Source organism: Vibrio sp. V33_P6A3T137, assembly GCF_009904835.1.
Classification (GTDB): domain Bacteria; phylum Pseudomonadota; class Gammaproteobacteria; order Enterobacterales; family Vibrionaceae; genus Vibrio; species Vibrio metschnikovii.
In genome coordinates this window covers 1-48468 of the sequence record NZ_WXWK01000124.1, presented here as the reverse complement: position 1 = coordinate 48468, position 48468 = coordinate 1, and the positions used below count along the sequence as shown (strand labels likewise).

Here is a 48468-nt window from a genome sequence, read left to right as displayed (position 1 = left end):
GCTCAATATAATGTCTAGTGAAAACATCAAGCAACAGCGTCATCAACAACGCCAACAAAAAGTAAAAGAACAGGTTGATGCACGGATTGCCAATGCTCAGCAAGAAAAAGGCTTATTGCTGGTGATCACTGGCAATGGTAAAGGCAAAAGTACATCAGGCTTTGGCACCATTGCACGCGCCGTCGGCCACGGTAAAAAGTGTGCTGTTGCACAATTTATCAAAGGCACGTGGGAAAACGGGGAACGTAATTTACTTGAAAAACTCGGTGTCGAGTTCCAAGTCATGGCGACAGGCTTTACATGGGATACGCAAAATAAACAAATCGATACCGAAGCCGCTCAACAAGTATGGCAAGAGTGTCGACGCATGCTCAACGATGACTCCTTAGATGTCTTACTGTTTGACGAGCTGACTTATATGGTGAGCTATGGCTATCTTGATCTTGATGAAGTGGTTGAAGCGTTACAACAACGTCCCCCGATGCAATCCGTGATCATCACGGGACGTGGCGCTCATCGAACACTTATCGAACTCGCAGATACCGTCTCTGAAGTCAAAAACATCAAACATGCTTTTGATTCCGGCGTCAAAGCCCTAAAAGGCGTCGATTGGTAGTCGTGGATCGCCCAATAAAAAAAGCTGGAGTTATCCAGCTTTTTTAGAGGTCAATGAGCCTTTAACTCAAGGTTAGCACGCTTAGCGTCGCAATAACCCTCTCAAGGCATCCACCGCTTGTTTCGCTTCTTCACCTTTCACTTTATCACCGAGCTTCTCAATACCGCGGTCAATCTCCTTTTGCGCTCTTTGCTTCAGCAGATCATCAAACACCAATCGGTATCTTGGTTCAGTCCATTGGCCAGAAATATGAATCGGGATAGTGACGTCTCGCAACTCGTCGATATCTTTACCGCCTTGCCCTTTCAGCGTTCCAACAATCGATGTGCGAACCACAAAATCAACCGTTTCGTTTAAGTAATTGGCTTTACCTTCACCGCGAATTCGTAATAACGGCGATTGCATCGCTAAATTATTGGTCGACACTTCACCCTTATTCAGTTGCAGCGTCGCCGTCAGCGCACTAAAGTCAGTTTGCTTCACTGCCTCAGATTCGTCTAACGTTTGCCCTCTCAAGCGAGCATGATTGGTGCGAATTAATTGAGCAACGTTAATGCCATTGACAGCACCATCAGCGAAGTTAATCGTGACCGTTCCCAGCAAGTTTTTTTGAATACCGCTTGGGGTTAAGCTACGACCTTGCACATCTACTGTAATGTTACCCGTTCCCTGTAGTAAGTCATTGTCCGCCACATCAATCAATAATGGCTGAACTTGAACACCAGTGATGGTTTTTTTAACCTGATAGGTTGCGGGTGTTTTTCGTGTATCAACCTTGGCGCTGGCTTGGATCTTACCCTGATAAAGCTCAGCCGTTAGCGTATTAAGATCGATCACACCTCGGTTAACAGCAAAACGAGTATGTACACGCTCAAGCTTGGCATTGCCCGCTTTAAACCGATCAATGGCTATCTCTCCGGCCACATCTAAGTTTTGTAAAGCTGATAAATCTGGTTCAACCTCTACTGGTGGCGAAGTGGGTGCATTCACCGCAGGCTGGGCAGCAGAGTCTGGCGTCGCTTGATCGAGCCCGAAAAATTCATCGAGATCAATCGCAGGGCTATGCAATTGAAAACGGATTTTAGGTATATCCGCCAAATGAATGTTCGCTTTTCCAGATAACGCTATTGCGTTGGCCATTAACCTATCTAACACTACATCCAGCGTACTGTTGGTCACATCAAACACGATGCGAGACGCCATTTCTACCTGCATCGGTGATTGTGGTAAAGCGGCACCTTGTAATGTCGAATTCAGAAGTAACTTATCCAACGAAACAGTACTGATCGCCGCATCAACCTGCAACTGTGCTTGGCCGCTAACGTCAAATGCCATGTCGGCTGCGTTACCTTTCACAGCAAAAGTCAGCGCATTGTCTTGATCAAATTCAAAGGTCGCGAGCTTAAGTTGTAAAGCGTCTATCTGTACCGATGGATCTTCAAGCGTACTATTAAGCGTAATATTGCGTAGAGCATACTGTTTAAAGTCTGCAGACAGTTTTATCTCCGCCTTCCCGTCTACACTAAACTCTTGTTGGTTCGCACTTCCTTTGGCCGAAAAATCCACGCTGGTCCAACGATCGGCAGCAAATTCTGACACCGTAAGATCAACGTCATATAAGGTACTGTGTGTGCCCGTTTGCTGATCAAGTATCTCTAATCGTGCCTGACTAACAGTCACGCCAGCGAGGCTCAGAGTCCAAGGTTGATCGGCGGTTGTTTCTGGCTGGCTAGATGGAGACTCAGTCAACGCCTCCTCCACCTGTGCGGATGATTTTTGGTTTTGTGCTTGAGTCAAGCTCTCTAAGTTAGAACGGCCATCCAACAACGTTTCTAGATAAAATTCGGCTCCTTCAAGGCGAACATTACCAATATGCAGTTGATGACGAAAAAGTGGCATGACCGCGATATCAATCCCAACACGATCGACTTTAAATAAGTTATTTTGAGTAAATCCGTCAGGATTTCTTAACTCGGTTTTACCAAGTTCGAAACCAATCGCCGGAAAGAACTGCCAACTGATATCGCCTTCAATGACTAGCTCAAGGCCCGTTTGTTGTTTGGTTTGCTCAATGATCAGAGGTTTAAATTGATTCGGATTGACGAAAACCACTAACGCGACCACTGCCGCGATAACCATCACCAGCAACGCCGCAATGAATAGGGACAGTTTTTTCATCTGCTTTTTCCTTGCTTGACGAAAATAAAAAAGTGGCCTCTAAGGTGCCACTTTAATCGGAAAAGATAAAGTCAACGATCGGTAAATTTTATGATTTAAGTAATTTTGCGATATGGGCTTTCAAGACATCAATCGCAATGCGGTTTTTACCACCACGTGGAACAATAATATCGGCGTACTGTTTAGAGGGTTCGATAAACTGCATAAACATCGGGCGAACGGTTTTTTGGTACTGTTTTAATACCGATTCCATAGTACGTCCACGCTCTTCGACATCACGCTTGACTCGACGTAACAAACAGATATCGAGCGGTGTGTCCATAAAAATGGTCGCATGCATTAAATCACGCAGACGAGGATCGGTCAGAAGTAAAATCCCCTCCAAAATGATCACTTTTTTCGGTGTCATGGTACTGGTATTGGCGGTGCGCGTATGCTCACTGTAACTGTATTCAGGAACTTCAACCGCTTCGCCGCGAACTAAAGCTTGCAGATGATCGCAGAGTAGATCGTGATCTAGGGCATTAGGATGGTCATAATTGGTTTTGACACGTTCGTCCATACTCAGATGGCTTTGGTCTTTGTAATAGCAATCTTCCGTGATCACACCGATTTGATGGTCGCCTACTTTCGCGCGCAGTTCATTATAAATGGTACTGGCAATAAGGCTTTTCCCAGAAGCAGAAGCGCCAGCAATACCGACGATGACGCATTGATTATTATCAGACATGGTTCAGTGTACCCGATACGTGTATGTGAGGAGATAAGATAAACCGCCTGATTATAGGGAGTTCGTCGGTTAGATACCAGTTCACTCAACGGTAAATATCCGTATTTTCTAACAGTGAATAAAATTAACTCAAAGCAAACGATTACCTCTCTGAGCAAAAATAAAGGCAGTGACATTGGTTGCTTAACGTGTTGGCCGAACTGGCGACTGAACGCCGAATAAACTCAACGCGGTCAGTCGCTAAACTCCATTTTGCTATTCACTCACGAACGTCAGATCGATGGTCTGCGGCTTCGCTTTGCCTTGCCAATACAAGCTGGCACAAATCCGCTCGGCGAGTGCATAATATTGTTGACTATGTTCACTATCAGGACGAGCAATCACTGTCGGTTTGCCAGCGTCAATATCTTCCCTGAGTGTGACATGCAACGGAATTTGCGCTAGCAATGATAAACCATATTCAGTGGCTAACGTTTGCGCACCACCAACACCAAAAATCGCTTCTTTTTCACCACAATGACGGCAAATGTGATAACTCATATTCTCAATTAATCCCACCACTGGCACGTCAACTTTAGCAAACATTGCCGCCCCTTTTCGTGCATCAGCCAAGGCGAGATCTTGTGGTGTGGTGACAATGACTGCGCCTGTCACTGGAATTTGCTGAGATAACGTTAATTGAATATCGCCGGTACCCGGAGGCATATCCACCACTAAATAGTCTAACTCAGGCCATTCAGTTTCATTAACAAGTTGGGCTAATGCTTTTGATGCCATCGGACCACGCCAAATCGCTGCATCCGCTTTATCGACTAAATAACCTATCGAATGGGTATAGATACCGTGCGCTTTCACTGGCTGCATCCATTTATTATCACGCACACTTGGCTTGGCATCTTGAGTGCCAAACATCATCGGCACCGAAGGACCATAAATGTCCGCATCCAATAAACCAACTTTGGCACCACTGCCCGCTATCGCGAGCGCCAAGTTAGCGGCTGTGGTTGATTTACCCACCCCGCCTTTCGCCGACGTGACGGCAATAATATTTTTCACGCCTTTAACACCATGCGGAACTTTGGTGATCAAGGCCTTAGGTGTAACACTGACTGAATAATCAAAAGCGGCAACGGCTTTCGTTTGCTGCTGATTAGTTATCCAAGTTTGCAACTCTTGGCGCAGAGCGTGAGCAGCAAATGGGATATGAATTGCAAATTGCCCAGATGCCGTTACTTGAACCATACCCGGAGAATGCGCCCAATCACTAATTAAATTGGGGTGAGAAAACTGATTAAGCCAAGAACAAAAATCGTGTTTGGACGTAAATGTGAGCATAAGCCCTCCTTTTTTGTTCATGCTACCACTCAATCTGCCCGCACTGAACCCCAAAAAAGTTAAGGCCTTATCACGACTGACGCCTTGGCGTGAGTAGCTTCATCAGGTAGTATTGAAGGCTATTTTCAATACCTATCAAACATAGCGAATAATTAAGTATGGCAACTGAACCAAGAAACGTTTCTCCAAGGAAACTGCTGGTAACTTGTGCCCTTCCGTACGCTAACGGTTCCATCCACTTAGGTCATATGCTTGAGCATATCCAAGCGGATATTTGGGTGCGCTACCAACGCCTACGCGGCAATATTGTAAACTTCATCTGTGCTGACGACGCTCATGGCACACCTATCATGCTTAAAGCGCAGCAGATGGGTATTACGCCTGAAGAAATGATTGCCGCGGTTAGTGAAGAGCATCAGCAAGATTTCGCTGGGTTTGATATTAGTTTTGATAACTATCACAGCACCCACAGCGAAGAAAACCGCGAGTTAGCTTCACATATTTATCTTGAGCTGAAAAAAAATGGCTTTATTTCTAGCCGCACCATTTCTCAGTTATTCGATCCTGAAAAACAGATGTTCTTACCGGATCGCTTCGTCAAAGGCACCTGCCCAAAATGTAAGTCAGAAGATCAATACGGCGACAACTGCGATGCTTGCGGCGAAACTTACAGCCCGACGGAACTGATCAATCCTAAATCGGCGGTCTCAGGTGCAACCCCTGTGATGAAAGATTCTGAGCACTTCTTTTTTGACTTGCCACAGTTTGAAAGCATGCTTAAAGAATGGACTCGTTCTGGCTCGCTGCAAACCGAAACCGCCAATAAAATGCAAGAGTGGTTTGAAGGTGGCTTGCAGCAATGGGATATTTCCCGTGATGCCCCTTATTTTGGTTTTGAAATCCCCGGTGAAACCAACAAATTCTTTTATGTGTGGCTCGATGCACCCATTGGTTACATGGGGTCATTCAAAAATCTTTGCAGCAAGCGCAATGATTTAAACTTTGACGAATACTGGCGCAAAAACAGTCAAACCGAGCTGTACCACTTTATTGGTAAAGACATTGTCTACTTCCACAGCCTATTTTGGCCAGCGATGCTTGAAGGCAGTGGGTTCCGTAAACCAACTAATGTTTTTGTGCATGGTTATGTTACGGTTAATGGCGCGAAAATGTCGAAATCAAAAGGGACGTTTGTCAAAGCGAGTACTTACTTAAAACATTTAGACCCTGAGTGCTTACGTTACTACTACGCGGCAAAACTGAACAACCGTATTGATGATCTCGATCTAAACCTTGAAGACTTCACCCAGCGCGTTAATGCTGATGTGGTTAATAAGATTGTTAACTTAGCTTCACGCAATGCTGGCTTTATCAGTAAACGGTTTGATAATCAGTTATCGGCCACTTTTGCCGAGCCTGAACTGTACGCTGAGTTTGCCGCGGCGGCCGATCGCATCGCTGAACTTTATGAAACTCGTGAATTTGGTCGTGCGATTCGTGAGATCACCGCACTAGCAGATAAAGCCAACCAATATGTGGATGAAAAAGCGCCTTGGGTTGTCGCCAAACAAGAAGGCCAAGAGCAAGCGCTGCAAGATATTTGTACCGTGGGCATTAACCTATTCCGCGTATTGATGACTTACCTCAAGCCTGTAATGCCAGCGTTAGCTAAGCGGACGGAAGCTTTCCTTAATCAAGAACTGACTTGGGATGGTATTCAAACACCACTGACTCGTCATGAGTTGACCCCATTTAAAGCGCTGTTTAATCGTATTGACCCTCAGCATGTTGAAGCGATGATTGAAACCTCCAAACAAGAAGCAGCACTGGAAAAAGCCGCGATAGAAAATGCTCAGCCTATTCGTCAAGAAACTGAGTTAAGCAAAGATCCCATCGCCGCAGAAATCGAATTTGACGATTTTGCTAAAGTTGATTTACGGATTGCCAAAATCCTCTCTTGTGAAGCGGTACCAAAGGCCGATAAGTTACTAAAATTCCAGTTGGATATTGGTGGAGAGACACGCCAAGTCTTCTCTGGAATAAAAGCCGCTTACTCGCCTGAAGAGCTGGTCGGTAAATACACCGTGATGGTAGCTAACCTTAAACCACGCAAGATGAAATTTGGTATGTCAGAAGGCATGATCCTCGCTGCAGGCCCTGGCGGTGACCAGTTGTGGATTCTTGAGCCTCATGAAGGTGCACAAGCTGGCATGCGCGTCATGTAACCTATCAGCTTGAATCAAGTCACCGATGATTAGCCCTCTCCGATGAGAGGGCTTTTTTTTTGCTTTCGTTCACACTTTTAGCGCAAACTGCACCTTTTTAGTGCACAAACCACACCAGAAAAAATTAACTCATTGATTTATAAAGAATAAAAACCTGGCATTAAGCATGCAATATCCAACTTAGGGGAATACTCAACCTAGGTGACGTCGTGATATCTGCTCATCAATAGTGATGGCCATTCGGTTAACACGTACAGCAACCTACATTGAGAAAGGAATCTCTGTTCTGAGCAAACCACATACACAAGGAGTGGATTATGTTTGTCTTTATTTCCATGCTTATCTCTATCACGATTCTTGGCGGATTATTTTTCTTTGCTAAACAGAAAGAATCCAGCCTACAACGTAAATATCAACTCTTAGTGGATTTACGCGAGTTACTTTATCTTTGTCGTCAACATCGTCAAGCAACCCACCACAAGTTGATGTTTGGCCAGGATCGTCAGCAAGAAATTAATCATCTTCAATCGACTATCGATCAGACTTTATCTCATTTGATTGCCCATGCTCACTTTGATAACAAACCGCTGTATCGTATTTTCCAAGCTAAGTTAACCGCTATTCGCCATGAATGGCCGGATTATAGCGTAGCAAGGAACCAAGTCGCTCACGGTAAAGTGATTCGTCATTGTCTATTTTTAATTGACGAAATTGTTCTCGCTTGGTTAGCTGAATCACATCGAGACGACCTGAGTGATGAATATCATATGAATTGGCAACAAGTCATCGATAGTATGGATTCACTGACCCAGTTACGTTTATGTATTGAAGAGATGGGTAGTCAAGAGGGGCGGCTTCGTCTCAGTCATTACAGTGAGCTCATGCGACGAAAACTGAGTCAGCTGGCACTAATAAGCCCTTTATCAATTGCCTCACCGACTTGCTCCGCAGCCATGCACCAACTCAGTGAGCTCCATGACAATCCGCATTTAGAGCTCGATGCGAAGCAGTTTTATCAACTGACTTCTGAATTATCGCTAACGATCGCTCAAGTGTATGACCAAATGCTCTCAGAAGTGACTGAAAGCCTATACTTACCGTTACCTCAACTCGCACTGGCTTAACTAACCTCACTAGGCGTTAAGATTCAAATAGCAAAAGCGCCACGATTATGGCGCTTTTTAATGCTAACTCAATCAATGATAACGATTATTTAAGCATCTTACGCGCTGCTTCAACCACCACTTTAATTGAACGAGCTTCGGTCTCTTTTAAGGTGGCGTGATCTGGGATCTCTTTTTGAGTACGGTTAATAATCACACCCGCTACACAGCCTGCTTTTAAACCAGAGCTAGCACACATGGTTAATAGCGTCGCAGATTCCATCTCAAAGTTCAGCACGCCCATCTCTTGCCACTCTTTCATTGAACCTTGGAAACGGCTAACAACACGACCTGTGAATGTGTCATAACGCTCTTGGCCTGGGTAGAACGTGTCACTTGATGCCGTTACACCCATGTGAACGGTAGCACCGCTCTCTTCTGCGGCTGCTTTCATCGCGGTTGCTACTGAAAAGTCTGGTACCGCTGGGAATTCCATCGGTGCAAAGTGTAAGCTAGCGCCATCAAGACGTACTGAGCCAGTGGTAACAATCATATCGCCGACGTTGACGTGGGGCTGGATCGCACCAGTGGTACCCACACGTAAGAAGGAGCGCACACCTAATTGAGCTAACTCTTCTACCGCAATCGACGTTGATGGACCACCAATACCCGTTGAACAAACCACAACAGATTGACCATCTAACTCAGCGCGATAAAGCGTGTACTCACGGTGACTAGCTAGAAAAACCGGGTTTTCCATTAATTCAGCGATTTTTTGCACACGGGCAGGATCACCTGGGATAATCGCCAAGGTGGCACCATTTAAATCGGCTTGGGTCACTCCTAGGTGAAAGACAGCTTGAGACATAAGTTACTCCTTGATTGCGGCTTGTTCAGCTCATCATTAATTTCGGGTACCTAGTGACTCTATCCCAGTCCCCAACAACATTTAGTGACAAGCATCACAACTACGTCAGCAATAAAATAGAGCATTTCAAAGAAAAACGGTTTGCATCACAAAAACGAGCAATCCAAATGCAACTCAACACTATTCGCTCGTGATTCAACTCAAATGACTTCCATTGCTACTAACAACGTGAATCCGCGGCTGATGGCTTAAAACGCAGTAAGCGCAAAGCATTTAGAGTGACCAACGCCGTCGCACCACTATCAGCTAATACTGCCATCCATAAGCCTGTGATACCGAGTAAACTGGTCACCAACAAAATGGCCTTTAAGCCCAAAGCTAATGTCACATTTTGTCGAATATTATTCAGCGTAGCGCGAGATAATTCGATCATTCCTGCCAATTCAATGAGTCGATTATGGGTTAATGCTGCGTCCGCCGTCTCTAACGCGACATCGGTACCGCTGCCCATCGCAATACCGATACTGGCCTGCTTCATCGCAGGGGCATCATTAATGCCATCACCTACCATTGCAACCGGTTGAATTTGCGATAATTGTTCGACTGCTTGCACTTTATCCTCAGGCAATAAACTGGCTTGAAAATCCATACCGAGCTTATCGGCGATGGCTGCAGCACTGCGTGGGTTATCCCCGGTCAACATGATGCTGTTAATGCCGATTTTTTTCAGTTGTGCAATCGCGGCTTGCGCTTCATCACGTAATGTATCTTGCCAAGCGATAATGCCTATCGGTTGCTTATTTTGCAAAGCAACGGCGACCGTTTTCCCTTGAGCTTCGAGTTGCTCAATGGACTCAGTAATGGAGGCATTAACCCTGACATCGAGCTGAGTTGGCGATAACAGTGAATAGCGTTGACCAGCAACTAAACCTGTAATACCGCGGCCCGGTAACGCTTGTTGCTCAGAGGCTTGGGGAATAGCATAACCTTGAGCTTGCACGTTATCCACTAACGAAGTGGCTAAAGGATGACTAGACCCTTGCTCAATAGCAGCCACTGCAGCTAACCATTGAGATGACGGCAGATCCGTTAAGCTTATCATGTCCGTGACCTGTGGCTTTCCTTGCGTTAGCGTTCCGGTTTTATCAAACGCCATCATAGTCACTCGGCCAAGCTGCTCAAGTGCCGCTCCCCCTTTGATTAAAGCACCGCGTCTTGCTGCCGCGGCTAAACCAGAGGTAATCGCCGCTGGGGTTGAAATCACTAACGCGCAAGGACAAGCAATTAATAATAACGCCAGTCCACGATAGGTCCACGTTTCCCATGGCTGAGCAAACACCAATGGCGGGATGATCACAACCAATAAAGCAATCAGCATCATCAGCGGGGTATACCAACGGCTAAATCGGTCCAAGAACCGCTCCAAAGGCGCTTTACGAGATTCAGCTTGCTCAATCAGATGTAAAATACGGTCAATGGCATTTTGTCCCGGTAATGAAGTGATCTGCACTTGGATCAAACGGTCAACCACTACAGAGCCCGCAGCGAGCGTATCTCCGATTTGCTTTTCAACCGGAATCGGTTCTCCGGTTAATGCACTTTCATCAATACTTGCCACAGGGTCTAACAGCTGTCCATCAGCAGGTAAACGCCCGCCAGGAGCAACCTCAACGTGATCACCGGGTTGCAGATCTTGCACATCAACTAACACTCGCTGGCCGTGCTCTATTTTCGTCGCTTGATCGGGCAGCAGCGCCATCAGCGCTTGAACGCCAGAACGTGCCCGTGCAGCAGCAATGCCTTCTAAACGCTCGCCAACTAAAAACAGCAATAACACCATCGCTGCTTCAGCCGTTTCACCAAGATATAAAGCGCCTAACGCCGCAACAGTCATTAAGGTTTCAATCGCAAACGGCGTACCTGACTTTGCCAATTGCCAAGCTTTACGCGCAATCGGAACCAAGCCTAACAAACAGGTTAGTGTAAACATCCACTGCGCTAACTCGCTCGACCATTGAGTCATCAGGGCTGCCACTAGCATCGCTGAACTGATCAAAACCAGGCGTCGATTGTCCGCTTGTGTTAACCATGTTCGGGGGGATGAGTGAGAAGATGCAACTTTAGAGGTCGAGTGCTGAATCTGAAAACCAGCACGACTGACGGCTTGTTCAACCGCCGCAACCGTTGCTGGCTGATTAAACTGTACCACCAATTTTTCTGTCGCAAACAGCACCTTGGCGGTGACAATATCTGGAATTTTCTGTAACGCCGTTTCTATTTTCCGCGCGCACGATGGGCAATCCATCCCCACGACTTGCCAACTACGTTGGTACTGAGCGAGCGAGTCACAAACACTGTCAGCTAAAGTACCCATGTCTTTAGCCGGTTGAGAACAGCAAGCCACCTCGGGTTGCACTTGATGGGGTGTTGACGCCGCTGAACAACAAGACGCCTGATTATGAGTAGCGTGAGAACCGTGAGTGACATCGCACCCTGAATGCTTAACAGACATCAATCCATCTCCTAATTTGATGATGTGTTAAGCTTACACCTTGGAGCTAACTCCAAGGTCAAGCGGTTTGTTACTCATTCATAAACATACATTGCACGACGAAGTGCCTGAATGTTTATCCTATACCGAAACGACTTGGAGTTGCCGGTAGGCGGCAAGTGAGTAGATCTCCGTGAGCATAGACAAACGGTGTGATTGGGGTGAACGAACACCGCCAACACCACTGCTAGCTTCAAGTAGAATGGGGATATATCCATATCCGCACTAGCATTCTATCGTGAGACTGAAAAGTATCACTCACGCTGATCAAACCGGATGTTTAAAACTATTCGCTAGGTTTTTACCAATCGCTAACAGCACATTGCGGCGGGTAATGATGCCCACTAACTTTCCTTGCTCTATCACCGGATAGACTTTCGGCTTACCAACTTTCATCATATCAGCCAGTTCAATGATTGACGTCTCAGGCGAAACTGACAGCACTTCTTGATGCATGCAGTCACTGACGGTATGAGAGTCATGACAGAAATAACTGGCTTTGACTAATTTATCGAGCAAATCTTGTTCAGAAAGAAAACCAATCACTCTCTTTTGATCATCAATCACTGGTCCACCAAGATGTTCAGAACCACTTACGCGTTCTAAAGCTGCACTGAGTGACATTTCAGGGCTAAAGGTCACCGCTTTGACGGTCATGTAATCTCTTACTTTCAGTGAATCCATTGCTATCTCCTTGGCATCATTGACCATACCATGTCATCAATACTTCTCTGCGCTTAGTAATGGTCATCCCACAATCATTGAATGTACAAGTGCCTAATGACAATCCGAGTCAATTAGGGTGTCTAAGGTAAGTGTTGACTAATTTCTTGATTTTACTAGATAGGAAAGCGATTTTTTTGTAACAAAGTGGATTATGCCGCTAAAATTCTAAGCCACAAATCGTCAATCGGGATAGGATGCCCCCAAGTCAGCTAAGCACGGCTAACTTGAGGTTCTTACTTTACCAACGTTTAGCCGCCTGGTGATCGGATTCGCGTGATTCTATCCAACGTTCAGCGCCTGTGGTACGTTCTTTTTTCCAAAACGGGGCTTGAGTTTTTAAGCTATCCATAATGAATTCACAAGCAGCAAAACTCGCGCCTCGGTGAGCACTCGCGACGCCGACAAACACAATTTGCGCACCAACATCCAAATCACCAACACGATGAATGATACGAACGTGTTGTAAGGGCCAGCGTTGTTGGGCTTGATCACACAGATGGCTGAGCGCTTTTTCAGTCATTCCTGGGTAATGTTCAAGATGTAAACCGATCACATCATCACCAAGGTTGAGATCACGAACTTTACCGACAAATGTGACAACCGCTCCTGCACTACGGTCTTGCGCTAACGCCGCATACTCATCGGCCAATGAAAAATCAGCCGTTTGTACAGAGACTCTGCTATCCATCGGCTCACCCGCCAGTGACTGGTGGAAAAAAGGCCACTTCATCGCCCGACTGCAAAGGATGAGTCATTGCCACAATGGTGTGATTAACAGCAACCAGTAACTTATCCGCATCTAACGCTAGTGACCACTTATCGCCTTGCAGCACAAGATGCTGTCTAAGAGCTTCAACGGTTGCAAAATTGGCTGGCATCTCAATCCGATCACAGCCCACCAACTCACGAGTCTGTGCAAAAAAAACAACGTTAATCATCGCGTAGCCTTAAAATGACCGGACTTACCTCCGGTTTTTTCTAATAAACGAACCTGTTCAATGACCATGTCTTTTTGTACCGCTTTACACATATCATAAATAGTCAAAGCGGCGACAGAGGCTGCGGTTAACGCTTCCATCTCAACACCGGTTTTCCCTGCTAGCTTACACACAGATTCAATCCGTACACAGCTTTCTGCTTCGATAGCTTGTAAATGAACTTCAACTTTAGAAAGCAGCAAAGGGTGGCAAAGAGGAATTAAATCCCACGTTTTTTTAGCGGCTTGAATTCCAGCAATCCGTGCTGTAGCAAACACATCACCTTTGTGGTGCTGCCCAGAAATAATTAGCTGAAGAGTTTCTGGTGCCATACGAATATAAGCTTCTGCACGCGCTTCACGCACGCTATCGAGTTTGGCCGATACATCGACCATATTCGCTTCACCGTTGGCATTAATATGGCTAAATTCAGTCATGTTTTTCTGTTACCCAGCGAGATGAGGCATAAAGTTACATGGACGATGACTCGCATCTAATTGCTGCTGGATGATTTTCGTCCATCCAGTACGGCAAGCCCCCGTCGAGCCCGGCATAGCAAATATCACCGTGTGATTGGCAAATCCCGCTAAGGCGCGTGACTGAATCGTTGAAGTACCAATCTCTTCATACGACACCATTCTAAACAGCTCACCAAAGCCCTCGACCTCTTTATCAAAAAGCGGCTTCAGCGCTTCAGGAGTACTATCACGAGCGGTAAAGCCAGTACCACCAGTAATCAAGATGGCTTGAATCGCCTCGTCAGCAATCCACTGTGACACGATGGCGCGAATTTTATATTTATCATCGATCACAATTTGCTTATCCGCCAATAGATGCCCCGCGGCTTGCAATTGCTCAGCTAAATAACCACCAGAGGTATCGTTCTCTTGCGTGCGCGTATCAGATACGGTTAATACCGCGATTGTAGCGGGTTGAAATTTACTTTCTGCATGGCCCATGTCATCACCTTATCTTTTTCATTATCTGTCCCCAAAAGTCTAACCACCAATGGATGCCAAATGGGGAGTTATACCTGTATTACCATCATGTAAAAAATGACTAACAGACTTATGTTGTAACTGGGTTTGAATACGTTCAATTAACGCTGATTGCTGGCTATCTTCTTGTAATAGATCACGCAATGAAAGACCTTGCTCACCAAACAGACAAAGATGTAGCTTACCTAACGCAGAGATGCGTAGTCGATTACAACTCTGACAAAAGTCTTTCTCGTAAGGCATGATCAAGCCTACTTCACCTTGATAATCAGGATGCCAATAAACCTGAGCAGGTCCATCATGATGCGCTCGCGCTTTCAGTAACCAACCATCGGCAATCAGTTGATTACGCAGGGTGACGCCGGAAAGATGATGACGAGCAAATAAATCATCCATCTCCCCTGTCTGCATCAGTTCAATAAAACGCAGTTGGATCGGCCGATGCTGAATCCACGCCAGAAATTGAGGCATGGTGTGCGCATTAAGATCTTTCATCAGCACCACATTGACTTTGACTTGCGTAAAGCCAACCTCAAAAGCCCGTTCGATTCCCTGCATAACTTGATAAAAACGGTTTTCCCCGGTGATCTGCTGAAACATTCTCGGGTCTAAACTATCGACACTCACATTGATATCGGTCAGTCCTGCCTGCTTCCAAGCCATGACTTGATTAGCCATCCGGTAACCATTGGTGGTGGTGGCAACTTTCTCTACCCCATGCTGACTAGCGACCGTCTGAATAATCTCGGTGAAATCTTTACGTAAACTCGGCTCGCCTCCGGTAATCCTCACTTTAGAGGTACCACAATAAGCAAACGCCTTCACTACGCGCTGAATCTCCGGCAAAGTTAAAAAGGCGGAGTTTTTGGTTCCCGAGGGTCGATAACCATCGGGTAAGCAGTAGGTACACTTAAAATTGCAGACATCAGTTACAGACAGACGTAAATAGTAAAATTTACGCTGGAATTTATCTTCGAATGGTTGCGCCACGGAACACCTTTCCAAATACGGGAGGCAAAAAGGTTTCCCACTTTGCCCTTGTGGCTCAATGCCACTGGCTTAAATGACTTATCTTCAAAGATGTCGAACGAAAAAGACTTAGTACACGTAAGCTCGGAGTTATGGCAACGATAAACGACACTCTCGACGCTTATCGGTTGCAGCGAACGGATAAAATACTTAAATATTGTGTGTGTTTCCAGCTTCTACTGAAAAAAAACGGTTTTGATGCATAAATTGCCGCAAAATGAGTACCATCCGCTTGAGCATTGCTCTAAATTGTAGGCCATCAAAGAACAACTCGAATGATAACATGTCCCTCTATGATGATAAAAAAGTGGTTGCGATTGGCGGCGGCCACGGATTAGGCAGAATACTGGCTGCATTAAAAGTCTTTGGTTCCAATGCAACAGGTATTGTCACCACTACAGATAACGGCGGATCGACCGGGCGTATTCGTCACTGCCAAGGAGGTATCGCTTGGGGAGATACTCGCAACTGCATTAATCAATTAATCACAGAACCTTCGATAAGCTCGATGATGTTTGAGTACCGTTTCAAAGGCGCTGGTGAACTGAACGGACATAATCTTGGCAATTTAATGTTAACCGCGTTAGACCATCTATCGGTACGCCCGCTAGAAGCGATTAACTTGATCCGCAACATGCTCAAAGTCGAAGTCAATATTGTGCCGATGTCAGAGCATCCCGCTGACTTAACCGCCCTATCGGTAGAGGGAAAATGGGTCACAGGGGAAACCAGTGTTGATGAAATGGCCCAAGATCTACTGAGGCTGGATCTTGATCCAGAAGTCCCCGCCACTAAGGAAGGCGTCCAGGCTATCTCTCAAGCGGATGCGATCATTCTCGGTCCGGGCAGTTTTCTCACCAGTATTATGCCACCGCTATTATTACCTGAAATCGGCCAAGCGATCGCAGAGAATACCCGCGCCAAATTGATTTTTGTTGAGAACCTTTCTCCAGAATATGGCCCAGCGGGGCGCATGAGTTTGCAGCAGAAATTAGAATGGTGTGAGCGCGCCTGTGCCGCTCGCCATATTGATGTAGTGATTGGCGCCATTGAGCATCCAGAGCTCAATCATCAATGGAATTGTGTCACACGCGATCTCGCTTCTCCCAATCGTGATTGGCGGCATGATCGCGTCAAGTTACGCAACGCAATTGAAGAACAATTGATCGGCTAAAAGCGACAATCCACTTTTTATCAATTTCATCAATCACCAAGGTACGAGAATAAAAAAGGGCTGTCACAAAACAGCCCTTACCGAGGAGACTAACCACTTTGGTCACTCATGGTTAAAATTTGATCCTATCGGCTAAATGGCTGACCGCAACCGCAAAGTAGTGCGAGCGGTTCCATTTCATCAGCACATTATAATTGTTATAAACCAAGTAAATCCGCCCACTTTCATCATCTGGCATAATAAGCCAAGCTTTGATGTCTTCTTTCAACTGTGGCAATGGTTGACCATCATAACGAGTGATACCAAGCTCACTCCACTCGCGCAGTAACTTGCCTTTTTCAGCCTGACGGCCTTCCAAAGCTTTATCAAAATTAGCCGGAATTTTTACCTGACGCCCCCAAGTATAACGATCATCCCAACCGGATTTACTTAGATAATTAGCCGTTGACGCGAAAACATCCGCCTTGGTGCCCCAAATATCTTTTTTACCGTCACCATCACCGTCTGCGGCAAACGCTAAAAAGGAGCTCGGCATAAACTGACATTGTCCCATAGCCCCAGCCCATGAGCCTTTCATTTCATCAACCGTAATATGCCCCTGTTGCAAAATTTGTAAGGCAGCCATGGTTTCCTTACGGAAAAACTCTTCGCGTCGACCATCATAAGCCATCGTTGATAAAGCATCGATAACTGGGAAATTGCCAGTAAAGCTACCGAAGTTACTTTCGACACCCCAAAGCGCAACGATAAAACGCGGCTGAACACCATACTGCTTACCAATACGCTGTAACTCATCATAGTGTTTTTCATACAATGCTTGAGCTTGTTTGACTTTCCAGTCCGGTACCGCACGAGGGATGTATTCATCTAAAGTTAAGCGTCTTTCCGGTTGATTACGATCTGCGGTGACCGCTCGAGGACGATACTCCACATTAGCAAACGCTTCTGCCAATATTTGCTCAGAAATGCCTTCTTGACGCGCCTGTTGCTTTAACCCTTCAAGATATTGCTCAAAACTCACCGTATTGGCCAGCAAAGGAGCCGATAGCGTTAACCCTAAAATAACTGACAGTAATTTTCTCAAGATGCCCTCCTCAAGCGATCCTAATCAGCAGTGGCTTGTCTACTTTGTGCTTTCTGCTGTTTATGTATATCCAATAAATTTTCTGTTGGCGGGGGAAGCTGTAAAAAGAATCCCGTTACTTGCAACGCTGTTTTTACCTTATCCACATCCACGCGAGCTAGTTGACGATTGGTCAAGTTGACTAATATGACAAAGATAGGTTTACCAAAGGTCTCGAGCAAAGTGTCAGGAACTTGTGAAAAGTCATCTCTTTTCGGAAGATACAGATAAGTTCCTTCTTTTTTCGAACTTTTATAAATAGAACAAAGCATGCCAACCCTTTTGTATTGTGTTATCTGCGTTATGTGCAGCCAGAGAGAGTATACACCCAAATGACTTGGATATATTTTGAATAACCACAGTGAAAATTGCGAGTAAATCACGCATTTGACCGCAAGATAACTTGCTGTCACTGAGCGCTGAATATAACATGACAGCCATCGTCTTCGACAACGCTAATTATTCTATACCCAAGTAACCTCAAAATAAGTATGCTGCTCTTTTTCGAGTGTTGTGAGCTGATTTGGGTATATAACCAGCGTTACCAACGTTTATTGAGGTCAACGTTATCATGTCCCATACACCTGACCTAAAAGGCAGCAGCTTCACTTTGTCTGTATTGCACCTTGCAGATCATCATGTTGCCAATGCGATCGATTTTCTCAAACAAAAAGCCGATCAAGCCCCCGCTTTTTTTGCTAATGCACCAATTGTACTTAATATTAATAAAGTCGGCGGTGAACTGGATTTTCATGCTCTGAAACAGGGCATTCGTGAAGCGGGTTTTGTCCCGGTTGGCATTACTGGCTGTAAAGATAAACGTTGTCAACGTCAAGCATTCGAAGCTGGCTTTGCCGTCATGACAGCCAGCAATACGCCGGCGAACGCTCCGGCAGCGATGGCCCCGACAAAAGTGATTCATACGCCAGTCCGCTCTGGCCAGCAAGTTTATGCCAAAGATGGCGACTTAGTGATTCTTAGTCATGTAAGCCCAGGCGCAGAAGTCATCGCCGATGGTTCAATCCATATTCATGGTACATTACGTGGTCGAGCCATTGCTGGGGCCAGTGGCCAAAGAGAAGCAAAAATAATTTGTAATGATTTACAAGCTGAGCTGGTGTCGATTGCAGGAAATTACTGGCTAAGCGATCAAATTGACAGTCAGTTTTGGCAAAATAAAGTGATGCTAAGCTTAAACGATGAATCACTGCATTTTGAAAAATTGACAATTTAGATTCGAAAGGAAATTAATTAAATGGCACGCATTATTGTTGTAACGTCAGGAAAAGGCGGAGTGGGTAAAACCACCTCCAGCGCAGCCATTGCCTCAGGGCTGGCGTTGAAAGGTAAAAAAACCGCGGTGATTGATTTTGACATCGGGTTACGTAATCTCGACTTAATTATGGGTTGTGAACGACGGGTAGTGTATGACTTTGTCAACGTCCTCAATGGGGAAGCGACACTGAATCAAGCGCTAATCAAAGATAAACGTAATGAAAACTTATTTATTTTACCGGCTTCACAAACGCGAGATAAAGATGCCCTGACCAAAGAAGGGGTACAGCGTATTCTCAATGAACTGAATGAGATGGAGTTTGAATTTATTATTTGTGACTCTCCAGCAGGCATTGAGCAAGGGGCGCTAATGGCGCTCTATTATGCGGATGAAGCGATTGTCACCACCAACCCTGAAGTCTCTTCTGTGCGTGACTCAGACCGTATCCTCGGTATTTTAGATTCAAAATCACTGCGCGCCGAACAAGGCCTTCCGCCAGTTAAACAGCATTTACTGTTAACTCGTTATAATCCAACACGGGTTAACCAAGGCGAGATGCTCAGTGTTGAAGACGTTGAAGAAATTTTGCATATTCCACTGCTGGGGGTTATCCCTGAGAGCCAAGCCGTATTGAACGCCTCAAATAAAGGCGTACCAGTGATTTTTGATGAACAATCAGATGCCGGCCAAGCCTACGATGATACCGTTGAAAGACTGCTTGGCCAGCAAGTAGAGTTTCGTTTTCTTACTGAGCCGAAAAAAGGCATCTTTAAACGACTTTTTGGAGGCTAAATTAGTATGTCTTTACTTGAGTTTTTCCGCCCACAGAAAAAAAACTCGGCCAGTTTGGCTAAAGAGCGCTTACAAATTATTGTTGCCGAGCGCCGTAGCCAAAGCGATCCTGCGCCAACCTATTTACCACAATTGAAAGAAGACATTCTGAAAGTGATTGCTAAATACGTTGCGATTGATCCATCGATGGTTGAGCTTTCTTTTGAACATAAAGATGACGACATTTCTGTCTTGGAGTTAAACGTAAAACTCCCTGATGAAGAGAAGTAAGCCAGCGCATCAATACTGACACCGCTTTATAGATAGGCCATCCCAACAGAGCAAAGGTTGGGATGACTACTGTCGACTGCCACTTAGTGGCTGATAAACGTTATCGGATCAACTTATTGAGTCGCTCACCGAGTAAAGGTAAACGCCAATTTTGCATTAAGTCTGGCAGATGATCCGGTTCACGCTGCTGGTTCCAAACCCAGCTCACTAACTGATTTAACTGCTTTTTTGATGCCAAAAACTCACTGGCTAAACCCGAAGTTTGCGATACCACTTTGACTTCATCTTTGAGTTTTTTGAATAGCTGCTTATAGCCAGGGTAATCCATTAACGGCACGATCGCCGCAGGGTAATTCTCTACAGGCGTCTGTTTCGCTTGTTTAACGATCGTTGCTATCGCATCACTGTGACGACGAATCACATGTGGATCGATCCCCTCTTCTTCCATTCGCTTTGGCGAACTCAGCGCTAAACGGGCAATAGTCAGTAAATCATGTTCACGGATCACAAAGTTCAAAGCTAAATCACGTTTAACCGCCTGTTGATAACGCCAAGTGGCAAGCGGTTTTAAAATGGCCAACTCTTTAGGCTTTAATTGCCAAGCACCTTTGACCTCCAGGTAAGCGAATTGTGCATCAAACACTCGAGTCCGCTTTTCAACTTGCAGTTGTGACTCTTGTAAAACGGCATCCCACCAGCCAGCTTGCGTGACTTTATCGAGTAGCTGTTCATACATCGGCAGTAAATAAAAAACATCCGCGGCGGCATACTCTAGTTGTTTCTCAGACAAAGGCCGCGCAAGCCAATCGGTACGAGACTCGCTTTTATCTAGCTCAACATTGAGTAAATCATTCGCCAAAGCAGCAAAGCCGGTTGATAAGCCATAACCAATAAAGGCCGCCATCAATTGAGTATCCACCATCGGAAATGGTACACAACCCAAGCTGTTGTGGAACACTTCCAGATCTTCTCCGCAAGCATGCAACACTTTTAAAACGGAAACATCTTGCAGCAGCTCAATAAATGGCGTCATATCCTCCATTGCCAACGGGTCGATCAGCGACAGCGTCTCCCCATCAAATAATTGGATCAAGCCTAATTGCGGAAAGAAAGTCCGAGTACGAACGAATTCAGTGTCGAGCATGACAACGTCTGCTTGACGGGCAAGTGCGCACACTCGCTGTAATTCATGCTGTTGATTAATGATTGTATAATTCACAAATGGCTCACTCTGCCTGTGTTGATTTGAGGGCGCTAAGATAAAAAAATGCCGACGAGAATGGTCGGCATTGTAACATTAAAACGCTATTGCGCACTTAAGCACATTTCGACTTTTCTACCAATTGCGCATCGTTTTCTTCGCGTAGTACGCGACGTAAAATCTTACCGACGTTAGTCTTAGGCAGCTCTTCTCTGAACTCAATCAGTTTAGGAATTTTATAACCCGTCAAGTGCTTACGACAGTGAGTAATAATTTCTTCTTTCGTTAAACTTGGGTCGCGTTTAACCACATAAATTTTAACGACTTCACCAGAGACTTCATGGGCTTGACCAATCGCCGCCACTTCTAGCACTTTACCATGCAGTGCAACAACATCTTCTATTTCATTTGGATAGACGTTAAATCCAGACACAAGAATCATGTCTTTTTTACGGTCAACGATGTAGATCATACCCTCTTCATCAAAGCGCACAATATCCCCCGTCGACAACCAGCCATCTTCATTAATCACTTCTTTGGTGGCTTCAGGTCGCTGCCAATAGCCTTGCATCACCTGTGGGCCACGCACTTGAAGTTCGCCGGTTTGATCATTGGCAACAACGTTCCCTTCATCATCAACCATACGAACTTCAGTCGAAGGCACGGGTAAACCAATCGCGCCAGAGTAATCGGACAAGTCATAAGGGTTACCAGTGACCAAAGGTGAACATTCCGTTAAACCATAACCTTCGAGTAAATGGATACCGGTGATCTTTTTCCATTTCTCAGCCACTGCGCGTTGTACGGCCATACCACCGCCAACCGACAATTGGAGATGACTAAAATCCAGTTCATGAAAATCTTCATTATTGACCAACGCATTAAACAGCGTGTTCACACCAGTGATCGCCGTGAATGGGTATTTTTGTAGCTCTTTGATAAAGCCGGGGATATCACGTGGGTTGGTGATCAGTAGATTACGCCCTCCCATTTCGATAAACAGTAGACAGTTTACCGTGAGTGCAAACACGTGATAAAGCGGCAATGCCGTTACCACTAACTCACGTCCTTCACGTAAAACCGGACCATATGCGCCCTTGGCTTGCAATACGTTAGCGACCATGTTGCGATGAGTCAAAATCGCGCCTTTCGCTACCCCCGTTGTCCCACCGGTATACTGTAGAAACGCAATGTCTTCACCGGACATAAAAGGCTTAACGTATTGTAAACGACGGCCCTTATGCAATGCTTTACGCATTGATATGGCTCCCGGTAAATCATATTTAGGAACCATACCTTTGACATACTTGACCACAAAATCAACCAAGGTCCCTTTGGCGCGAGGTAACATTTGCCCAAGACTGGTCAAGATGACATGCTTAACTTGAGTGTTCGCGACTATTTGCTCTAGCGTATTCGCAAAATTGGAGACAATAACGATCGCACGAGCATCGGCATCATTTAATTGATGCTCTAATTCACGCGGGGTATATAACGGGTTGACATTAACCGCGATCATCCCCGCTCGTAATACCCCAAATAAAGCCACGGGATATTGCAATAGATTTGGCATCATCAGCGCTACTCTATCGCCCTTTTTCAGCTTTAGCTCATTTTGTAAATAAGCGGCAAATGCTCGACTGCGCTCTTCCAACTTACGAAAAGTCATTACCGACCCCATATTCATGAATGCGGGTTGGTCAGCGTATTTATGGACAGATTGTTCGAACATTTCGACCAATGATAAATATTGATCGGGATTAATCGTTTCTGGTACGTCAGTGGGATAACGTGAGAGCCAAGGTTTATCCACAGTAATACTCCTCGTAATTGGCTGGCATAATCAAGATTATCTTTGTTATAAAAATGATCACTATTACAGCACAGCCGGAGCGCTTGAGCACGAAAGACCCAAACACTTGTTTAAATTTTGTTAACTAAGCCAAGAATTAGTTCCGCGACCAATAAAGGTTGTTGAAGATGGCAATGATGCCCACCGGCGACGATCGATGATTGACTAGGCTGTCCTATATAATCAGTCAGATCCGTTTGCAATGAAGCAAACCCTTGATCTCCTAAAATAACATGATGTGGACAGACAATATTGTTCATCACCGCTCGAGCGTGTTGCGGAGTTTGCCGATACAATGAATCGCACAATAACTTATTATCATGACGCCACTGCCACTGAGTGCCCACGTGATGAAGACCTCGTCTCACCACCGGTTCAATCAATTCAGCAGGCAGTTGATTCACCCGAGCACGATGCTCAATCGCTTCCTCGACGCTATAGTAATAGCGGGTGGGCTTGCGCCTCACTCGTTGCCGACTCAACACCCCTTGACGTAATCGTTGGACACTATCCACCGGATCTTCCGCTAAGGGTAAAAAACCTTCAATTTGCACTAATCCTGCGACTTGTTCAGGAAAGGCGGCACTATAACAACTTGCGATTAAAGCACCAAGCGAATGCCCTACTAGCACCAGTCTGTTTGGCGAAAGATTGTGCAACACTTGATAAACATCATCGATATAATCATGAAAGGAGTAATAATTCGCCGCAGGTTTATGGCTTGATAAACCATGCCCAGGCAAATCAATGGCACAAAAATGCCCTTCAGGAGCAAGCTGCTGGAGAAATGAAATAACACGAATAAAGCTGGCGGCATTGTCTAACCAGCCATGTAAAAAAAGGACACTGTAGTCAGATTGCCGTACGTCACCTACCGTTAACCCAGCAATTTCACCATGAGCAATAGTAAAAGTTTCGCTGCGGAGCATCACTTCACTTCTTGGATCACTCGGCCACTACGTGGAAAGTCCTCAACGTGACGGCAATAGAAACTCCGACATGGGAAGACATAAGGCGTAATGTCATCAATAACGACGCGCTCTTCCACTCGCCATAAATGAGAGCCTCGTACCTTCATCACTGGAAACGTATACTCAAACTCACCTACGGTGCCCGTTTCTGGTTGAGCTGTGGTGCCAATAAAAGTCACTAGTCGACCTTGACCATAAGCAATCGGGTCGACAAAACCATCAATATAGCCAATAAAACGACCTTGAGGCTCATCCGTTAATAGCGGCTTACCAGCCTTATCTATCGGTAAATTGACCACTTCAATACGAGTTCTATCGACCAAATTTGTTACCTGAGCGATAACACCGCCTAAACGTACCTCATTAACGGTATCGCTGGGTTGAGCCAGCCACTGATGATAATCGGTGATCAGCGCATCGTTATCAGTCGCTAGCGTAGGGGGGAGTGACGAACACGCCGTCAATAAGCTAAGTAAAGTACAAGCAGGTAAGAATAACCAACGGTTGGATAACATAGAAAGCCCCTTAATTAGATATATAGATCGACACCGAGCATTTGTGTAAGTTCCTCTTTCTTAGCATGATTCATAATATCTAAATATTCTTCCATTGCCTTACGCGCTCGTCCTTCGGGTAAATCATAGTGCAGTTGCGCGCGGTGAATATCTGCCGAATCCATTTGGCGAATTGAATGAGCAACCGCCTCGGCGACTTTGCTGGTTGAAGCCGCCGAAGATGAAGACTGAGAGACTTGATTTTTCTTCGCTTTTGACGCCCGTTGAGTATTGGTAATGCGTCCTGGCGGCAAACCATTGAGTGAACCATTAATTGCGACCATAATGCTCCTTATCTACCTTCACGGGCAGGAGAAGCAACGCGTCTTCTCCTTGAGTCATCGAATTGACGTTATTCTAATAAAGAATAGTGATTATTCTCTTCCTGGTAGCTTTTTCCATGCCACCGTATCCCTTAAATAACACGGTGTGGCTTGCTCTACAGGCACATGCTGACCTTTTTTCCATGCCTGCTGTGCCAACACCACCATATCTTGCGCTTGAGGATACAACACCGCACTTTGTTCCGTACGCAGCGGCAAAGCAGTGAGTGTCTCTGTATAGGCTTGCCAACCGGTTCCCGTCATCGTCCAACAATCCTTATCCTCTGCTTGAGCCGCAAGATGATCAAGTAGCCGAGAGGGAGCAATCACACACTCAGCGTCAAGCTCAGACCAACTGCCGTCAGATTGGCGGACAAAACGCCCCCAATAGACTTCACTCATTCGCGCATCAATCGCACAAGCAACGTGAGTGGCTCCCTGCTCTCGATACGCAGCCTGAGCCATCGCAGCTAAGGTCGAAATACCAATCATCGGCAAATCAGCACCAAAAGCTAAGCCTTGTGCAATTCCGATGCCAATCCGCACTCCGGTGAAACTCCCTGGGCCACGACCAAACGCCAGTGCATCTAACTCGTGCAATGTGATGCCCGCTTCTTTAAGTACTTCATCGACCATCGGCAGAATTTTTTTGGTGTGATCTCGAGGTGCCACTTCACTGCGTGAGTAAAGTTTATCTCCGACCATCAAAGCAACCGAGCACGCCTCGGTTGCGGTATCTAAAGCAAGAATGGTTGCACTCATGAATGTCTCTAATTAGTGTCTGTTACAGAAAGAGATAGCAGAAAGTCTTTTACCACCGCCAAATCACGTGTTCGTGGTATCGGAGGCAAACTGGCTAAAAATACGCCGCCATAATCACGGGTAACTAAACGATTATCACAGATAATCAATACGCCTTTGTCTTTCTGATCTCGAATGAGTCGTCCTACTCCTTGTTTAAGAGTAATGACAGCGTCAGGTAATTGGACCTGAGCAAAAGGATCGCCACCGCGTAAACGACAATCCTCGATACGCGCTTTTAACAGCGGGTCATCCGGGGAAGTAAACGGTAGTTTATCAATAATAACACAGCTTAGGGTATCGCCTCTAACATCAATCCCCTCCCAAAAAGCTCCGGTGGCAACTAAAAGCGCATTACCAAGCTCCATAAATTGTGCGAGGGTTTTCTGTTTACTGGTTTCCCCTTGTAACAGTACCGGAAGGCTCAAATGCTCACGAAATCGCTCACCCAACTCGCGCATCATAGTATGGGAGGTACACAAAAAAAAGCAGCGTCCTTGGTTTTGTTCAATCACCGGGGCAAGCATTTCAACCAACTTATCCGCTAACCCTGCGCTATTGGGTTCTGGCAAGTAACGGGGGACACACAGTTTCGCTTGCTGCTGATAATCAAAAGGACTGGGTAAAGAAAATTGCTCACTGGATTTTAGCCCTAAACGATGGGTGAAGTGTGCAAAATCTTCATTTACGGCTAACGTTGCCGAAGTAAAAATCCACGCACCGGATTTAAGATTAATTTGCTCTTGAAACTTATCAGCGATCGATAATGGCGTAATGTGTAAACTAAAATGCCGCGGCGTGGTATCAAACCAATAGGAGTATCCAGTAATAGAAACATCACAGACCCGAACAATACGTGCTTTTAAGGTATTCGCGCGCTCAAAAGCGGTATCAAGCAACTGACTTCGACCGAGGGCAAGCTTTAACACGTCGATAGCAAAAGTTAAACTCTCTTGCAATCGCTCCACTTGCTGAGCAATGCTAGCCACCGACAGCGCCTCTCGCCAGTTGCCGCGAAAACCAGAGTCCCCTAATAATACGCGCAAATCCATCGCCGTTTGCTGGAGTTTATCGCCAACTTTTTGCAATTGGCGCATATCCTTCGCTTCGGTGCGATAACCAATTTCAATATCTTTGGCTAAATCTTGAATCTGTCGGCTTGAAACCGATTGACCAAAATATTGGCTTGCAATATCAGGTAACTGGTGCGCCTCGTCAAAAATAAACACCTCGGCGTCAGGGATAAGCTCACCAAATCCGGTCTCTTTGATGGCAAGATCCGCTAGGAAAAGATGATGGTTAACGACCACGATATCCGCTTCCATTGCTTTACGCCGCGCTTTTGAGACAAAGCAATCTTGATAACTTAAACACTCTTTGCCTAAGCAGTTATCATTGGTTGAGGTGATGGTTGGAATAATCAGACTGTCTTCGGCTAACTCATCACATTCACCGAGATCGCCGCTTTTGGTCGATGATGACCAACTGCGTACTTTAACTAATTGGGTTAATAACGTTGGATCGCTTTGCGCGTGATGGCTTTCAACCATTTGTCGGCTCAACCTATCCAAGCAAAGGTAGTTAGCGCGCCCTTTCAGAAGCGCCACTTGGCCATAAAAGCCCAAAGCCTCGACCATTAAAGGTAAATCTCGATGAAATAGTTGCTCTTGTAAGTTTTTCGAGCCCGTACTGATGATGACCTTTTTGCCACTCAATAACGCAGGAACTAAATACGCAAAGGTTTTACCGGTTCCCGTGCCCGCTTCAACCACTAATTGTGATTGATTCTCGATCGCTTTAGCAACAGCTAACGCCATATCAACTTGAGCTTGACGCCCTTGAAAACCAGGAATGGCTTTGCCCAAAGCCCCATGTTGAGAAAAGGTTTTAGCGATCATGACAGCAATAATGACGATGAGGAATGCAGCGATTATGGCAGGTTTGTTGCGACAGCGCGAATCGAAATCCGCTTCGCGCTGATCGTGTCACTAGAAAAACGTTTTATTTGCGATTGAGATAGCGGGCTAACCAAGGGGGGGCGTCGTAACCATTACTGGCTGTCGGCATCATGGCTTTTGCGGCATCCACAGGGGAAGCTTTACTTTCCCACATCGCGTCCAATAACGCTTCATCAACTGGATTGTCTCCCATCAGAGCATGCACACGCTCTACGTATAATTTACGTGCAAGTAGTTCTTTGTCCATACACACCACCTTAAATGGTACTCAGCAAAAGACTGAAAGAGGAAGCCGTTAGTGTCTAGCCGTGATAGTTGTTGAATCCTTATTGATAATAGATTAATTATAGTCGCTACAGTGTGGTCTGCATCACCGTTCTTGCAGCCTTGATTTATTTTACAGACCGAGAAAAATACTCACGGAAGTTATCAATGGAAAAAAAAACCCTCCTGACGCATTGCAGTGATGCCCCAGGATTGATCTCAAAAATCACTAATATTTGTTATAAACATCAACTTAACATCATTCATAACAATGAATTTGTCGATAATACCAGCGGTCATTTTTTTATGCGTACCGAGTTAGAAGGGTATTTTAATGACACCACATTTCTCGCTGATCTTGATCAAGCTCTACCGTCTGGTACCAAACGCAAACTGATGGGTTCTGCTCGTAAACGAATCATTATTATGGTGACCAAAGAGGCACATTGCCTTGGCGATATTTTAATGAAGACTTACGATGGTAGCTTAGAAGTAGACATCGCTGCCGTGGTCGGCAATTACGATACTCTACAAGGCCTAACTGAAAAATTTGATATTCCTTATCATTATGTCTCTCATGAAGGACTTAATCGTCAAGAGCATGAACAGAAAATTCTCGAAGTGATTGAACCTTATCACGTCAATTTTGTTGTGTTAGCTAAATATATGCGGGTACTCACGCCCGGTTTTGTCGAAAAATTTCATCATAAAATCATCAATATCCACCATAGTTTTTTACCGGCTTTCATCGGCGCAAAACCTTATCAACAAGCTTACGAGCGCGGGGTTAAAATCATTGGTGCAACCGCGCACTTTGTCACCAACGATCTTGATGAAGGGCCCATCATTAAACAAGATGTGATTCCGGTTGATCATACCTTCAGTGCGCAAGACATGGCACAAGCGGGACGTGATGTGGAGAAAAATGTGCTCAGCAAAGCCATCAACAAAGTGATTAATGATCACGTGTTTGTTTATGGCAATAAAACCGTCATTTTATAATCCACTAGCCTAAGTCGCTGCTGGATTTCAATCGATACAGTAAGGGGCCTTATCAGCCCCTTATGTTTTCATATTTAAGTCATTGACAGTTCGCTTACAATTTCACTGCCAATTCAACGCCTTGGCGAATCGCACGTACAGCGTCAAGCTCTCCAGCGACATCGGCTCCGCCAATCACATGCAGTTTGTCACCCAAGCTTGCCCACTGTTCGGCAAAAGGCCGAACCGACTCTTGCCCAGCGCACACAATAACGGTGTCCGCGTCCAACAGTTTTTGTTGCCCATCCAGCGTGATATGTAGCCCCTGTGCGTCTATTTTCTCGTAGCCAATACCACCTAACATATTGACACCACGTTTCTCTAGCGTACGTTTGTGAATCCAACCTGTTGTTTTACCAGGGCCTTTACCCACGCGTCCTTTACGGCGCTGCAACAGCCAAACTTGCTTATCACTAACCGCATCTGGGTATGGGTATAACCCGCCTGGGTGGGCAATCTCTTTATCAATTCCCCACTCATGTAACCAGTCATCTAAATCGTGATCCGTAGGCTCGGTTATCATTGTCGCTACATCAATACCAATACCACCAGCACCAATAATCGCCACTTTTTCTCCGACTGGGGTCTTTTCGCGAATCAAGGTTTGGTAATCAATGACTTTTTCAGGATGATCAATGCCCTCTAATTGAATGCTTCTAGGCTCAACGCCCGAAGCCATCACGATATCATCGTAATCAGCGAGCATATCAAAGGTTACATTGCGATCTAAATGCAATTTCACCCCTGTTTCATCAATGCGATTGGCAAAATAACGAATCGTCTCGCGAAACTCCTCTTTGCCTGGAATTTGCATCGCGAGCCTAAATTGCCCACCAATCCTATCGTTACGCTCAAAGAGATCGACCTCATGTCCCCGCTCGGCCAATGTCGTTGCACAAGCAAGGCCCGCGGGGCCTGCACCAACTACTGCGACTTTTTTCTTATGAGTTGCCGGTTGGATACGAATTTCGGTTTCATAACAAGCGCGAGGGTTTACCATACAAGTGGCTCGCTTGGCCTGAAAAATATTATCTAAACAGGCTTGGTTACAACCAATACAGGTATTGATCAGTGCCGCTTTATTTTGCTCAGCTTTACGCACAAAATCAGGGTCAGCCAAGAAAGGACGCGCCATTGACACCATATCGGCTTGGCCACTAGCCAGAATTTTTTCGGCTTGTTCGGGCGTATTGATCCGGTTACATGTCACCACAGGCACCGTAAGATGCGATTTGATTTTTTCCGTCACCCAACTGAACGCCGCACGGGGTACTTGCGTGGCAATAGTGGGGATCCGCGCTTCATGCCAACCAATTCCGGTATTAATGATGGTCACTCCCGCTTTTTCTAATCCCTTAGCGAGCTGTAAGACCTCTTCAAAGGTACTGCCTTCTTCAACCAAATCGAGCATCGATAGACGGAAAATAATGATGAATTCTTTACCGACCGCTTCGCGTATCGCACGTACGACTTCAAGAGGAAAACGCATGCGATTTTCATAGCTACCGCCCCAATCATCGTAACGAACGTTCGTTCGTTTACAAATAAACTGGTTAATGAGGTAGCCTTCAGATCCCATGATTTCAACCCCATCGTAACCCGCTAACTGAGCTAACTCAGCACTATGAGCAAAGGCTTGAATAGTATTACCTATCTGTCTAACACTCATTTCACTTGGGGTAAATTTCGCAATCGGCGCTTTAATCGCCGAGGCACTTTGTGCGAACGGATGCATCGCATAGCGTCCAGCATGCAGTAGCTGCAGCGCAATCTTGCCACCATGGCGATGCACCGCTTCAGTCACCACTTGGTGCGCTTTGGCATGCTTAGTCTTGCTAAACTCAGCACTAAATGGATGCAGTCGACCACGTAAGTTTGGCGAAAAACCGCCGGTGACGATTAAGCCAACGCCACCTTTCGCTCGCTCTTCATAAAAAGCAGCCAACTTACTTAGCCCTTCTTTATGTTCTTCAAGTCCAGTATGCATTGATCCCATTAATACGCGATTACGCAGTTGAGTAAATCCTAAATCTAAAGGCTGTAATAGGTGTGGGTACATGGTGACATCACTTTTTGTTATCTTTATGGTCCGACCAGAATAATCCTGCCAATAATAAAAATCAAACAAGTGTTTACAAGTTTGTAACACTGATCAATCTTGCAGTTGTTTGCCTTTCTGAGATCACGTAGGATGATAGGAATAATTATCGACACGCCGTCCTGCGTTGCATCGGAGATACAATGAAACCACTATTTCGATTTATTGGGCTGATTTTTAAAGGGATTTGGAAAGTTATTACGTTTATTCGTCTCGCCATAACCAACCTTTTCTTTCTACTCAGTATTGCCGTTATCTACTTTCTATACCTAAGTGCCGACTCATCCGCTCCAGTAGTCAAAAAACCGTCTGCCTTAGTCGTCAATTTTTCAGGCCCGATTGTCGAGCAAAGTACCTCCCTGAATCCAATGGACTCTTTAACAGACTCGCTTTTGGGACGAGAAATACCTCGAGAAAATGTCCTATTTGAGATTGTTGAAACACTGCGTCATGCTAAAAACGACGACAACATCACTGGCTTAGTCTTAGCGTTACGTGACATGCCAGAGACCAATCTCACTAAGCTGCGTTATATTGCGAAAGCCATTAATGAATTTAAAGCTTCTGGTAAACCGGTTTATGCCGTGGGTGATTTTTATAATCAAAGCCAATACTATTTAGCCAGCTACGCCGACAAAATTTATCTTGCTCCCGATGGCGCTGTGCTGCTTCGCGGTTACAGTAGCTATAACCTCTACTACAAAAGTTTGTTAGACAAATTAAATGTTAATACGCACGTATTTCGAGTCGGTACTTACAAATCGGCCGTTGAGCCTTTCATTCGTGATGATATGTCAGAACAAGCTCGTGAATCTGCCTCTCAATGGTTGAGTCAATTGTGGGGCGCTTATATCGATGATGTTGCGACCAATCGCCATATTGACGCTCAAACCCTAAATCCGACGATGGACGAGTTTTTAGTGCTCATGAAACAGGCGTCTGGAAATCTTGCCGAACTATCGCTCAATATTGGTTTAGTGGATGAATTAGCAACCCGTCAACAAGTTCGCGCGCAATTGGCCGAAGTCTTTGGTCGTCATGGCGAAGACAGCTATAACGCGATCAGTTACGATCAATATCGTCCAACAGTAAAACCACGGACTCGACCTCAAGCAAAAGAGATCGCCGTTGTCGTCGCCAGTGGCGCGATCATGGATGGTAAACAATCACGCGGTAATGTTGGTGGGGATACCGTGGCCAGCTTACTGCGCCAAGCGCGCAATAATGATCAAGTCAAAGCGGTGATATTACGTGTTGATAGCCCTGGAGGCAGCGCGTTTGCCTCAGAAGTGATCCGTAACGAAATTGAAGCGCTTAAAGCCGCAGGTAAACCCGTCGTGGCATCAATGTCCAGTCTGGCTGCTTCTGGTGGTTATTGGATTTCGATGAGCGCTGACCATATTGTTGCTCAGCCAACCACCTTAACCGGCTCAATCGGCATTTTTAGTGTCATTACCACCTTTGAAAAAGGGCTTAACCATCTTGGTATTTATACTGATGGTGTTGGTACATCACCATTCTCTGGTGTAGGGGTAACGACTGGATTGAATGAAAAAGTCAAAGACGCTATTCAAATGGGCATCGAAAACGGCTATCAACGGTTTATCTCATTAGTCAGTGAACAACGTGGCTTATCACTAGAAGAGGTCGATAAGATAGCTCAAGGCCACGTCTGGACGGCAAAAGACGCTCAACAAGCAGGTTTAGTCGATACCTTGGGTGACTTTGATGATGCGGTGCAAATTGCGGCGAATCTCGCCCAATTAGAACACTACAACTTATATTGGATACAAGAGCCACTCACACCAGCACAACGTTTTATCAAAGGTCTGTTTAGCGAAGCGCATGCTCAGCTAGGGGTTAATCTTTCTGGTCTCATTCCAAATGCGTTACAACCAACCACTCAGCAACTATTGCAAGATGCTAATTTATTAAATCAATTTAATGATCCTAAAGGATATTATGCATTTTGTTTGCCTTGCCAAATAGAATAACTAGTACCTGTAAACGCGAAAGAGAACAGGAGTTAACCGCCTCTTTCTTGCGCAAAAACATCAAACCATAAAATAAGGGGCGCTTTGCAACAAGCGCCCCTTTTTATTGTAGTGGTTTTCGCTATAATTTTGGCTCTGTTCCCTACAATAAGCGTTGCCTCTATGACTAGAAAGCATATTTATATTGCCTACACAGGCGGTACCATTGGTATGAAAAAGTCGGATCACGGCTATGTTCCCGTGGCTGGATTTATGGAAAAACAGCTGGCTGCCATGCCAGAGTTCCATCGTGATGAGATGCCAAAGTTCACCATTCATGAATATGACCCTCTGATTGATTCTTCCGATATGACCCCTGAAGATTGGCAATTTATTGCCGATGATATTCGTGATAATTATGACAACTATGATGGCTTTGTGATTTTGCATGGTACGGATACCATGGCTTATACCGCATCAGCACTGTCATTTATGTTAGAGAACTTAGGCAAACCAGTGATCGTTACTGGTTCACAAATCCCTCTTGCCGAACTGCGCTCTGATGGGCAAGCCAACTTACTCAATTCGCTGCATCTTGCGGCGAATTATCCGATTAATGAAGTAACCCTATTTTTCAACAATCAGTTGATGCGTGGCAACCGAAGTACTAAATCGCATGCCGATGGTTTTAGCGCCTTTACGTCCCCCAATTTACCTCCCCTACTGGAAGCTGGAATCAATATTCAAATTAGTAAAGAAGTGACGGTGGGGGCAAAACCGGAAGGCGCATTTCGTGTACATAACATTACACCGCAACCAATCGGTGTGATCACTATGTATCCGGGCATTTCACACGAAGTGATCCGTAATACGTTACTGCAACCTGTCAATGCAATGATTCTTTTGACCTTTGGCGTCGGTAATGCACCACAGAATCCACAGTTGTTGGCGCACTTAAAAGAGGCCTCTGAACGCGGCGTGATTGTTGTCAACTTAACCCAGTGTTTGGCCGGAAAGGTGAACATGGGAGGATATGCGACAGGCTGTGCGCTCGCCGAGGCAGGAGTGATCAGCGGTTATGATATGACCCCAGAGGCCGCTCTAGCCAAACTGCATTATCTACTCAGTCAAAATTTATCTTATCAAGAAATTAAGCACAAAATGCAACAGGTGCTCCGTGGAGAGATGAGTTTATAAACTGATTTTATACTCCATCATTATGAGCAGGCATTGGCCTCCGAACAGGAGGTCAATGCTATGTCCGCAACGAGCAAGGGAACAAACAATAAAGACCGTTTTTATTCTTGGTTCGGATTGACGCGAACAATATCTTCTTGCCCATCTTGGAAACGTTTTTTCAATTCTCGTTTCGATTTTAAGACCATTTCACCACCAACGCCTATACTCATATGGTCAGCTTCTACATTATGCCGAGATTGATACAACATCACAGCTTGCATACAAGAATCTCGCTGCGATTGAGAAAGTGGTGTACCTTCTGGCCACTTACCGGTTTCAACGGCAAACAGCAGACGCTGGTAGGCTTCCGGGGTGATAGCATCAACTAACTGATGGGTATCCATTATTTTATCCTTGATGACGAAATGACTGAGCATAACTAGCACCACAACAATAGCGACCTAGCGTAGCGAGTCAACACCAGCCAAATAAATAAGCGTATTGGATCACAAGTGATGATAATGAATGGGATAAAAATTAGCATACTGCTTTTGATGACCGTGTTATTGAGCGGTTGCCTAGAGAATCGCAATAATACCGATAAACTGTGTAACGATAACCCAGGCCTACAGTGTGAAAAACTCAATTTAAACGATGGTCAATGTCGCTTACCGCGGACTGATTTAATCTGGCACCGTTTTGAGGTACTCAAGAACCCGACCGTCGATAATAAGTTAGAAGAGTATCGACTCGTTCGGCTCTATCGCCAATGTTTAGAACTCGCCTCACAAATTCAAGTCCTTAATGACCCACTACTGACACAAAATCGCTTCAATGCTTTGGTACATTCAGGGGAAGAACTCGATAGATTAACCAAAGATCTTCGACAGATGCGCACCCCCCATGCATTGTATTTTTTATGGAGTCAAACGGGTGATAATATTGCTCGCAGAGAATTTCTTCGTATGGAAGGCTCACCAGAATTAGACACGGCCGAGATGCAATACGCGCTTGCAACCTTCTATATTTCGCGCGATCGAGAAAAAACCATTCAACTGCTGACTCGAGCTTTAGAGCTCAGTTCACCAAGAGCGATCAACACTGAGATTTTTCAGTCACTGGCTAGTACCCATCAGGCGCTTGGCCATCAAGAACTGGCCTACTTATGGGCAATGGTAGGTAAGCAATTTGATGTCCCCGTCGCCTCTCCTGCCGAAATGGCGCTGCTTTATCCTTTTAATGCAGAACAATTTCGACAATTAGATAATCAAGCCAATCAGTTGGCACGGACGATTCGCCGGGGTGAGTTCTCTCGTCATAGCGTCCCAGTTTTTAATGAACGCTAACATTGTAATATTTCAACCATCGATGACGAATTTTTACCCATTATTGCGGCTTTTTGGTGAAATTTAACGACACAGAATTAACGCAGAAGCGATCACCCGTCGTCGGTGGACCATCGGGGAAAACATGCCCTAAATGACTATCACATTGCGCACAACGAATTTCAGTGCGCGTCATTCCGTGACTGCGATCCTCTAAATAGCGAATTGATTCTGTGGTTAATGGCGCATCAAAGCTAGGCCAGCCGCAACCTGAATCATACTTATTCTGAGAACTAAATAGTGCCGCTTCACAGCACGTGCAGTGATAAATTCCCGTTTGTTTGTTATGCAGTAACTGACCACTGAAAGGCGCCTCGGTTCCCTGCTGACGACAGACATAATAGGCCTCTTCACTTAGGGTTTCACGCCAGTAATCATCAGGCTTGATGTTTTTTTTGCTGGAATCATTGATCGCCATTCTTATTCCTCTTGGTTTCACTCAACGCTGTGCTTTTTTATCTGAAAAACTTGCCTATTTTACGCTTTGTAGCACATACTTTCTTTCCGAAATTCGAGTGGTATTTCACCTATAACACCCGAAGCTAGACTGACTATTCTACGTCAATTGGTAGGGATAAAAAGCAGCATCAAGTCTAAATATTAACCACTTGCAACTGATTGTTAAAAAAAACGATGCTTTTTTTTGACTTTAAACAAGTTAAGTCCGATTATCTGTTGCAGACATTTACTGGATTCTGTAATTTTACTACCAGTTATCTTTAATCAGAAATTAAGTTGTGGAGCAACTATAATGACTATCAAAGTAGGTATTAACGGTTTTGGCCGTATCGGCCGTTTTGTATTCCGTGCAGCACAAGAACGCAACGACATCGAAGTTGTAGGTATCAACGATCTTATCGACGTTGAATACATGGCTTACATGTTGAAATATGACTCAACTCATGGCCGTTTCAACGGTACAGTTGAAGTAAAAGATGGCAACCTAATCGTTAACGGTAAAACCGTTCGCGTTACTGCTGAACGCAACCCAGAAGATCTAAAATGGGACGCAATCGGTGTTGACGTTGTTGCAGAAGCCACTGGTCTATTCCTAGACGACGCGACTGCACGTAAGCACATCACTGCTGGTGCGAAGAAAGTAGTTCTAACTGGTCCTTCAAAAGACAAAACCCCAATGTTTGTAATGGGCGTTAACCATAGCAGCTACGCTGGTCAAGACATCGTTTCTAACGCTTCTTGTACGACTAACTGTCTAGCGCCTATCGCTAAAGTACTGAACGACAAGTTTGGTATCGTGTCTGGTCTAATGACAACTGTTCACGCAACTACAGCGACTCAAAAAACCGTTGATGGTCCTTCTGCAAAAGACTGGCGCGGTGGCCGTGGTGCTTCTCAAAACATCATCCCATCTTCAACTGGTGCCGCTAAAGCAGTAGGCGTTGTTCTTCCAGAACTAAACGGCAAACTAACTGGTATGGCTTTCCGCGTACCAACCGCTAACGTTTCTGTTGTTGACCTAACCGTTAACCTAGAGAAAGGCGCTTCTTACGCTGAAATCTGTTCAGCAATGAAAGAAGCTTCTGAAGGCGAACTAAAAGGCGTACTAGGCTACACTGAAGATGCCGTTGTATCTCAAGACTTCATCGGTGAAGTACAAACGTCTGTATTCGATGCTAAAGCTGGTATCGCTCTTACTGATAACTTCGTTAAAGTTGTATCTTGGTACGACAACGAAATCGGTTACTCAAACAAAGTTCTAGACCTAATCGCTCACATTTCTAAGTAATGTCGTGATTAGCGAAGTCATTCGTTGAGCAACAAAATTAGCTAAAAGGCGGCCACAGTGTCGCCTTTTTGGTCTTTTCTATTCACGAGATCTTGTTCGCCCTTTACCATCGATATTAAGTGCTGAATGTCTTAATATCCAAACATCAGGAGCTTATCTTTATGGATTTACTACGACTTCCTAGCCTAACGGTACTTTCTGACTGCGTCACGATTGTTGAACAGGATAATGTAAAAATCGTCCGCGTTATTCATGATAAAGCGGTAGCCGGTATTGCGCTGCACGGTGGTCATGTCGTGTCTTTTCGACCTACCGGTCAAGATGATCTACTCTGGATGAGCAAAAAAGCAATTTTTGATGGCAAAACGGCACTACGTGGCGGAATACCCATTTGCTGGCCGTGGTTTGGCCGCTTAGCGACTCCAGCTCATGGCTTTGCTCGCTCAAGTCAATGGCAACTCATCGAACATCGGGAAAACGAGCAAGGGGTGATCGTCGTCCTTGGTCTCGACAGTAACCAGCAAACTCGCTCAGTATGGCCGCATGAATTCCAACTTCGTCTGTCTATCGAAATCTCTGATAGCTTAACCGTGCGTTTAACCATTACGAATACCGACCAAAAGGCATGGACCTTTTCAGGGGCTCTGCACAGTTACTTAAATGTGGCTGATGTACGGGAGACAACCATTACCGGAATGGGCAGTGATTATATTGATAGTCTGCAAAACGATCAGTGGTGCCAAGGAGAGGAAACGCTAACCCTGCGCGACAGCATTGACCGGGTTTATACGAAGCCGCAATCTCACATTCAAGTGCAGGATCATCAACGTCAGCGTACTCTAGTGGTAGAAAATCAAGGGCATAACTCTGCTGTGCTTTGGAATCCGTGGGCACAAGGTGCTCAATCGATGGGAGATATGCAAGACGATGGTTATCTGACCATGCTTTGTATCGAATCAACTTGGCATGCACCGAGTCTTACTGCAGGTAAGGTCTTACAACCGGGTGAAACTCACTGTCTAAGTACACGGATTACCGCTTAATCTTGATTAGGGCGATAGTAACGCCCTTTTTATTTCGAATAAATATCGCTAAACTTGCCGACTTGATTTTCTCTTCGAGAGCGTTATGACTTATCAATGCCCCTTGTGCCACCACTCGCTAACTCTTCATCAACGCAGCTATCACTGTGCGAATCATCATCAGTTTGATCAAGCTAAAGAAGGCTATGTCAATTTGATGCCAGTGCAGCATAAACGCTCCAAAGATCCTGGTGACAACAAAGCAATGATGCAGGCAAGACGACGCTTTCTCGATGGAGCGCATTATCACCCAATGCGCAGCGCAGTGAGCACTCTGTGCACTCGTTACTTAGTCAATACCAACCACCAATTACTCGATATTGGCTGCGGTGAAGGTTATTACACCCAATATATTGCTAGTGCGTTACTTGAACAACATCCACAAGCCAATACCTATGGCCTAGATATCTCAAAAACAGCGATTCGTTTTGCTGCTAAACGTTATCCACAAGTGGACTTTGTTGTCGCCTCCAGCCATCGCTTACCGTTTGCCGATCAATCCTTAAATGCTATCGTGCGTATCTACGCGCCTTGTAAAACACAAGAGCTGCAGCGCGTTCTTGACGATAATGGCGTAGTCATAACCGTCACCCCTGCTGCTCGCCACCTTTATCAGCTCAAAGCGTTGATCTATCCGCAAGTGCAACTGCATGATGAAACAGCAGAAATCATCGATGGTTTTGAGTTAAAACATCAACAGCAATTGCACTATACTATGCCCCTTTCTGGGCCAGAGGCGTTTGATCTGCTACAAATGACGCCTTTTGCTTGGCGTGCGAGTGACCAACTACGCCACGATCTGCCATTAACGCCCCAGTTTGAATGTGAGGCTGATTTTATGATTCGAGTTTATCAAAAGGTTTAATTGATAATAATTATCACTACATTGATAATTAACTTAGCCTCCAGTAGACTGCTGACTCATTATTGGAGGCTTTATGCGTATTTTTATCACCCTTGCACTATCGATATGGCTCATCGGCTGTAGCGCTTCGAACTCTCGTCAAATCAGTGACTTTTACGACTATCAACTGGCTTCGCCTCAAGGGGAGTGGCTAGCATTGTCCAATCTTCCCGATGCGGTGAAACAAGCAGACGTGATCTTAGTCGGAGAATGGCATACCCACAGTGCTATCCATAAGTTTCAAGCCGATTTACTACGGACTTTGATTGAGCACCACCACCCCATCGTCCTTTCTATGGAGCAATTTTCTCGAGATAGCCAACCTTATCTGGATCAATATTTACAAGGCGAGATTGGTGAACAATACCTTATCGAGCAAAGTAACGCTTGGCCAAACTATGCCAGTGATTATCGTCCACTTGTTGAATTAGCGAAACATCATCAAAGACCCATTATTGCCGCCAATGCGCCAAAAAATATGGTTCGTTGTATTGGTCAACAAGGCATTGAATATTTAGATAAGCTACCTAAAGAACAACGTCATTGGGTCGCAAAAGAGATTAACCTCCGTGACTCCCCTTACAAAGCTCATTTTATGGCCTCAATGCATCATGGTAAACCGACCCAACATGAACAACAATTTGCCGCCCAAATGACTTGGGATGAGACCATGGCGGAAAGTATTGTCGATTATCTTGCCGCTCACCCACAACAACAAGTGCTACACATTGCCGGCGCTTTCCATATTCAGCAAGGATTAGGTACTGCGGCGGCGATTCATCAACGTAACCCTAATTTAAGCATCGCGATCATCACCCCAACCAGTCAACTTACTGAACAATCAAGCGATTTTCAGTTACTCGTCCTACCCATGCCGATTCGTTATCTACAACCGGCTCACCAATGGCAAGCGATTGAAAGACTCAAAAATCGCAACACAGATCTCAGTTGTGATTAAAATATCGACCAATTAATTTAACAGGCATACTGTTTGCTTATTAATCAACATTCGCCAAATGTGCAAAAAACGCACAAGTTTTTTTGCGCTTGGCCGATATGGATATTATCGACACGATTTCACGCTATCGACAGCGTGCCATGGTACATAAGTAGCACTTGCTTATGTACCATAAACTAAAGGTTAACGTCGTAAGGACACAAGTTAACCGATATAAAATCGGAGATCGACAAACTGCGTTGCTGTTGATTAAGGAGAATAGAATGAATCCTGTTACCTCTGGTGCTCCACAGACCTATTCCGCCAACGGGACGGCTTCCTCTGTCATGCCAATCACTACCGATAATGCTCATGATCTTCCAGCCAAAGCAGAACCGAATAAAGTCACCCTATCCGAAGAAGGCAAAGCGCTGCTTGCGGCTTTGCAACAGTTCAATGACTCGGAGCATCAAGAGCAACAACCTGAGACACAACCCAAATCGGGTACAGCAAAAGCCTTTACTTATGGTGCGCTAGGAATGGGACATCCTGATCAAACCACAGAACCAACGAATAAAGCCTATACAGCGGGAAAATACCTTTCTGCAGCAGCAAAAATTGGTGGCCTTGTACTTCTACTCGCTTGAATAGATTTGTGGCTTTATTTGCTCAACACGAGTCGGTACACTTAGCCGTTATTGATTAATAGTAACGAATTGAACGCCTCAGCTATCGCAAATAACCAGCGCTCGTTAAGAAAAGCCTCATCGGCTTAAAGTGCATAATGCAGTACTGAACTGCCGCCTTCAATTCGTATCGAAACACTACCTGATTGTATTGGACTAACCATGACACGACTATCTCTACAAGAGCAAATGCTCAAAGCGGGCCTTGTGAATGAAAAAAAACTTAAAAAAGCCCAAAAAAGTTCGAAGAAATCACGCGTACAAGCGCGAGAAGTAAAAGCCGCCGTTGAGGCAAATAAACAAGAGCAAATAGAACGTGATAAGGCGTTAAATAAACAGCAAAAAGAACAATTGCTGACCAAGGAAATTCGCGCTCAAGTGAAACAGTTAATTGAAATGAATAAATTGCCGCACAATAACGGCGATATTCAATATCACTTTACCGATGGAACCTTAGTCAAAAAACTCTACGTTGATAACCAGACTCGCGATCAACTCAGTAAAGGTCATCTCGCGATTGCTCGTTATGAAGAGAGCTACGCCATCATTCCTAATATCGTCGCTGAGAAAATTTGGCAACGTGATGAGAACAGTATTATTCCTCTACCAGAAGAAGATAAACAAGCCCATGATGAAGAAGATCCTTACGCCGATTTTGTTGTCCCTGATGATTTAATGTGGTAGAGCCGCAGAATAGACCCACTTATCGCCACCGCTCTTCGACTTTTAGCGATTACAATCACTCTCGATAATTAATCTATGAGGGTCAATCAAACCTATTGCAGAAAGGCTGCAATAGGCAGAATTTGGATAAAAAAAGGGGCTCCGAGGAGCCCTGAATCGAAAAAAGTGATAGCAAAGGGGGAAAGGACTTTTGAGCTACAGGTGCGCTATAAGCTCTTTGGGTCTGAACCATTGCTGCCATTCAAACGCTGTAGTTCCCAACTCTACAGGTTTGAACTTTCACTTGACGCAGTACAACCCTTACAATACCGCGTATGACTTACATCCTGTATGTTATGTTGATCCGTCGACAAAAATGTACTGGTTATTACTCTGTGTTGTGTTTCGCAAACTATCCCACTATAGATTCACGCCCAACCTGTCTGAATACTTAACCCAAACCCACACCATCGAACCATAATGTGGGCATGTGATTACTATAAGTAATTCGATGTATCCATGTTGTATAGATAAAGCGTAGGCGTATATAATTTTTATAAAGAGAGATAATTAAGCATGATACATACAAGTCAATCTGATGCGAGTCAGTACTTAACTATCAAACCTCATCCACCAAACGATAACCCACCCCTGTTTCAGTAATAATGTGTTTCGGTTGAGCAGGAATATCTTCGATTTTATGACGTAATTGAGCGACGTGAATACGCACATAATGGTGATGCTCAATATAGTTACTGCCCCATACTTCTTTTAAAATTTGTTTATGAGTCAAAACTTTACCCATGTTTTTGGTCAGTAATTTAAGAATGTTGTATTCGGTTTTCGTTAACTTAACCACTTGTCCATCTTTGGTCACACGCTGTAAAGCTAAATCAATCACGACTTGACCAAATTGATACTGCACTAACTCCTGCTGATCGGGTTGTTCAAATAAACGCAAGGCAACCCGAATTCTTGCCAGCAATTCCTCACTCCCAAATGGCTTAGTCAAGTAATCGTTAGCACCAGCATCAAGGGCGAGTACTTTGTCCGTCTCTCGCTCTCGAGCTGAGATGATAATGATAGGGGTCTGTGTCCAGCTACGCAGCTCTTTGGTCAGCTCAATCCCATCTTTATCCGGTAATCCTAAATCTAATAAAATAAGATGGGGATTCCAATTGGCGATCAACGCAACCCCCTGCTCTGCCGATGAGGCGGTTTTGACCTGATATTGATAACCCGTGATCAGGACATTTAAAAAACGCTGAATAGGTGCTTCATCTTCAATAATTAAGACTTTTATTTCACTGTTCATACAGTTCCTTTAAATCATACAATCGACAAGGAATACTCACATTAAAACAGATGCCTCCGCCCGCAAGGTTATGCGCGCTGATCTCACCTCGGTGAGCTAAAACAATCACCTGACAAATTGCCAAGCCCAACCCAGTACCATCTTTTTGCTGATCATTGAGTCGATAAAATCGTTCAAAAATACGTATTAATTCTGGCTCCGGCACGCCCGGCCCATTATCCGCTACCGTTAAAATAAACCGTCCGTTAGTATAATCGGTCGTGATCGTAATTTGACTGCCTCGCGGAGTATACTTAATGGCATTTTCAAGTAAATTTAAAATAACTTGCTCAATCAGCAAACTGTCCAATTCCACCAACATCGGCGTACTGGTAAACTGAATGTGATGGAATGTTAGTCGCGAGTTCAGACTCGCTAATACGCTGCCAATCAGCTCTTCTGGCTCAACCCAATCAAGCTTAGGGACCAAAGCACCTGTGGTATAACGGGTAATGTCGAGCAATTTAGTTAAACTACGATTCAACCTCCGCCCTTGCTCGGCAATGGACTGTAATAGCTCATCTCGAATCGCCGAAGATAAAACAACACCGTTATCTGCTAAGGTCGTTGCCGCGCCAATAATCGTCCCTAAGGGTGTTTTAAGATCATGAGAAACTGACGCTAATAAGGTACTGCGCATCGATTCTAATTGATTGGCGGCTTCCACTTGAGCTAACGCTTGATTGGCCTGAGATCGCGCTAACGACAAACTCAATAAAGACAAAACCCAAGGCTCAACACGTTGTGGCGGCTGATCGGTTTGTATCACTAGTGCTCCCAACTCTCTCTCACGATCTTTTAGCCAATATACCGATGCCGCTGATAACGGCTGATTAGGCTGCCAACTGTCGATATCTGGCAAAGTCCATTTGTCATGCTGGGCGACCAGTCGCCAGTCTGGGGAAGACAAAAACACAGCGCCACGTAATGCTGACTCTTTACTCAAAAACTGTACCGTTGCTTGCGCGATTTGCTCACTAGTGCGCAGCGCCGAAAGATGGCAAGCTAACTGGTAATATTTTTTATGCTTATATTGCAAGCGTTTATTTTTCTGTATTTCCTTCCGTTGTGACTGTGTTATATTGATCGCGAATATCCCACTAAAGACCATCACCGCATAAGTAATGATGTGCTGTGCATTCTGAAATCGGAACGAATGATAATCCGGTAACAGAAAGTAATGAAAGATAATGACCCCAGCTAAAGTCATTATATAAGCATAGCTAGGCCGAAGTACCGATGCGCTTAAGATGTTGAGTAATAAGAACAACATCGCTATATCGGTCTCTATCATAACTTGACGGTAAATCACCCCGATGACGGTTATCAAACCGTACAGCAATATCAGTATGATGATTTTATATCCATCGTACTTTTTCAGCATGTTCTGCATCTTAACCATTTTATTTCTCGTGTTTTCGTCACGTTATGTGAGGGAATCATACTTGTTTAGCCTTAAGTCACAACCATTGTGATTAACCAGAGGTTCCAGAGTGATGAATTGGATTACTGATGCTAATACCGCGGTAGCTCAAGTTGCTTACCAATTGAGTGAAGTGATCGCCGTTTACCCGATCACCCCAAGCACAACTATGGCAGAAAAATGTGAGTCATGGGCAGCACAAAAACGGCCTAACCTTTTAGGGGAAGTGCCTCAGCTGATTGAAATGCAATCGGAAGCAGGAACCATTGCTGTTGTACATGGCAGCGCAATGAGTGGGGCGTTAGCAACAACCTTTACCTCATCACAAGGTTTATTATTGATGATACCAACCTTATATAAACTGGTTGGTGAACTCACGCCATGTGTGATTCATGTTGCGGCGCGTGCTTTAGCCACTCATGCTTTATCAATTTTTTGTGATCATTCAGATGTGATGAGCGTGAGACAGACCGGTGTTGCCATGTTATGTGCAACGGATGGCCAGCAAGCGCAAGATATGGCGTTGATTGCGACGCTTTCTTCTTTGCGTTGTCGGTTACCGTTTATTCATTTTTTTGATGGATTTATCACTTCACATGCTCTGACCAATCTTATTCCTCTCGATGAGCAAACCATTAAGCAATTACTTTCCGGTGATGATCTACTTGCGTTTCGTCAGCGAGCCTTAACCCCTGATAGGCCAAGCCTACGTGGTGCAACCGCAGACAGTGATAGCTATTTCCAATGCCGAGAAGCGCAAAATAGCTATCATCAACAAACGCCATCTATCGTACAAAGCATCATGGATGACTTTGCCGCGCATACTGGACGACAATATCATTTAGTCAGCTATACTGGTCACCCACAAGCGACTCAGGTTATTGTGGCACTTGGTTCAGTCACCGAAACCCTGAAAAGCTATGTTGATCAACAGGTCAATCTCGGCCAGAAAATTGGCGTGATCAGCATACATCTTTATCGCCCCTTCCCCAGTGAAGCGCTATTAGAAGCCCTGCCAAATACCGTGCAACAAATCGCAGTGCTAGACAGAACCAAAGAGCCAGGATCGAGCGGAGAACCGTTATATCTTGATGTATTACATGCATTACAAACCCTGCCTCGCTCGATTACTTTATATCGTGGTCGATACGGGTTAGCCGGAAAGCCCTTTTATCCTGAAGATGCTGAGCAAATTTTTAATATGCTTTCGGCTCCTCAAGCGCAACAAAAAAGAGAATTTGTGATCGGTATTTCCGATGACAAGACACATCTCAACTTACCCATCGCCCAACTCACTCATAATGACGACCATTTACAACAAGTGCTGATGTATGGTTATGGGGGAGATGGCAGCGTTTCCGCTGGGAAAAATGTGCTTAAGGTTTTAGGTCAACATTATCAATCGAACGTCAATGCGCAATTTGAGTACGATTCAAAAAAATCACGGAATATTACCACCACTCACTTACGTTTTTCATCACAGCCGATTCGAACGCCTTATCCAATCCGTCAAGCGCAGCTCATTTCACTGAGCCAAGAAGGGTTATTACGGGATATAGACATCAGTACTCACCTCGCTCATCGTGCCATTTTACTAATCAATACCAATAAAACAGGCAGTGAGCTGTGGTATAAACTTCCGACGTCACTACAAGCCGTAATTCAAGCGAAACAAATTCGCGTGATCACCCTTGATGCCGATCAACTGGTGGCAAAACATCAGCTTAACAATAAAACCAGTGTGGTCATGCAGGTCGCCACCACCCTACTGTTAACCAATCAACAAGATAACCAAGCCCTGCTTACCCAACTGCGCAACCTATGTGAACAACAGTTGCAAGGAAAATCGGCCGAGCTGATTACACGAAGTATTGCGTGTATCGAAGCCACACCAGAGAATATTAATTACAATCCTTTTGCTGCTCATGTCGCCTCTAGCTTTATCGCCCCTACGCCATGTGCTTCTGCAGAGCCCTTATCGTTAGTTGAACAACTGCTCGCTAGACAAGGAAATAGCTTGCCAGTGTCTGCCTTTCCCGCAGATGGCTGCTGGCCAACCAACACATCGCATCTCGAAAAAAGAGACATTTCCGAGCAGCTACCTGTCTGGTCGGAAGATTTATGCACTCAATGCGGTTACTGCGTCGCGATTTGTCCGCACTCAGCCATTCGAGCGAGAATTGTCGAACCAACAGAAGGCGAAGATTTATCACCATTAAAAACCATGCCTTACCGCTCTCGTCATCAACCAGATGCTATCTATACTTTGCAAGTATCACCCAACGATTGTACTGGCTGTCAGCTGTGCGCGAACGTTTGTCCGGGTAAAGATAAGAAAAATCCTGAACGTAAATCCTTGATGATGGTCGCCAAACCCGATTGTTACGATCAGGAGGTAGGTCAATTTGAACGCTTTGAAGCCTTACCAACACAAAATATTTATCAACAAGAACGTATTGATGTCAAAACGCTTCAACATGTTGAGCCTTACTTTGAATACCCTAATGCCTGCGCTGGATGTGGCGAAACCGCTTATATTCGAACCCTAACTCAACTGTTTGGGGATAGACTATACATTGCTAACGCAACCGGATGCTCTTCTATCTTTGGTGGCAACTTACCGACAACACCTTATAGTCAAAATGCGGATCGACGAGGGCCGGCATGGGCCAATAGCTTATTTGAAGATAATGCCGAGTTTGGTCTGGGTATGAAACTGGCTGTCAAGGCCCTTCAATCACGAGCAGAGCATGTATTAGCCCAACAAGGAGGTTCGGATAACACTCAAGCGTTGAATATTCCTGAACGTCGCCAGCAAATTCAAGCTTTGCAAAATCAGATTGAAGCACAACCTCAACATGCTGAGCTGCATCTTCTTTTGGATTACTTAGTCGAAAAACAAGTATGGCTAATCGGTGGTGATGGCTGGGCCTACGATATTGGATTCGGTGGACTCGATCATGTACTAAGAAGTGGTGAAAACATCAACATATTAGTGCTTGATACTCAATGCTACGCCAATACTGGGGGACAAAAATCTAAATCAACCCCGCAAGGCCAAACGGCGAAATTATGCAGCGAGCCTAATCCAAATCCAGCGAAAGATTTGATTGAGCTTTACCGCCACGTCCCCGGAGTTTATGTGGCCAGAATTGCACTCGCGGCTAATATGAATCATACCATTAAGACCTTAAAAGCCGCGGGTGAACACCAAGGTCCATCTTTAGTGATCGCATACTCACCCTGTATTGAACACAATTATGACTTAGCACACAGCGCCGAGTTTACTCGCAACTTAGTTAAAAGTGGCGACTGGCCACTCTATGCCGAAGTCGGAGGAAAAGTTACTGAATAACAGCGATAAAACTCAAACCAGCCAGCATGAATATCACTTTACTGGTTGGTTTAAGCCAGTTAAGGAAATAAAAATGCCTTTTTTGCTCGTATTTTATTCACTTGAAATCAAAGGGACTTTACAAGCACTAAGAAGCCTTATATTATTCGCGCCACACGGAGAGATGGCTGAGTGGTTGAAAGCACCGGTCTTGAAAACCGGCGATGGTTAATAGCTATCCTAGGGTTCAAATCCCTATCTCTCCGCCACATTCAAGCCCTTGAGTAATCAGGGGCTTTTCTCGTTTTAAGACGATCAAATGTCACCTAATACAAGTAGGTGATACATATGTATTTGATTAAATTGAGCAATAACGTGTTTTATACACGTATTTCCACTCCTGTTGCACTACATCTTTATCGAGCATCTTTATCAAGGACACACACCTACATTTTTCTCTTGGCCATAATGCTGCCTGGCCGCTTAAAAGGACATACACTTATAAATCCATTCGATAACGCTGTGATCGATTTAAAAACTAACCTTGATGTGCGATTCAGAAACGGCCTTACTTAGATATAAAAGTAAAACATCAAATAGTTGGGTGATTTCAAAAGAAGGGACTACCACCAGCACAATTACTGGCTCGTTTTTACTAGACTTTAGCAGTTGTTAGGTTGCTTATTCCAAGAGATAAAGCTGTACTCTTTGTTTTTTCAGAAGCACTTTCGCTATTACCGCCTGAGGCCGAGTACCGATAGCTGTCG

General features: G+C 45.0%; 44 protein-coding genes, 1 tRNA gene and 1 riboswitch. Of the genes, 19 read left to right on the top strand and 26 right to left on the bottom strand.

Annotation, left to right across the window (positions count from 1 at the left end; genetic code table 11):
- The first annotated feature begins 10 nt into the window (after positions 1-10).
- Positions 11-616, top strand: a complete 606-nt coding sequence (cobO, locus tag CAG60_RS12000) for a cob(I)yrinic acid a,c-diamide adenosyltransferase (protein ID WP_161439017.1) — start codon at positions 11-13, stop codon at positions 614-616.
- Between the two features lie 81 nt (positions 617-697).
- Here the strand turns inward: cobO and CAG60_RS11995 are convergent, their stop codons facing one another.
- The 3 genes from CAG60_RS11995 to apbC form a co-directional block, all read right to left on the bottom strand.
- Positions 698-2794: an AsmA family protein gene (locus CAG60_RS11995; protein WP_161439015.1), complete on the bottom strand. Its 2097-nt coding sequence runs from the start codon at positions 2792-2794 to the stop codon at positions 698-700.
- Between the two features lie 88 nt (positions 2795-2882).
- Entirely contained in the window at positions 2883-3524 is a 642-nt protein-coding gene (gene udk, locus CAG60_RS11990) for a uridine kinase (RefSeq protein WP_072669795.1), read from the bottom strand.
- Positions 3525-3779: 255 nt separating this feature from the next.
- Positions 3780-4859 carry an iron-sulfur cluster carrier protein ApbC gene (gene apbC, locus CAG60_RS11985; protein ID WP_158144853.1) on the bottom strand — a complete coding sequence of 360 codons (1080 nt, stop codon included), beginning with the start codon at positions 4857-4859 and terminating at the stop codon, positions 3780-3782.
- Positions 4860-5017: 158 nt separating this feature from the next.
- Here apbC and metG point away from each other — a divergent pair, with 158 nt between their 5' ends.
- Both metG and CAG60_RS11975 read left to right on the top strand, forming a co-directional pair.
- Positions 5018-7084: a methionine--tRNA ligase gene (metG, locus tag CAG60_RS11980; RefSeq protein WP_161439014.1), complete on the top strand. Its 2067-nt coding sequence runs from the start codon at positions 5018-5020 to the stop codon at positions 7082-7084.
- Between the two features lie 317 nt (positions 7085-7401).
- The gene (locus CAG60_RS11975) at positions 7402-8208 is read left to right on the top strand and encodes a hypothetical protein (RefSeq protein WP_161439013.1); all 807 of its coding nucleotides are present in this window, start codon (positions 7402-7404) and stop codon (positions 8206-8208) included.
- An 85-nt stretch (positions 8209-8293) separates the two neighbouring features.
- Here the strand turns inward: CAG60_RS11975 and udp are convergent, their stop codons facing one another.
- The 8 genes from udp to moaA form a co-directional block, all read right to left on the bottom strand.
- Positions 8294-9055, bottom strand: a complete 762-nt coding sequence (gene udp / locus CAG60_RS11970) for a uridine phosphorylase (RefSeq protein WP_161439012.1) — start codon at positions 9053-9055, stop codon at positions 8294-8296.
- 220 nt (positions 9056-9275) lie between these two features.
- Positions 9276-11567, bottom strand: coding sequence for a zinc/cadmium/mercury/lead-transporting ATPase (locus CAG60_RS11965; RefSeq protein WP_161439011.1), 2292 nt, complete (start codon positions 11565-11567; stop codon positions 9276-9278).
- Positions 11568-11873: 306 nt separating this feature from the next.
- Positions 11874-12290 carry a CBS domain-containing protein gene (locus tag CAG60_RS11960; protein WP_154170594.1) on the bottom strand — a complete coding sequence of 139 codons (417 nt, stop codon included), beginning with the start codon at positions 12288-12290 and terminating at the stop codon, positions 11874-11876.
- Positions 12291-12570: 280 nt separating this feature from the next.
- Positions 12571-13020, bottom strand: coding sequence for a molybdopterin synthase catalytic subunit MoaE (gene moaE / locus CAG60_RS11955; RefSeq protein WP_154170592.1), 450 nt, complete (start codon positions 13018-13020; stop codon positions 12571-12573).
- Positions 13021-13024: 4 nt separating this feature from the next.
- Positions 13025-13270 carry a molybdopterin synthase sulfur carrier subunit gene (moaD, locus tag CAG60_RS11950; protein ID WP_154170590.1) on the bottom strand — a complete coding sequence of 82 codons (246 nt, stop codon included), beginning with the start codon at positions 13268-13270 and terminating at the stop codon, positions 13025-13027.
- Positions 13267-13746 carry a cyclic pyranopterin monophosphate synthase MoaC gene (gene moaC, locus CAG60_RS11945; protein ID WP_072669801.1) on the bottom strand — a complete coding sequence of 160 codons (480 nt, stop codon included), beginning with the start codon at positions 13744-13746 and terminating at the stop codon, positions 13267-13269. The genes moaD and moaC overlap by 4 nt, the downstream gene beginning before the upstream one ends.
- 9 nt (positions 13747-13755) lie before the next feature.
- On the bottom strand, positions 13756-14268 hold the full coding sequence (gene moaB, locus CAG60_RS11940; RefSeq protein WP_154170588.1) for a molybdenum cofactor biosynthesis protein B: 513 nt from the start codon (positions 14266-14268) through the stop codon (positions 13756-13758).
- 39 nt (positions 14269-14307) lie between these two features.
- Positions 14308-15297, bottom strand: a complete 990-nt coding sequence (gene moaA, locus CAG60_RS11935) for a GTP 3',8-cyclase MoaA (RefSeq protein WP_161439010.1) — start codon at positions 15295-15297, stop codon at positions 14308-14310.
- Positions 15286-15438, bottom strand: a riboswitch (molybdenum cofactor riboswitch). (Overlaps the previous gene by 12 nt.)
- Positions 15439-15619: 181 nt before the next feature.
- Here moaA and CAG60_RS11930 point away from each other — a divergent pair.
- Entirely contained in the window at positions 15620-16510 is an 891-nt protein-coding gene (locus tag CAG60_RS11930) for a YvcK family protein (RefSeq protein ID WP_161439009.1), read from the top strand.
- Positions 16511-16622: 112 nt separating this feature from the next.
- Here CAG60_RS11930 and CAG60_RS11925 read toward each other — a convergent pair whose 3' ends face one another.
- Together CAG60_RS11925 and CAG60_RS11920 are read right to left on the bottom strand one after the other, a co-directional pair.
- Positions 16623-17594, bottom strand: coding sequence for a lytic murein transglycosylase (locus tag CAG60_RS11925; protein WP_040904182.1), 972 nt, complete (start codon positions 17592-17594; stop codon positions 16623-16625).
- Between the two features lie 20 nt (positions 17595-17614).
- Positions 17615-17905, bottom strand: coding sequence for a YcgL domain-containing protein (locus CAG60_RS11920; RefSeq protein ID WP_161439008.1), 291 nt, complete (start codon positions 17903-17905; stop codon positions 17615-17617).
- A gap of 299 nt (positions 17906-18204) precedes the next feature.
- Between CAG60_RS11920 and minC the strand changes: the two genes are divergently transcribed.
- The 3 genes from minC to minE are packed head-to-tail and all read left to right on the top strand — an operon-like array spanning position 18205 to position 19971.
- Entirely contained in the window at positions 18205-18867 is a 663-nt protein-coding gene (minC, locus tag CAG60_RS11915; RefSeq protein WP_154170582.1) for a septum site-determining protein MinC, read from the top strand.
- Between the two features lie 21 nt (positions 18868-18888).
- Positions 18889-19701 (top strand): septum site-determining protein MinD, encoded by an 813-nt coding sequence (gene minD / locus CAG60_RS11910; protein WP_004394872.1) that lies wholly within the window; start codon positions 18889-18891, stop codon positions 19699-19701.
- A gap of 6 nt (positions 19702-19707) precedes the next feature.
- Complete coding sequence (gene minE / locus CAG60_RS11905; RefSeq protein ID WP_004394871.1) at positions 19708-19971, top strand: cell division topological specificity factor MinE; 264 nt, start codon at positions 19708-19710, stop codon at positions 19969-19971.
- A 100-nt stretch (positions 19972-20071) separates the two neighbouring features.
- Here minE and rnd read toward each other — a convergent pair whose 3' ends face one another.
- The 8 genes from rnd to CAG60_RS11865 all read right to left on the bottom strand — a co-directional run bounded on the left by rnd (position 20072) and on the right by CAG60_RS11865 (position 27878).
- Positions 20072-21190, bottom strand: a complete 1119-nt coding sequence (gene rnd / locus CAG60_RS11900) for a ribonuclease D (RefSeq protein WP_161439007.1) — start codon at positions 21188-21190, stop codon at positions 20072-20074.
- Positions 21191-21287: 97 nt separating this feature from the next.
- Entirely contained in the window at positions 21288-22985 is a 1698-nt protein-coding gene (gene fadD / locus CAG60_RS11895) for a long-chain-fatty-acid--CoA ligase FadD (RefSeq protein ID WP_158138725.1), read from the bottom strand.
- 110 nt (positions 22986-23095) lie between these two features.
- Positions 23096-23953 carry an alpha/beta fold hydrolase gene (locus tag CAG60_RS11890; protein ID WP_158144846.1) on the bottom strand — a complete coding sequence of 286 codons (858 nt, stop codon included), beginning with the start codon at positions 23951-23953 and terminating at the stop codon, positions 23096-23098.
- A complete protein-coding gene (locus CAG60_RS11885; RefSeq protein WP_158144845.1) occupies positions 23953-24510 on the bottom strand; it encodes a Slp family lipoprotein in 558 nt (185 codons plus the stop codon). The genes CAG60_RS11890 and CAG60_RS11885 overlap by 1 nt, the downstream gene beginning before the upstream one ends.
- Before the next feature lie 14 nt (positions 24511-24524).
- On the bottom strand, positions 24525-24833 hold the full coding sequence (locus tag CAG60_RS11880; protein WP_154170574.1) for a chromosome partitioning protein ParA: 309 nt from the start codon (positions 24831-24833) through the stop codon (positions 24525-24527).
- A 90-nt stretch (positions 24834-24923) separates the two neighbouring features.
- Positions 24924-25634: a tRNA (adenosine(37)-N6)-threonylcarbamoyltransferase complex dimerization subunit type 1 TsaB gene (gene tsaB / locus CAG60_RS11875; protein ID WP_161439006.1), complete on the bottom strand. Its 711-nt coding sequence runs from the start codon at positions 25632-25634 to the stop codon at positions 24924-24926.
- A gap of 8 nt (positions 25635-25642) precedes the next feature.
- On the bottom strand, positions 25643-27571 hold the full coding sequence (locus tag CAG60_RS11870; protein ID WP_161439005.1) for an ATP-dependent DNA helicase: 1929 nt from the start codon (positions 27569-27571) through the stop codon (positions 25643-25645).
- A 103-nt stretch (positions 27572-27674) separates the two neighbouring features.
- Positions 27675-27878, bottom strand: coding sequence for a hypothetical protein (locus CAG60_RS11865; RefSeq protein ID WP_154170568.1), 204 nt, complete (start codon positions 27876-27878; stop codon positions 27675-27677).
- Positions 27879-28063: 185 nt separating this feature from the next.
- Between CAG60_RS11865 and purU the strand changes: the two genes are divergently transcribed.
- A complete protein-coding gene (gene purU / locus CAG60_RS11860; RefSeq protein WP_161439004.1) occupies positions 28064-28897 on the top strand; it encodes a formyltetrahydrofolate deformylase in 834 nt (277 codons plus the stop codon).
- A 94-nt stretch (positions 28898-28991) separates the two neighbouring features.
- Here purU and CAG60_RS11855 read toward each other — a convergent pair whose 3' ends face one another.
- Entirely contained in the window at positions 28992-30995 is a 2004-nt protein-coding gene (locus tag CAG60_RS11855) for an NADPH-dependent 2,4-dienoyl-CoA reductase (RefSeq protein WP_161439003.1), read from the bottom strand.
- Between the two features lie 182 nt (positions 30996-31177).
- Here CAG60_RS11855 and sppA point away from each other — a divergent pair, with 182 nt between their 5' ends.
- Positions 31178-33028 carry a signal peptide peptidase SppA gene (gene sppA, locus CAG60_RS11850; RefSeq protein ID WP_161425272.1) on the top strand — a complete coding sequence of 617 codons (1851 nt, stop codon included), beginning with the start codon at positions 31178-31180 and terminating at the stop codon, positions 33026-33028.
- Between the two features lie 162 nt (positions 33029-33190).
- Positions 33191-34204 (top strand): asparaginase, encoded by a 1014-nt coding sequence (gene ansA, locus CAG60_RS11845; protein ID WP_154170562.1) that lies wholly within the window; start codon positions 33191-33193, stop codon positions 34202-34204.
- A gap of 101 nt (positions 34205-34305) precedes the next feature.
- On the opposite strand, the gene CAG60_RS11840 is transcribed toward ansA, so the two are convergent.
- Complete coding sequence (locus CAG60_RS11840; RefSeq protein ID WP_004394858.1) at positions 34306-34590, bottom strand: YeaC family protein; 285 nt, start codon at positions 34588-34590, stop codon at positions 34306-34308.
- Between the two features lie 117 nt (positions 34591-34707).
- Between CAG60_RS11840 and CAG60_RS11835 the strand changes: the two genes are divergently transcribed.
- Complete coding sequence (locus CAG60_RS11835; RefSeq protein WP_161439002.1) at positions 34708-35532, top strand: DUF2989 domain-containing protein; 825 nt, start codon at positions 34708-34710, stop codon at positions 35530-35532.
- Positions 35533-35572: 40 nt separating this feature from the next.
- Here the strand turns inward: CAG60_RS11835 and msrB are convergent, their stop codons facing one another.
- On the bottom strand, positions 35573-35989 hold the full coding sequence (gene msrB, locus CAG60_RS11830; protein WP_202598573.1) for a peptide-methionine (R)-S-oxide reductase MsrB: 417 nt from the start codon (positions 35987-35989) through the stop codon (positions 35573-35575).
- 333 nt (positions 35990-36322) lie between these two features.
- On the opposite strand from msrB, the gene gap reads away from it, so the two are divergent.
- From gap to CAG60_RS11800, 6 genes are all read left to right on the top strand, one after another.
- Positions 36323-37318, top strand: coding sequence for a type I glyceraldehyde-3-phosphate dehydrogenase (gene gap, locus CAG60_RS11825; RefSeq protein ID WP_154170558.1), 996 nt, complete (start codon positions 36323-36325; stop codon positions 37316-37318).
- A gap of 161 nt (positions 37319-37479) precedes the next feature.
- The gene (locus CAG60_RS11820) at positions 37480-38361 is read left to right on the top strand and encodes a D-hexose-6-phosphate mutarotase (protein ID WP_161439001.1); all 882 of its coding nucleotides are present in this window, start codon (positions 37480-37482) and stop codon (positions 38359-38361) included.
- 85 nt (positions 38362-38446) lie between these two features.
- Positions 38447-39265, top strand: coding sequence for a 23S rRNA (guanine(745)-N(1))-methyltransferase (gene rlmA, locus CAG60_RS11815; protein WP_161426087.1), 819 nt, complete (start codon positions 38447-38449; stop codon positions 39263-39265).
- 73 nt (positions 39266-39338) lie between these two features.
- Positions 39339-40262 (top strand): ChaN family lipoprotein, encoded by a 924-nt coding sequence (locus CAG60_RS11810; protein ID WP_161426088.1) that lies wholly within the window; start codon positions 39339-39341, stop codon positions 40260-40262.
- A 263-nt stretch (positions 40263-40525) separates the two neighbouring features.
- A complete protein-coding gene (locus CAG60_RS11805) occupies positions 40526-40888 on the top strand; it encodes a hypothetical protein (RefSeq protein ID WP_154170550.1) in 363 nt (120 codons plus the stop codon).
- A gap of 201 nt (positions 40889-41089) precedes the next feature.
- Positions 41090-41611: a DUF2058 domain-containing protein gene (locus CAG60_RS11800; protein ID WP_158138733.1), complete on the top strand. Its 522-nt coding sequence runs from the start codon at positions 41090-41092 to the stop codon at positions 41609-41611.
- A 598-nt stretch (positions 41612-42209) separates the two neighbouring features.
- Here the strand turns inward: CAG60_RS11800 and CAG60_RS11795 are convergent.
- Together CAG60_RS11795 and CAG60_RS11790 are read right to left on the bottom strand one after the other, a co-directional pair.
- Complete coding sequence (locus CAG60_RS11795; RefSeq protein ID WP_161439000.1) at positions 42210-42905, bottom strand: response regulator; 696 nt, start codon at positions 42903-42905, stop codon at positions 42210-42212.
- A complete protein-coding gene (locus CAG60_RS11790) occupies positions 42895-44328 on the bottom strand; it encodes a sensor histidine kinase (protein WP_161438999.1) in 1434 nt (477 codons plus the stop codon). The genes CAG60_RS11795 and CAG60_RS11790 overlap by 11 nt, the downstream gene beginning before the upstream one ends.
- Before the next feature lie 112 nt (positions 44329-44440).
- On the opposite strand from CAG60_RS11790, the gene nifJ reads away from it, so the two are divergent.
- Positions 44441-47722, top strand: a complete 3282-nt coding sequence (gene nifJ, locus CAG60_RS11785) for a pyruvate:ferredoxin (flavodoxin) oxidoreductase (RefSeq protein WP_161438998.1) — start codon at positions 44441-44443, stop codon at positions 47720-47722.
- Positions 47723-47879: 157 nt separating this feature from the next.
- Positions 47880-47970, top strand: a tRNA-Ser gene (locus tag CAG60_RS11780).
- Positions 47971-48468 lie beyond the last annotated feature (498 nt).

Excerpts from the sequence above, each read along its gene's own strand:
- cobO (WP_161439017.1), top strand. The coding sequence starts at position 11 with ATGTCTAGTGAAAACATCAAGCAACAGCGTCATCAACAACGCCAACAA.
- CAG60_RS11995 (WP_161439015.1), bottom strand. The coding sequence starts at position 2,794 with ATGAAAAAACTGTCCCTATTCATTGCGGCGTTGCTGGTGATGGTTATC.
- udk (WP_072669795.1), bottom strand. The coding sequence starts at position 3,524 with ATGTCTGATAATAATCAATGCGTCATCGTCGGTATTGCTGGCGCTTCT.
- apbC (WP_158144853.1), bottom strand. The coding sequence starts at position 4,859 with ATGCTCACATTTACGTCCAAACACGATTTTTGTTCTTGGCTTAATCAG.
- metG (WP_161439014.1), top strand. The coding sequence starts at position 5,018 with ATGGCAACTGAACCAAGAAACGTTTCTCCAAGGAAACTGCTGGTAACT.
- CAG60_RS11975 (WP_161439013.1), top strand. The coding sequence starts at position 7,402 with ATGTTTGTCTTTATTTCCATGCTTATCTCTATCACGATTCTTGGCGGA.
- udp (WP_161439012.1), bottom strand. The coding sequence starts at position 9,055 with ATGTCTCAAGCTGTCTTTCACCTAGGAGTGACCCAAGCCGATTTAAAT.
- CAG60_RS11965 (WP_161439011.1), bottom strand. The coding sequence starts at position 11,567 with ATGTCTGTTAAGCATTCAGGGTGCGATGTCACTCACGGTTCTCACGCT.
- CAG60_RS11960 (WP_154170594.1), bottom strand. The coding sequence starts at position 12,290 with ATGGATTCACTGAAAGTAAGAGATTACATGACCGTCAAAGCGGTGACC.
- moaE (WP_154170592.1), bottom strand. The coding sequence starts at position 13,020 with ATGGATAGCAGAGTCTCTGTACAAACGGCTGATTTTTCATTGGCCGAT.
- moaD (WP_154170590.1), bottom strand. The coding sequence starts at position 13,270 with ATGATTAACGTTGTTTTTTTTGCACAGACTCGTGAGTTGGTGGGCTGT.
- moaC (WP_072669801.1), bottom strand. The coding sequence starts at position 13,746 with ATGACTGAATTTAGCCATATTAATGCCAACGGTGAAGCGAATATGGTC.
- moaB (WP_154170588.1), bottom strand. The coding sequence starts at position 14,268 with ATGGGCCATGCAGAAAGTAAATTTCAACCCGCTACAATCGCGGTATTA.
- CAG60_RS11930 (WP_161439009.1), top strand. The coding sequence starts at position 15,620 with ATGTCCCTCTATGATGATAAAAAAGTGGTTGCGATTGGCGGCGGCCAC.
- CAG60_RS11920 (WP_161439008.1), bottom strand. The coding sequence starts at position 17,905 with ATGCTTTGTTCTATTTATAAAAGTTCGAAAAAAGAAGGAACTTATCTG.
- minC (WP_154170582.1), top strand. The coding sequence starts at position 18,205 with ATGTCCCATACACCTGACCTAAAAGGCAGCAGCTTCACTTTGTCTGTA.
- minD (WP_004394872.1), top strand. The coding sequence starts at position 18,889 with ATGGCACGCATTATTGTTGTAACGTCAGGAAAAGGCGGAGTGGGTAAA.
- minE (WP_004394871.1), top strand. The coding sequence starts at position 19,708 with ATGTCTTTACTTGAGTTTTTCCGCCCACAGAAAAAAAACTCGGCCAGT.
- CAG60_RS11890 (WP_158144846.1), bottom strand. The coding sequence starts at position 23,953 with ATGCTCCGCAGCGAAACTTTTACTATTGCTCATGGTGAAATTGCTGGG.
- CAG60_RS11885 (WP_158144845.1), bottom strand. The coding sequence starts at position 24,510 with ATGTTATCCAACCGTTGGTTATTCTTACCTGCTTGTACTTTACTTAGC.
- CAG60_RS11880 (WP_154170574.1), bottom strand. The coding sequence starts at position 24,833 with ATGGTCGCAATTAATGGTTCACTCAATGGTTTGCCGCCAGGACGCATT.
- tsaB (WP_161439006.1), bottom strand. The coding sequence starts at position 25,634 with ATGAGTGCAACCATTCTTGCTTTAGATACCGCAACCGAGGCGTGCTCG.
- CAG60_RS11870 (WP_161439005.1), bottom strand. The coding sequence starts at position 27,571 with ATGATCGCTAAAACCTTTTCTCAACATGGGGCTTTGGGCAAAGCCATT.
- CAG60_RS11865 (WP_154170568.1), bottom strand. The coding sequence starts at position 27,878 with ATGGACAAAGAACTACTTGCACGTAAATTATACGTAGAGCGTGTGCAT.
- purU (WP_161439004.1), top strand. The coding sequence starts at position 28,064 with ATGGAAAAAAAAACCCTCCTGACGCATTGCAGTGATGCCCCAGGATTG.
- CAG60_RS11855 (WP_161439003.1), bottom strand. The coding sequence starts at position 30,995 with ATGTACCCACACCTATTACAGCCTTTAGATTTAGGATTTACTCAACTG.
- sppA (WP_161425272.1), top strand. The coding sequence starts at position 31,178 with ATGAAACCACTATTTCGATTTATTGGGCTGATTTTTAAAGGGATTTGG.
- ansA (WP_154170562.1), top strand. The coding sequence starts at position 33,191 with ATGACTAGAAAGCATATTTATATTGCCTACACAGGCGGTACCATTGGT.
- CAG60_RS11840 (WP_004394858.1), bottom strand. The coding sequence starts at position 34,590 with ATGGATACCCATCAGTTAGTTGATGCTATCACCCCGGAAGCCTACCAG.
- CAG60_RS11835 (WP_161439002.1), top strand. The coding sequence starts at position 34,708 with ATGAATGGGATAAAAATTAGCATACTGCTTTTGATGACCGTGTTATTG.
- msrB (WP_202598573.1), bottom strand. The coding sequence starts at position 35,989 with ATGGCGATCAATGATTCCAGCAAAAAAAACATCAAGCCTGATGATTAC.
- gap (WP_154170558.1), top strand. The coding sequence starts at position 36,323 with ATGACTATCAAAGTAGGTATTAACGGTTTTGGCCGTATCGGCCGTTTT.
- CAG60_RS11820 (WP_161439001.1), top strand. The coding sequence starts at position 37,480 with ATGGATTTACTACGACTTCCTAGCCTAACGGTACTTTCTGACTGCGTC.
- rlmA (WP_161426087.1), top strand. The coding sequence starts at position 38,447 with ATGACTTATCAATGCCCCTTGTGCCACCACTCGCTAACTCTTCATCAA.
- CAG60_RS11810 (WP_161426088.1), top strand. The coding sequence starts at position 39,339 with ATGCGTATTTTTATCACCCTTGCACTATCGATATGGCTCATCGGCTGT.
- CAG60_RS11805 (WP_154170550.1), top strand. The coding sequence starts at position 40,526 with ATGAATCCTGTTACCTCTGGTGCTCCACAGACCTATTCCGCCAACGGG.
- CAG60_RS11800 (WP_158138733.1), top strand. The coding sequence starts at position 41,090 with ATGACACGACTATCTCTACAAGAGCAAATGCTCAAAGCGGGCCTTGTG.
- CAG60_RS11795 (WP_161439000.1), bottom strand. The coding sequence starts at position 42,905 with ATGAACAGTGAAATAAAAGTCTTAATTATTGAAGATGAAGCACCTATT.
- CAG60_RS11790 (WP_161438999.1), bottom strand. The coding sequence starts at position 44,328 with ATGCTGAAAAAGTACGATGGATATAAAATCATCATACTGATATTGCTG.
- nifJ (WP_161438998.1), top strand. The coding sequence starts at position 44,441 with ATGAATTGGATTACTGATGCTAATACCGCGGTAGCTCAAGTTGCTTAC.